This window comes from Marmoricola sp. RAF53, assembly GCF_052114005.1.
Classification (GTDB): Bacteria; Actinomycetota; Actinomycetes; order Propionibacteriales; family Nocardioidaceae; genus Marmoricola.
The window spans coordinates 1-56,227 of sequence record NZ_JBFRDX010000023.1; the positions used below are offsets into that span (position 1 = coordinate 1).

Annotated in this window: 53 protein-coding genes and 3 tRNA genes (1 of these 56 cut by a window edge); 29 read left to right on the top strand and 27 right to left on the bottom strand. The window is 71.0% G+C overall.

All coding sequences use genetic code 11. The features are described 5' to 3' along the window. Nucleotides 1-257: 257 nt before the first annotated feature. The 5 genes from AB4Y76_RS17180 to AB4Y76_RS17200 all read right to left on the bottom strand — a co-directional run bounded on the left by AB4Y76_RS17180 (nt 258) and on the right by AB4Y76_RS17200 (nt 6,585). The gene (locus AB4Y76_RS17180; protein WP_441927470.1) at nt 258-2,291 is read right to left on the bottom strand and encodes a S8 family serine peptidase; all 2,034 of its coding nucleotides are present in this window, start codon (nt 2,289-2,291) and stop codon (nt 258-260) included. After that, the gene (locus AB4Y76_RS17185; protein WP_441927472.1) at nt 2,288-4,078 is read right to left on the bottom strand and encodes a DUF6895 family protein; all 1,791 of its coding nucleotides are present in this window, start codon (nt 4,076-4,078) and stop codon (nt 2,288-2,290) included. Before AB4Y76_RS17185 ends, AB4Y76_RS17180 begins: the two co-directional genes overlap by 4 nt. Before the next feature lie 2 nt (nt 4,079-4,080). Further along, nucleotides 4,081-4,296 (bottom strand): hypothetical protein, encoded by a 216-nt coding sequence (locus tag AB4Y76_RS17190; protein WP_441927474.1) that lies wholly within the window; start codon nt 4,294-4,296, stop codon nt 4,081-4,083. Between the two features lie 15 nt (nt 4,297-4,311). Further along, on the bottom strand, nt 4,312-4,536 hold the full coding sequence (locus AB4Y76_RS17195) for a hypothetical protein (protein WP_441927476.1): 225 nt from the start codon (nt 4,534-4,536) through the stop codon (nt 4,312-4,314). Nucleotides 4,537-4,641: 105 nt separating this feature from the next. Continuing rightward, a complete protein-coding gene (locus AB4Y76_RS17200; RefSeq protein WP_441927478.1) occupies nt 4,642-6,585 on the bottom strand; it encodes a DHA2 family efflux MFS transporter permease subunit in 1,944 nt (647 codons plus the stop codon). Nucleotides 6,586-6,730: 145 nt separating this feature from the next. Here AB4Y76_RS17200 and AB4Y76_RS17205 point away from each other — a divergent pair, with 145 nt between their 5' ends. The 3 genes from AB4Y76_RS17205 (at nt 6,731) to AB4Y76_RS17215 (ending at nt 9,448) form a co-directional block, all read left to right on the top strand. Beyond that, on the top strand, nt 6,731-7,297 hold the full coding sequence (locus AB4Y76_RS17205; RefSeq protein ID WP_441927480.1) for a TetR/AcrR family transcriptional regulator: 567 nt from the start codon (nt 6,731-6,733) through the stop codon (nt 7,295-7,297). Between the two features lie 36 nt (nt 7,298-7,333). After that, complete coding sequence (locus AB4Y76_RS17210; protein ID WP_441927482.1) at nt 7,334-8,911, top strand: Na+/H+ antiporter; 1,578 nt, start codon at nt 7,334-7,336, stop codon at nt 8,909-8,911. A gap of 189 nt (nt 8,912-9,100) precedes the next feature. Further along, the gene (locus AB4Y76_RS17215; protein WP_441927483.1) at nt 9,101-9,448 is read left to right on the top strand and encodes a hypothetical protein; all 348 of its coding nucleotides are present in this window, start codon (nt 9,101-9,103) and stop codon (nt 9,446-9,448) included. On the opposite strand, the gene AB4Y76_RS17220 is transcribed toward AB4Y76_RS17215, so the two are convergent. The 5 genes from AB4Y76_RS17220 to AB4Y76_RS17240 all read right to left on the bottom strand — a co-directional run bounded on the left by AB4Y76_RS17220 (nt 9,449) and on the right by AB4Y76_RS17240 (nt 15,950). Beyond that, nucleotides 9,449-10,297 carry a GNAT family N-acetyltransferase gene (locus tag AB4Y76_RS17220; RefSeq protein WP_441927485.1) on the bottom strand — a complete coding sequence of 283 codons (849 nt, stop codon included), beginning with the start codon at nt 10,295-10,297 and terminating at the stop codon, nt 9,449-9,451. It abuts the gene before it with no gap. 12 nt (nt 10,298-10,309) lie between these two features. Continuing rightward, nucleotides 10,310-11,158: an SCO6745 family protein gene (locus tag AB4Y76_RS17225; RefSeq protein WP_441927487.1), complete on the bottom strand. Its 849-nt coding sequence runs from the start codon at nt 11,156-11,158 to the stop codon at nt 10,310-10,312. A gap of 115 nt (nt 11,159-11,273) precedes the next feature. Further along, entirely contained in the window at nt 11,274-12,581 is a 1,308-nt protein-coding gene (locus AB4Y76_RS17230) for a lanthionine synthetase LanC family protein (RefSeq protein WP_441927489.1), read from the bottom strand. Between the two features lie 39 nt (nt 12,582-12,620). Beyond that, nucleotides 12,621-13,676: a WxL protein peptidoglycan domain-containing protein gene (locus tag AB4Y76_RS17235; protein WP_441927491.1), complete on the bottom strand. Its 1,056-nt coding sequence runs from the start codon at nt 13,674-13,676 to the stop codon at nt 12,621-12,623. A 90-nt stretch (nt 13,677-13,766) separates the two neighbouring features. Beyond that, the gene (locus AB4Y76_RS17240) at nt 13,767-15,950 is read right to left on the bottom strand and encodes a fibronectin type III domain-containing protein (RefSeq protein ID WP_441927493.1); all 2,184 of its coding nucleotides are present in this window, start codon (nt 15,948-15,950) and stop codon (nt 13,767-13,769) included. 214 nt (nt 15,951-16,164) lie between these two features. On the opposite strand from AB4Y76_RS17240, the gene AB4Y76_RS17245 reads away from it, so the two are divergent. Beyond that, on the top strand, nt 16,165-16,914 hold the full coding sequence (locus tag AB4Y76_RS17245) for a hypothetical protein (RefSeq protein WP_441927495.1): 750 nt from the start codon (nt 16,165-16,167) through the stop codon (nt 16,912-16,914). Between the two features lie 21 nt (nt 16,915-16,935). Here the strand turns inward: AB4Y76_RS17245 and AB4Y76_RS17250 are convergent, their stop codons facing one another. From AB4Y76_RS17250 to AB4Y76_RS17260, 3 genes are all read right to left on the bottom strand, one after another. Then, on the bottom strand, nt 16,936-18,144 hold the full coding sequence (locus AB4Y76_RS17250) for a HupE/UreJ family protein (protein WP_441927497.1): 1,209 nt from the start codon (nt 18,142-18,144) through the stop codon (nt 16,936-16,938). 102 nt (nt 18,145-18,246) lie between these two features. Further along, nucleotides 18,247-19,032, bottom strand: a complete 786-nt coding sequence (locus AB4Y76_RS17255; protein ID WP_441927499.1) for an alpha/beta fold hydrolase — start codon at nt 19,030-19,032, stop codon at nt 18,247-18,249. Between the two features lie 98 nt (nt 19,033-19,130). Further along, nucleotides 19,131-20,591, bottom strand: coding sequence for an MFS transporter (locus AB4Y76_RS17260; RefSeq protein WP_441927501.1), 1,461 nt, complete (start codon nt 20,589-20,591; stop codon nt 19,131-19,133). 132 nt (nt 20,592-20,723) lie between these two features. Between AB4Y76_RS17260 and AB4Y76_RS17265 the strand changes: the two genes are divergently transcribed. Next, entirely contained in the window at nt 20,724-20,903 is a 180-nt protein-coding gene (locus AB4Y76_RS17265) for a hypothetical protein (protein ID WP_441927503.1), read from the top strand. Nucleotides 20,904-20,960: 57 nt separating this feature from the next. Here AB4Y76_RS17265 and AB4Y76_RS17270 read toward each other — a convergent pair. Next, nucleotides 20,961-21,037, bottom strand: a tRNA-Phe gene (locus tag AB4Y76_RS17270). A gap of 133 nt (nt 21,038-21,170) precedes the next feature. On the opposite strand from AB4Y76_RS17270, the gene AB4Y76_RS17275 reads away from it, so the two are divergent. The 11 genes from AB4Y76_RS17275 to AB4Y76_RS17325 are packed head-to-tail and all read left to right on the top strand — an operon-like array spanning nt 21,171 to nt 30,712. After that, nucleotides 21,171-21,947: an SDR family oxidoreductase gene (locus tag AB4Y76_RS17275; RefSeq protein WP_441927505.1), complete on the top strand. Its 777-nt coding sequence runs from the start codon at nt 21,171-21,173 to the stop codon at nt 21,945-21,947. Next, nucleotides 21,944-23,332: a cytochrome P450 gene (locus tag AB4Y76_RS17280; protein ID WP_441927507.1), complete on the top strand. Its 1,389-nt coding sequence runs from the start codon at nt 21,944-21,946 to the stop codon at nt 23,330-23,332. The genes AB4Y76_RS17275 and AB4Y76_RS17280 overlap by 4 nt, the downstream gene beginning before the upstream one ends. A 10-nt stretch (nt 23,333-23,342) precedes the next feature. After that, nucleotides 23,343-23,537: a ferredoxin gene (locus AB4Y76_RS17285; RefSeq protein ID WP_441927509.1), complete on the top strand. Its 195-nt coding sequence runs from the start codon at nt 23,343-23,345 to the stop codon at nt 23,535-23,537. Continuing rightward, nucleotides 23,537-24,178, top strand: coding sequence for a hypothetical protein (locus AB4Y76_RS17290; protein WP_441927511.1), 642 nt, complete (start codon nt 23,537-23,539; stop codon nt 24,176-24,178). The genes AB4Y76_RS17285 and AB4Y76_RS17290 overlap by 1 nt, the downstream gene beginning before the upstream one ends. Beyond that, complete coding sequence (locus AB4Y76_RS17295; protein WP_441927513.1) at nt 24,175-25,638, top strand: aldehyde dehydrogenase; 1,464 nt, start codon at nt 24,175-24,177, stop codon at nt 25,636-25,638. Before AB4Y76_RS17290 ends, AB4Y76_RS17295 begins: the two co-directional genes overlap by 4 nt. Nucleotides 25,639-25,664: 26 nt before the next feature. Further along, nucleotides 25,665-26,429 carry an SDR family oxidoreductase gene (locus AB4Y76_RS17300; RefSeq protein WP_441927515.1) on the top strand — a complete coding sequence of 255 codons (765 nt, stop codon included), beginning with the start codon at nt 25,665-25,667 and terminating at the stop codon, nt 26,427-26,429. Then, nucleotides 26,426-27,283 carry an NAD(P)-dependent oxidoreductase gene (locus AB4Y76_RS17305; protein ID WP_441927517.1) on the top strand — a complete coding sequence of 286 codons (858 nt, stop codon included), beginning with the start codon at nt 26,426-26,428 and terminating at the stop codon, nt 27,281-27,283. Before AB4Y76_RS17300 ends, AB4Y76_RS17305 begins: the two co-directional genes overlap by 4 nt. Then, nucleotides 27,280-27,651 (top strand): carboxymuconolactone decarboxylase family protein, encoded by a 372-nt coding sequence (locus AB4Y76_RS17310; RefSeq protein ID WP_441927519.1) that lies wholly within the window; start codon nt 27,280-27,282, stop codon nt 27,649-27,651. The genes AB4Y76_RS17305 and AB4Y76_RS17310 overlap by 4 nt, the downstream gene beginning before the upstream one ends. A 1-nt stretch (nt 27,652) precedes the next feature. Beyond that, entirely contained in the window at nt 27,653-28,261 is a 609-nt protein-coding gene (locus AB4Y76_RS17315; RefSeq protein WP_441927521.1) for a TetR/AcrR family transcriptional regulator, read from the top strand. A gap of 1 nt (nt 28,262) precedes the next feature. Further along, nucleotides 28,263-29,501, top strand: a complete 1,239-nt coding sequence (locus AB4Y76_RS17320; RefSeq protein ID WP_441927523.1) for a cytochrome P450 — start codon at nt 28,263-28,265, stop codon at nt 29,499-29,501. Beyond that, on the top strand, nt 29,498-30,712 hold the full coding sequence (locus AB4Y76_RS17325; RefSeq protein ID WP_441927525.1) for a hypothetical protein: 1,215 nt from the start codon (nt 29,498-29,500) through the stop codon (nt 30,710-30,712). Before AB4Y76_RS17320 ends, AB4Y76_RS17325 begins: the two co-directional genes overlap by 4 nt. A gap of 101 nt (nt 30,713-30,813) precedes the next feature. Here AB4Y76_RS17325 and AB4Y76_RS17330 read toward each other — a convergent pair whose 3' ends face one another. From AB4Y76_RS17330 to AB4Y76_RS17340, 3 genes are all read right to left on the bottom strand, one after another. Then, nucleotides 30,814-33,357, bottom strand: a complete 2,544-nt coding sequence (locus tag AB4Y76_RS17330) for an ABC transporter permease (protein ID WP_441927527.1) — start codon at nt 33,355-33,357, stop codon at nt 30,814-30,816. A gap of 3 nt (nt 33,358-33,360) precedes the next feature. Next, nucleotides 33,361-34,167, bottom strand: a complete 807-nt coding sequence (locus AB4Y76_RS17335; protein ID WP_441927529.1) for an ABC transporter ATP-binding protein — start codon at nt 34,165-34,167, stop codon at nt 33,361-33,363. Between the two features lie 119 nt (nt 34,168-34,286). Continuing rightward, nucleotides 34,287-34,360 (bottom strand) — tRNA-Asp (locus AB4Y76_RS17340). Between the two features lie 409 nt (nt 34,361-34,769). Here AB4Y76_RS17340 and AB4Y76_RS17345 point away from each other — a divergent pair. The 5 genes from AB4Y76_RS17345 (at nt 34,770) to AB4Y76_RS17365 (ending at nt 39,875) form a co-directional block, all read left to right on the top strand. Continuing rightward, complete coding sequence (locus tag AB4Y76_RS17345; protein ID WP_441927531.1) at nt 34,770-37,703, top strand: DNRLRE domain-containing protein; 2,934 nt, start codon at nt 34,770-34,772, stop codon at nt 37,701-37,703. Next, complete coding sequence (locus tag AB4Y76_RS17350) at nt 37,645-38,340, top strand: hypothetical protein (protein ID WP_441927533.1); 696 nt, start codon at nt 37,645-37,647, stop codon at nt 38,338-38,340. Before AB4Y76_RS17345 ends, AB4Y76_RS17350 begins: the two co-directional genes overlap by 59 nt. Before the next feature lie 178 nt (nt 38,341-38,518). Then, nucleotides 38,519-38,869 (top strand): hypothetical protein, encoded by a 351-nt coding sequence (locus AB4Y76_RS17355; RefSeq protein ID WP_441927535.1) that lies wholly within the window; start codon nt 38,519-38,521, stop codon nt 38,867-38,869. After that, nucleotides 38,869-39,258: a hypothetical protein gene (locus AB4Y76_RS17360; RefSeq protein WP_441927537.1), complete on the top strand. Its 390-nt coding sequence runs from the start codon at nt 38,869-38,871 to the stop codon at nt 39,256-39,258. The genes AB4Y76_RS17355 and AB4Y76_RS17360 overlap by 1 nt, the downstream gene beginning before the upstream one ends. A 356-nt stretch (nt 39,259-39,614) precedes the next feature. Next, entirely contained in the window at nt 39,615-39,875 is a 261-nt protein-coding gene (locus AB4Y76_RS17365; protein WP_441927539.1) for a hypothetical protein, read from the top strand. A gap of 49 nt (nt 39,876-39,924) precedes the next feature. On the opposite strand, the gene AB4Y76_RS17370 is transcribed toward AB4Y76_RS17365, so the two are convergent. Beyond that, nucleotides 39,925-40,000: transfer RNA gene (locus tag AB4Y76_RS17370), tRNA-Glu, on the bottom strand. A 102-nt stretch (nt 40,001-40,102) separates the two neighbouring features. Here AB4Y76_RS17370 and AB4Y76_RS17375 point away from each other — a divergent pair. Next, on the top strand, nt 40,103-40,453 hold the full coding sequence (locus AB4Y76_RS17375; RefSeq protein WP_441927541.1) for a metallopeptidase family protein: 351 nt from the start codon (nt 40,103-40,105) through the stop codon (nt 40,451-40,453). 4 nt (nt 40,454-40,457) lie between these two features. On the opposite strand, the gene AB4Y76_RS17380 is transcribed toward AB4Y76_RS17375, so the two are convergent. Genes AB4Y76_RS17380 through AB4Y76_RS17390 form a run of 3 tightly spaced genes read right to left on the bottom strand, consistent with a single transcriptional unit; the run spans nt 40,458 to nt 42,153 of the window. After that, a complete protein-coding gene (locus AB4Y76_RS17380; protein ID WP_441927543.1) occupies nt 40,458-40,787 on the bottom strand; it encodes a fluoride efflux transporter FluC in 330 nt (109 codons plus the stop codon). Further along, complete coding sequence (locus AB4Y76_RS17385) at nt 40,784-41,200, bottom strand: fluoride efflux transporter FluC (RefSeq protein WP_441927545.1); 417 nt, start codon at nt 41,198-41,200, stop codon at nt 40,784-40,786. The genes AB4Y76_RS17380 and AB4Y76_RS17385 overlap by 4 nt, the downstream gene beginning before the upstream one ends. Beyond that, the gene (locus AB4Y76_RS17390; RefSeq protein WP_441927547.1) at nt 41,197-42,153 is read right to left on the bottom strand and encodes an ATP-binding protein; all 957 of its coding nucleotides are present in this window, start codon (nt 42,151-42,153) and stop codon (nt 41,197-41,199) included. The genes AB4Y76_RS17385 and AB4Y76_RS17390 overlap by 4 nt, the downstream gene beginning before the upstream one ends. A gap of 146 nt (nt 42,154-42,299) precedes the next feature. Between AB4Y76_RS17390 and AB4Y76_RS17395 the strand changes: the two genes are divergently transcribed. Continuing rightward, nucleotides 42,300-43,754: an NAD(P)/FAD-dependent oxidoreductase gene (locus tag AB4Y76_RS17395; protein ID WP_441927549.1), complete on the top strand. Its 1,455-nt coding sequence runs from the start codon at nt 42,300-42,302 to the stop codon at nt 43,752-43,754. A gap of 15 nt (nt 43,755-43,769) precedes the next feature. On the opposite strand, the gene AB4Y76_RS17400 is transcribed toward AB4Y76_RS17395, so the two are convergent. The 3 genes from AB4Y76_RS17400 to AB4Y76_RS17410 are packed head-to-tail and all read right to left on the bottom strand — an operon-like array spanning nt 43,770 to nt 47,240. Beyond that, nucleotides 43,770-44,450, bottom strand: a complete 681-nt coding sequence (locus tag AB4Y76_RS17400) for a PaaI family thioesterase (RefSeq protein ID WP_441927551.1) — start codon at nt 44,448-44,450, stop codon at nt 43,770-43,772. A 52-nt stretch (nt 44,451-44,502) separates the two neighbouring features. Continuing rightward, nucleotides 44,503-45,747 (bottom strand): DUF1501 domain-containing protein, encoded by a 1,245-nt coding sequence (locus AB4Y76_RS17405; protein WP_441927553.1) that lies wholly within the window; start codon nt 45,745-45,747, stop codon nt 44,503-44,505. Between the two features lie 5 nt (nt 45,748-45,752). Next, nucleotides 45,753-47,240, bottom strand: a complete 1,488-nt coding sequence (locus tag AB4Y76_RS17410) for a DUF1800 domain-containing protein (protein WP_441927554.1) — start codon at nt 47,238-47,240, stop codon at nt 45,753-45,755. An 82-nt stretch (nt 47,241-47,322) separates the two neighbouring features. Between AB4Y76_RS17410 and AB4Y76_RS17415 the strand changes: the two genes are divergently transcribed. From AB4Y76_RS17415 to AB4Y76_RS17425, 3 genes are read left to right on the top strand one after another with little or no spacing between them, the layout of a single operon-like run. Further along, complete coding sequence (locus tag AB4Y76_RS17415; protein ID WP_441927556.1) at nt 47,323-48,156, top strand: LicD family protein; 834 nt, start codon at nt 47,323-47,325, stop codon at nt 48,154-48,156. Nucleotides 48,157-48,183: 27 nt separating this feature from the next. Continuing rightward, nucleotides 48,184-49,071, top strand: a complete 888-nt coding sequence (locus tag AB4Y76_RS17420; protein WP_441927558.1) for an LLM class flavin-dependent oxidoreductase — start codon at nt 48,184-48,186, stop codon at nt 49,069-49,071. Between the two features lie 59 nt (nt 49,072-49,130). After that, a complete protein-coding gene (locus AB4Y76_RS17425) occupies nt 49,131-50,198 on the top strand; it encodes an NAD(P)H-dependent amine dehydrogenase family protein (RefSeq protein WP_441927560.1) in 1,068 nt (355 codons plus the stop codon). A 78-nt stretch (nt 50,199-50,276) separates the two neighbouring features. Here the strand turns inward: AB4Y76_RS17425 and AB4Y76_RS17430 are convergent, their stop codons facing one another. Then, complete coding sequence (locus AB4Y76_RS17430; RefSeq protein WP_441927562.1) at nt 50,277-50,711, bottom strand: hypothetical protein; 435 nt, start codon at nt 50,709-50,711, stop codon at nt 50,277-50,279. 196 nt (nt 50,712-50,907) lie between these two features. Between AB4Y76_RS17430 and AB4Y76_RS17435 the strand changes: the two genes are divergently transcribed. After that, a complete protein-coding gene (locus AB4Y76_RS17435) occupies nt 50,908-51,978 on the top strand; it encodes an NAD(P)H-dependent amine dehydrogenase family protein (protein ID WP_441927564.1) in 1,071 nt (356 codons plus the stop codon). A gap of 3 nt (nt 51,979-51,981) precedes the next feature. Here the strand turns inward: AB4Y76_RS17435 and AB4Y76_RS17440 are convergent, their stop codons facing one another. Then, complete coding sequence (locus AB4Y76_RS17440; protein WP_441927566.1) at nt 51,982-53,307, bottom strand: flavin-containing monooxygenase; 1,326 nt, start codon at nt 53,305-53,307, stop codon at nt 51,982-51,984. Next, a complete protein-coding gene (locus AB4Y76_RS17445; RefSeq protein ID WP_441927568.1) occupies nt 53,304-54,440 on the bottom strand; it encodes a serine hydrolase domain-containing protein in 1,137 nt (378 codons plus the stop codon). Before AB4Y76_RS17445 ends, AB4Y76_RS17440 begins: the two co-directional genes overlap by 4 nt. Nucleotides 54,441-54,507: 67 nt before the next feature. Here AB4Y76_RS17445 and AB4Y76_RS17450 point away from each other — a divergent pair, with 67 nt between their 5' ends. Continuing rightward, nucleotides 54,508-55,494 carry an alpha/beta hydrolase gene (locus AB4Y76_RS17450; protein WP_441927570.1) on the top strand — a complete coding sequence of 329 codons (987 nt, stop codon included), beginning with the start codon at nt 54,508-54,510 and terminating at the stop codon, nt 55,492-55,494. Nucleotides 55,495-55,562: 68 nt separating this feature from the next. Next, nucleotides 55,563-56,227, top strand: the 5' portion of a protein-coding gene (locus AB4Y76_RS17455) for a sensor histidine kinase (RefSeq protein WP_441927572.1). Its footprint extends 616 nt past the window's final position; only the first 665 of its 1,281 coding nucleotides appear in the window; the start codon lies at nt 55,563-55,565; the stop codon falls past the right edge of the window.

The window sequence follows — 56,227 nt, forward strand, 5'->3', positions numbered from 1 at the left end:
GCGACACGCTGCTGCGCACCGAGAAGCGAACCAACCCTGGGGAGGTGAGGGTCAAGCGATCCCAGGCGCCCCAGCGACGTCCTAGAGTGCAAACGAGTGTCACGGATCAACCGAAGTAGATCTGTCACCCCTCAACCGAAGTACTTCAGGCGGCTCGGTGTGAAGGCCCCTGACCTGCGGGAACGCAGGGCGGGGGCCTTCGTCGTTCGTCGCTGGATCGACCATCAGACCGGATTCAACGGGCCGTCAGGCCGGATTCAACCGGGGTCCCCGCTGACCGGGACGGGGTCGGTACGCCGGAGCGTCCGGCCCGCGGAAGGGGTGACCGTCCCGCCGGGCGCGAGGGCCCCGGAGACCACGACGGCGAAGCCCTGCTTCGGATTGCCGACGTTGACCTCGGTGCCGACCACCTCGACGACCCACTCCCCGGTCTCCGCCGGGGCCACCAGGATCACTTCGGTGGAGTTGAGCCGGTCGGCCGATCCGCCGGGCGGGGTGCGGCCCGCGGCGACGGTGTTGCCGAGGAACGCCTTCCCCGAGGGTGAGGTGAGCCGCAGGTCGAGGTCGTTGACGACGCTGTTGTCCGAGCCGACCGCGCCCGGTGGTTCGGACCAGGTCAGGGACACCGCCAACCGGCCCGGTTCTTCCAACCCGAACGTGACCCGGCAGGTGTCGGTGGTCGCCAGGCCGTTCTCGTGGCGGACGTCGAGCAGCAGGCGCGGCGTCCGCTGGCCCAGTGCGGCCGACGGATCGACCAGGCCCCACCCCCGCGCGAGGCTGGGGGTCCGGGTGTCGGCGCCGGCGATCGCGGAGTCGACCGCGATCGCGCGCAGCATCGCTCCGGTCACCGCGAAGGCATCCGCCGGGTGCGGTTCCCCGTCGCGCTGGCGGCCCTCGGTGAGCTGCTGGCGCACCAGGGTGAGCACGCCGGCGACCCAGGGGGTGGCTCGGCTGCTGGAGCAGCGGACGTTGCCGTTCCCGGTGCCGCACGCGGTGCCGACCGTCGCGGAGACGACCCCGCAGCCGATGCCGAGGACGTCGGGCTTGCGCCGGCCGTCGGCCGTCGGGCCCGGGTTCCCGTCCTTCACGGCGTCCTCGGTCCCGCCGCCCAGCTCCACGGCACTGACGCAGATCGCGTTCTTCGCGGTGCCGGGCGGACCCTGCTCCTCGCCGTCGTTGCCGCTCGACCCGAGGACGACGTGGTCCTCGTGGGTCCAGGCGAAGCGGTCCAGGTCGGCCGAGCGCTGGTCGTAGGCGGCCGGGTTCCCGGCTCCCTGCGGGGCCGAGTGCCAGCTGTTGCTGTGCACGAAGGCGCCGGCGTCCGCCGCGGCGGAGAGCTCGGCGAGCAGCGAGCTGGTCGCGTCGATGTCGTTCTTGTTGCCGCACGCCAGCCGGGCTCCGTAGGCGACGCCACGGAACTCGTTCTTGCCCGGGTGGTCGCCCTGGTCGCCCGCCAGGATCCCGCTGGTGAAGGTCGCGTGCTTGCCGGCCGGGCTGTTCGCCACGTTGCGCAGCTGCACGACCTTGCGGTGCCCCGGCCCCGGTACGGCGTACGCGGGGTCGGCGAAGAAGCAGTGCGCGATGTCCAGGGGACCGTTGTCGATGACGCCGATGATCTGGCCCGCACCGTCGAGGCCGAGCCGGTCGGCCACCTCGATCCGGCTGGTGCTCGGCGGGTCGGACGGGGCGTCCTGGTCGCCGCCGGCCGCACCGCCGTCGTCGATGGTCGGCGGTACCGCTTCGACCCAGCGGACACCGTCGATCTCGGCGATCCGGGCCGCCACCCCCGACCTGATCAGCAGCCGGAGGACGAAGGCGCCGCCGAGGCCGCGGTCGTCGAGGGTGCCGATGACCCGGTCCGCAGGCACGAACGAGCGGATCTGCGCGACCACGTCGTCGGCGAGCGCGGCGAAGATGACGACGTCGACCGGTGCGGGGTCCTCCGGGTCGTTGGACTCGTGGGCGGCGTTCAGCTCGGCCGAGAGCTTCAGGTCGCCGCCCATCAGGCTGACCGCGCGCACCCGGTCGTCACGGCGCAACCGGGAGGCGACGGCCGGAGACAAGGACTCGATGTAGCTGCGCGGCGGCACGTAGTCGGTGAGCCGGACGCCGTACTCGGTGCGCAGCTCGGTGATCGCGGCCTGGTCCAGCCGGGCCACGAACTGGACGATCCAGGCCGGTCGGCGTTCGGGGTCGATCGGGTCGTTCTTGCCCAGCTGCTTGTCCTGCTCGACGAGCGGGTCGACCACGTGGCCGCCCAGGGACACCTTGTTGCCCGCCGGCCCGGTCATGCCGGCACCTCCGGTCGGGCTTCGGCACCGACCGGCGCCCAGCCGAACATGCGGTAACCGGTCTCCAGCTCCGCCAGGGTCCACCACACCGTCAGTGCGAGCGGCAGCCGGACGTCGGCGTCGACGTCGATCCCGTCCGCGCCGTCCGGCGTGACGAACCCGTAGCCGCCGTCGACCGCCTGCTGCGCCCGCAGGAAGGTGGTCACCGCACGCACCCGGGCGTCGTCCAGCGGCCGGATCGCGTGCGCCGCGCGGACCAGGGCGCAGCCGGTGATCAGGTCACGGCGGCGGAGCGTGTCGACGCCGAGCGCCTCGAGCCGTCGTGCGCCGAGCGCGTCGGCCTCGGTCAGGTCCGCCGGAGCCGCCGTCCCGTACGCCGTGCACCCGCCGGCCAGCTCCGCGGTGACGGTGAGGTCGTCGCCGGCGGCGACCGACGCCCACACCTGGTCCAGCGTCGGGAGCGGCGGCGGATCGGCCAGTCCCAGTCGGGCGAGGACGACGTGCTTCTCGAGCCAGGACAGGTCGGCCGCGTCGCCCGACGGGGTCGCGGTGACGACCTGCCGGATCGCCTCGACGAAGCCGGAGATCGCGGGCACGGCGACGCCGCGGTCGCGCAGAATCCCGAAGGCCGTCAACGTCTGGGTCGCCGGCACCTCGGCCAGCTGGTCGGGGGTCCGGACCGATGCGCTGATCCGGTCGACCAGGTGGTCCAGCGGTGCCGGGAGGTCCGGTCCGCGGGCCCCGAGGAGGGTGTGTCCGATGAGCGCGCTGAGCAGGACTCGCGGTTCGCGCCCCGGACCGACCGCTCCCACGAGCCTGCCCAGCCAGGCGGTGTCGGTCGCGATCTCGTCCTGGTCGCCGACCGGGGCGGCCGGCGGCGGGAACACGTCGTCGTCGCGTCGTTGCCGGGCGGTCGAGGCGAAGGCCAGCACGAGCGTGGTGTGGTAGCGGGCGTCGAAGCGCTTCCGGCCTTCCTCCAGCGCGTCGGCCGCCGAGCCCGCGGGCACCTCGACCGCGATCACGGATCCGTCGGCGTGCTGGGCTCCGGTGAACGCGCGCCAGCCGGCCTCGTAGATGCCGTCACGAGGAAGGACGAGGATGTCCCAGCACATCAGGAGCTCCCCGACGAGGTCCCAGTGCCGTTCCCGCCCGAAGCGGACCAGCGCGTCGGAGAGCACCTGCCGGAGGCCGTCGTACTCGGCGGCGAGCTCGTTCGCGTCGCGTTCACCGAGGGTGTAGCCGAACATGATGTCGTGGGTCAGCTCGTACGCCGTCGTCCTGGTCATGAAGAGCGCGTCGGGCCGGCGGAACAGCAACGACTGCGCGGTGAGCTCGCCGAGGTCGGGCAGGGCGTGCCGGAAGCCGCCCCAGTCGAGCACGGTCCGCTCGATCATGTAGTGGTGCGGCAGCCGTTCGGCCTGGTCGATCAGTCCGGTGTCGATCGCGCGCTGGACGGCGGCTTCGTGCGCCTGGTCAGGACGGCCGGCCAACCGCAGGAGGGCGCACATCCCGGCTTTCAGCACGAGCTGGTTGCGATTGTTGATCGGTCCTTCCCGCAGCGCGGACGACTCGGCCACGGCCACCAGCCGCTCGACGATCTCGGTGCTGCACGCGTCCAGGGGCAGCCCGTCCCGCAGGCGGTGGATCATCAGGGCGAGCAGCTCGAGCAGCGGTTTGCCCAGCGCGTCGTCGTCGAGCACGCCGGGCGGGGCGAACTCGTCCAGGTGCTCGGCGAGCCAGCGGAGCGCCGCCCGGTCGTGCTCGAGCGAGGTCCCGTCAGGTCCCACGGCTAGAGGGGGACCTCGCTGTGCCACAGCGCGTAGAACGAGGTGATCAGGAACGCGACGTCACCCGGGTCGTCCTCGGACTCGGCCTTCTTCTGCGCCTCGAGGACCAGCTTGCGCGCGAGCGCCTCGAGGTCGAACACGCTGTGCGCCGCCAGGGACGCCATCACGTCCTCGACCTTGGGGACTCCGGTGAACTGGTCGGAGGTCGGTCCAGCCATGATGTCTCCCCTTCCTCACTCGTCGACGGTGGCCTGGTGGCCGCCGGCGCAGATGAACCCTGACCAGATGACGATGTTGAGCTCGGGTGGATCGTCTTCCGCCTCCGCCTGCGCCTGGGCGCCCTTGACCACTTCTTTCGCCAGGGTCGGTAGGTCGAAGACACTGTGCTTGGCCAGCGCCACCATCACCTCCTCGAGGCTCGGTGTACTGGTCAGGTGAACCACGGTCGGTGTAGCCATGACGATCGCCAGCTTCCGAAAATGTCGTCCGATTCCTTGTAGCCACCGTTGCACGTGGGGCACGAGTTGTCTGTACGACAATTGGCGTAAGTAGCTGCCGGGGCGTCACTCCGGTGCGGGCCGGTTCGAGCTCCGCTCCACCTCGGCTCGCCACCACACGCCGTTCTCGATCCGCTCGAGCCGACGCAGGACCAGCTCGCCGCCCGCGAACACCTCGACCTCGGCACGGGTCAGCGGCCACGGCGGTCCCGACACCTCGGATCCGTCCTCGCGCGCGATCGCCAGGACCAGCAGGGTGCCTCCCGGCGCGACGAGCGCCGCGATGTTCTGCGCCGCGACCCGGTGCTGCGCCGGCGGCATCGACTGCACCGTCAGGCTCTCGACCACCAGGTCGAAGGCGCCCTGCCACTCCTCAGGAAGGTCGAGGACGTCGGCGACGGCGTACGTCACGGGGGTGTCCGGGTGCTTCCGGCGCGCCGCGGCGACAGCGGTGGGGGAGAAGTCGAACGCGGTGGTCCGGTATCCGCGCTCGGCGAGGAACTCGGCGTCGGCCCCGTAGCCGCACCCGACCACGAGCGCTTCGCGACCGTGTCCGGCCAGGTTCCGCGCGTCGGCCCACTCCACGAGCTGGGGACGAGCGGCGCCGTAGTCCCAGGGCGGTGTGGCGGCCCCGGACTCCGCGCCCGCGTAGATCGCCTCGAACATGCCCCACGGCTCGTCCGTCACCACTCGACAGTACCGAAGCAGCAGCGCGGTGCCGAGAGCTCCTCGGCACGAGGCGTTCGCGATCGAGGCGAGGATCGCCAGACCCAGTGCCCCGCCGACCTGCTGGGTGGTGTTGATCAGGCCCGACGCCAGGCCGGCCTCGTGCGGCTCGATCCCGGTGACCGCGGCGATCGTCACGGGGACGAAGGCGAAGCCGAGACCGACGCCGGCCAGGACGGAGGGGCCGAGGACGTCGACGAGGAACGTGCCGTCCGGGTTGATCTGGCTGAACCAGGCCAACGCGACCGCCACCAGGACCATGCCCATGATCAGCACGTTCTTGAAACCGATCCGGGTCACCAGCGCGCTGGCTCCGCCGGCGGACAGGATGATCGCGATCGCCAGCGGCAGGTAGGACACGCCGGCCTCGAGCGCGGAGAACCCGAGGACCTGCTGCAGGTACAGCGTGATCAGGAAGAACATCGAGAACAGCGACATCCCGATCAGGACGCCGACCGCGTTCGCGCCTCGCAACGTGCGCTTGCGGAAGATCGAGAACGGGACCAGCGGCTTCTTGGTGCGCAGCTCGATGACGACGAACGCCACCAGCAGGGCCGCGGCTGCCGCCAGTCGCCAGACGGTCTCGGCCGAGCTCCACCCGACGTTGATGGCGTCGACCATCGCGTAGACGAGCAGGGCGAGACCCGCGGACACGGTGATCGCACCGGGCAGGTCCAGGGTGCGGTCCTTCTCCTCGTCGGCGGTCGACTCGGCCAGCCGCTTCGGCGCTTGCCACACGATGAACGCGCCGATCGGGACGTTGACGAACAGCACCCACTCCCAGCCGGCCCACTCGGTGAGGATCCCGCCGAGCAGCACGCCGGCCGCGCCACCGGCACCCGCGACCGCACCCCAGATCCCGAGCGCCCGGTTGCGTTCCTGGCCCTCGGAGAAGGTGGTGGTGATGATCGACAGCGCGGCGGGCGACGCGATCGCGGCGCCGAGACCCTGCGCGGCCCGGGCGGTGATCAGCCACGTCTCGCTCTGCGCGAGCCCGCCGGCGAGGGAGGCCAGCGCGAAGAGCGCCATACCGAACATGAACACCCGGCGGCGGCCGTAGTAGTCGGCGAGACGACCGCCGAGCAGCAGGAACCCGCCGAAGGCGAGGGTGTAGGCGTTGACCACCCAGGACAGGTCGTTCTGGGAGAAGTCGAGCGCCTCGCCGATGGACGGAAGCGCGACGTTGACGATCGAGGCGTCGATCACGACCACGAACTGGGTCATGGCCAGCAGTGCGAGCGCGAGGTTCCGCGCCCGGGGAGTGCTGAGGTCGGGCTGGGACATGGAAACTCCTGAGAGAGGGTAAGTGGAACCGTAGTTCCTGTTCCACTTCGTCAAGATACGGAGCGCCGATTCCGCTTGTCAACGGAATAACGGAGGTACCATTCCGGATATCGCCGTCGGCGAGTACTCACCCAGAAGGATTGCCGTGACCACCGACATTCGCCCGCTGAGGGCCGACGCCCAGCGCAACCTCGAGCGCATCACCGCCTCGGCGCGGGCCCTGTTCGCCGAGCGCGGACCAGGCGTGCAGATGGAGGAGATCGCCGCTCACGCCGGCGTCGGCATCGGCACGCTGTACCGCCGCTTCCCCTCCAAGGAGGCGCTGGTGACCGAGCTCGTCCGCCAGCGGTTCCAGGAGTTCGGGGCCATCGCCGTCGCGTGCGAGCACCTCGAGAGCCCGTACGACGCGCTGGCCACGACGATGCGCCGGCACGCGGAGACGGTCGAGGACGACATCGCCTTCCAGCTCGCGATGATGAAGCTCAACGACTTCGCCTGGGAGGGCATCGAGGAGGACAAGGCCGCCCTCAACGCCGTCCTCTCCCGGATCATCGAACGCGCCCAGGCGGCCGGCGAGGTCCGTGACGACCTGCGGGTCGAGGACTACGGGATGATGATGTGCGGCGTCACCGCGACCATGCACTTCATGAGCGAGAGCCACGAGTGGCGCCGCCACCTCGACCTGATGCTGGCCGGCCTGAAGCCGGCCTGAGCCCGCTCTGAAGCCGGTCTGGGACAAGATGAGTCCGTGTTCGGACTCGAGATGGTCGTCCTGCTCGGGGTCGCCCTGGTCGCCTGCGGCGCGCTCGCGCGCCGCTACCCGATCGCGCCGGCCGTCCTGCTCGTGCTGGTCGGGGTGCTGGTGGGGTTCGCGCCCCACCTCCGGCACGTCCAGCTGCCGCCGGAGGTCGTGCTGCTCCTCTTCCTGCCACCGCTGCTGTACTGGGAGAGCCTGACCACCTCGTTGCGGGAGATCCGCAACAACCTCCGGGTCGTTGTCCTGACCAGCACCCTGCTGGTCTTCGCCACCGCCGCCGCGGTCGCCGCCACCGCGCACTGGCTCGGACTCGCGTGGGGGCCGGCGTGGGTCCTCGGCGCCGCCCTGGCGCCCACCGACGCCACCGCGGTCGGCGTCCTCGCCCGCGACCTGCCGCGCCGTACGGTGACCGTGCTCCGTGCCGAGAGCCTGATCAACGACGCCACCGCCCTCGTCATCTACGGTCTCGCCGTGGGGGTGACGGTCGGGGAGGAGCACCTCACCGGCTGGCACGTGACCTGGCTCCTGGTGCTGGCGTACGGCGGCGGCGCGCTGGCCGGCGCCCTGATCGGGCTGGTCAGCTGGCAGGTCCGCGGCCGGATGGACGACCCGATGCTGGAGGCCATCACGATGCTGGTGACCCCGTTCGCCGCCTTCCTGCTCGCGGAGGTCGTGCACGGGTCCGGGGTGCTGGCCGTCGTGGTGTGCGGGCTGTTCATGAGCCAGGTGGCGCCCCGCATCACCGGGGCGGTCACGCGACAGATCGTGATCCCGTTCTGGGCGCTGTCCACGACGGTGCTCAGCAGTGCGCTGTTCGTGCTGGTCGGGATCTCGGCCCAATCCGCGTTCCGCGAGCTGAGCAGCACCTCCGTGCTGCGAGCGCTCGTCGACGTCGTCGCGGTCACGGCCGTGGTGATCGGGGTGCGGTGGGCGTGGCTCTACACCACGCCGTACCTGATCCGGCTCCTCGATCGCCGCCCGGCCCAGCGGTTGCGCCGGATCCCGGCCCGGCAGCGCGCGGTCAGCGCGGTGGCCGGGTTCCGGGGAGCCGTGTCGCTCGCGGCCGTGCTCGCCGTCCCGCACACGGTGGACTCCGGGGCCCCGTTCCCCGGGCGGGACCTGATCGTGCTGATCGCGTGCGGCGTGATCCTGCTGACCCTGCTCCAGGCACTCCTGCTGCCGGCGGTGGTGCGGTTCGCCCGGCTGCCGGCCGACACCTCGGTCGACGACGAGGTCCAGTACGCCGACGAGTACACCCTCGACGCGGCGATCGAGGCGCTCCAGACCACGGCCGGCGAGCTCGGCGTCGACGAGCCGGTGGTCGAGCGGGTGCGTCGCGAGCTCGACAAGCAGCGCAGGTTGGTGGCGGCTGCCGGCGCCGAGGGGGACCCGGCGGTCCAGCACGACGACCAGTACACCAGCCTCCTGGTCGCTCTCATCGGCAGGCGGCGCCAGGCGCTCCTGGAGCTGCGTGACGCGCAGCGCATCGACGACATCGCCCTGCGCCGGGTGCAGGCGCGTCTGGACGCCGAAGAGGTGCGGTTGCTGGGCGCGCACCCGTTCGAGTGAGGTGGCACGCATGACCGGACGATCCGAGGGGCGCGACCTGGCGCTGGCCACGTTCCTGGCCGTGGTCGGGATCGTCTCCTGGTTGCACTGGTCGATCACCGACCCGGGCTTCGACAGACCGAAGCCCAGTCGGACTGGGGTCACGTCCTGGCGTTCAGCGCCCTGCTCGTCGTCCTCATGGGCGGTGCCGTGGCCCTCGGACGCGCCCTCAGCAGTGCGGTCCCCGTCCGCCTGCTCACGGGTGCTTTGCTGATCGGCGCGGTCCTCGCCGCAGCGACCAACGTCGTCGAGGACGGCTTCGGGGTCGAGGAGGCGTTCGTCGTCTTCGCTCTGCTCACGGGGGTCCAGCTGGCGGCTCTGGTCGGCCTCGCCGTCGCCCTGGGTGTCGATGTCCGCGGGCCGCGACGGTTCCTGGCACTGGCGCCGCTGGCGAGCGCGATCGGGGTGATCCTCTACGTGAGGGCGGGCGGTCCGATCCTGCTCGGAACCTGGTGCCTGGCCGCCCTCTACCTGGTGGTGACGCGGCCGAGCCGGTGACTACTCGAGGTGCTGGACGAGGAGCGCCCGGCCGGCGCGATCGACGTAGGTCATCGTCAGGAGCGCCGTGTCCGCGACCCACTTCTCGATCCCGCTGGCGGCCAGGCCCTCGGACATCTCGACGTACGACGTCCGTCCGTCGGCGTGGAGCCGGAGATGCTCGAGAAAGGCGTCCCGGTCGCTCGTCCCGGCGATCCGCAGCACCGGGTGGTGCGCCGCCGAGACGACCCGGCCACCGGCCGCGTCGACGTACTCCGAGTGGCCGTCGGTGACGAACGAGTCGAAGCGGACGACCCCGATCTCCGCCAGGGCGCGCAGGTAGGCGGCCACGGAGTCGGCGCGTCCCAGCCGGGCGTGGATGTCGTCGATCTGGGACATCGTGAACACGGCTGCGGCGGGCAGCACGAAGACGAGCTCCTCGATGCCGTCGGCGGGCGCAGCCGCCCCTGCCTCCTGCACCGGATCGCGCCGGAACCCGCACTTCTCCAGGACGCGGATCGAGCCCGCGTTGTGCGCCGCGACCTGGGCGTGCAGCGGGCGGACCCGCACCTCGTCCACGAGCAGGGCGAGCGCTCGGGTCGCGACGCCGCGGCCCCAGAACTCGCGCCCGATCCAGTAGCCGAGCAGCTGCTGCCCGTCCTGCGGCCAGCTGCCGATGTAGCCCGCCACCCTGCCGTCGGCGACGACGGTGCGCGTCACCAAGGTCTCGTCGGCGCGGACCTTCGCCCAGTGCGCCGCGAACTGATCCCGGCCGCGGGCCGGGAAGGCTGCCATCTCGACCGCCAGAGGATCGGCCTGGTGGTCGAAGAACACCTCGAGGTCCTGGTCCTCGACAGCACGGAGACGCACGTCGGGTCGCACTCAGCCCACCTCCTCCGAGTTCGATCCCACGGCCCCGAGCCTCGCGGCGACCGGCTCGAGCAAGGAGATCAGCTCGGCCAGCTCGGCCGTCTCCAGCGCCTCGTACGGCGCCTCGGCCAGGGCGTCGGTCCTTTCCTCGATCCGGCCCTTGGTCGCACGTCCGGCGTCGGTGAAGCGGCCGGCCGCGTCCAGCAGATCGCGGTCGCGCAGGCCGGCCATCACCTCGGCCAGGTACGCCGCCGGCAGGTGGTGGATCCGGCCGAACGACTCCGCCGGGTGGATGCCCAGGTCGAGGGCGCTCAGCACGTGCGCCTCGATGCCGCCGATCCGCTCGGTGACCAGGGCGGCGATGTGGCCGTCGCCACGGTGCTCGCGGAGCATGTTGGCCGCGTGCCACAGCCGCGCCACGGGCTCCTCGGGCACCGGCAGCGCGCGCAGGGCGGCGTACATGACCCGTCCCTCGGTCGGGGCTCCGGTCGAGGCCGTGGCGAGGAGGTCGGCGGCGCGCGCCAGCTCGGGGGTCTCGACGGCGCCGGCGAGGATCCGCCGCAGCGCCTCCACGCAGCCCCGCTCGCGCGCGGCGTGGGCCGCCTCGGGCGTGGTCGTGTCCCAGACCTTCGGGACGTGCCGGGCCACCTCGCCGTCCGCGAAGTTGTAGAAGGCCGCGTGCACGACCTCGGCCGGGACCCGGCCGAGCGGCGCGGAGCGCCCCGCGAAGTACCCGTCCCAGTAGTTCGCGAACCCGAGGGCCGCCATCGCGTCGTTCGGCTCCGGCGAGAAGAAGTTCACCAGCGAGATCGGTTCGGTCAGCTCGAACATCCGGCGGGCGACGGGCTCTCGATGATTCATGTGCGCTCTCCTGTGGTCGTGGCGGCTCCCGCGCGGGCCGCCCTTCACTGCTACGACGAACGGAGCCGCCGCGCTACGACAATCCCTCCGCAGGTACCAGGACGATCTCGCGCCCTCACGCGGTCGCCCACCACGTGTCCATCCGCGCGACCGCGTCGGCGTCGCGGCCCTGCTCCAGCACGCGGGCGACGCGGAACAGGTACGCCGCGATGCCGGCTGCTCCTTGCATCCAGCCCACTCCGGGCGGCAGCAGCGGGTCGTCGTTCCGGTGCTCGACGAAACGCCAGTAGGCGAGGCCGTCGTCGTGCACCGCGCGGTCGACGATCGCGTCGGCGAGGGTGATCGCGAGGGCGAGGTCGTCGTCGTGACCGTGGCGCTGCCAGACGTCGAGGACCACGTCGCCGACGCCCGCGGTGCCGCAGCAGCGGCCGTCGTTGTCCCAGAAGCCCGGGTAGCGGCGCTCCGGGATGCCCGACACCCGCAGGGAGTGCAGGCAGGCGCGCTCCCACTCGTACGCCGACCGGCCGGCCACCTCGTCGGCCCCGGCGTGGTCGAGCGCGGCGAAGAGCAGCGACGTGCCGGCCGGGCCGTGGCACCAGCCGTAGGTGAACGTGTCGAGCCCGTCCTGGCCCGGGATCACGTGCGGCAGCCGGAGCCCGCCGTCCTCGGTGTCGCCGAGCGTGACGAGGTGCTCGGCGCCCAGCCGGGCGGCCTCGGCCAGGCCGGGTCGGTGCAGCGCGACTCCCGCCGCCGCCAGCGATCCGGCGATGCCGGCCAGTCCGTGCGACCAGTTCGGCATCTGGGCACCGGGTTCGCGCTGGAACCGCCGCGGGATGAAGTCCCAGTCGAGGCCCGCAGCGGTCTCGACCCGTTCGGCGAGGAGCATCATGCTCGCCAGGTCGGCCAGCTCCACCGCTCCCGGGACGGCGTCACGGGCCGCCCACAGTGCGCCGAGCAGCACGCCTGCGGTTCCGAGCGTCGCGTCGTTGCAGCGTGCTTCCGGCAGGGTGCGGTCGGGATCCAACCAGGACGGCTGCCATCCGTCGGGGGTCGCCAGCTCGTGCAGCCGGGCGACGGCGAGCTCGGCACCCGGAGCACCGAGCGCGGTCAGGACCCCGATGGTGCTGACCAGGCCGTCGAAGTAGTCGTACTCGGTGAGCTCCGGGATCCGGCGTACCGAGGTCGCGGCGATCCCCTCGGCCAGGGCCTGCTCGTCGGGCGTCAGGTCACGCGAGAGCCGGATCTCGGCGATCACGTGGGCGAGCCCGCCGATCCCGGAGTGCATGCCGAACGGGTAGTCGCCGGGCTCGCTCTGCGCCGGGTTCTCGGGGAGCCACAGGTCGTCCCCGTCGCGGCGTACCTGGGTGAGCACCCACTGCCACGACGCCTCGGCGAGCGAGCGGTACGCGTCGGGTTCGGGCACGTTCCGATGATGCCACCGGGGGCGGCTCCCCGGCGGGCGCTACCGCTGTGCCGTCTCCTGGAGCAGCGCTTCCTCGACCGCCGCGGCGACCTTCGCGTCGACCTTCGCCCTGCTGCGCCGGCGGGTGCGCTTCACCACGACGACGAGGAGCCAGGCGAGCAGCGCCAGCGCGACCAGGAAGCCGACCAGCAGGACGACCGACCACGCCGAGACGACCGCGCGGGACGACGTTTCGACCGGCTCCAGGGTGGAGGTGGACCCGGCCGCGTCGGTGACGAGCGGGGTGACCGTGACGGTCGCGGACACCCACAGCATCGCGCGGACGTCGTCCACGGAGGCCTTCGCCTGCCACGACTCGCCGGGCAGCAGGTTCGGGAGCCGGGCGAGGGTGACGGTCTGCGCCGAGAGCCCGAGCCCACCGGCGACCTTGACCTTCTGCAGGCCGCCGAGCGCGGTGTTGCCGGTGTTGCGCACCGTGTAGCGGACGGTGGCGTCGCCGGTCCCGAACGGGTTGTGGCCGTCGTAGTCGACCTTCAGGTCGTCGACCTCGAGCCGGGACCGCACCTCGCCGCTGACGTGGGACTCGATGCGCAGGCCGACGCGCCGGTGGACGACGGTGCCGGTGCCCGAGGCGTCGCGCTGGTCGAGCACGGTCACGATGCCGCCCAGGTGGTCACCGGGGGTCGCGTTCGACGGCACGGTCATGGTGAAGGGGATCTGGACCTGCTTGCCCGGGGCGATGGTGACGTGCGTGACCGCGGGCTTCACCCAGGCGCCGACGCCCTTCGAGGCCTTGTCGGGGGTGAGGACGTCGTAGCCGCCCGAGCCGGTGGTGAAGCCGTCGGCGGCGTAGACCTTCAGCGTGATCTTCCTGCGGCCCTCGTTGGCGATGTCGATGCCGTCCGTCACCTGCTCGCCCGGCTTGATCGTGTAGGTGAACTTCGGCCGGCCGGAGCCGTACTTGCTCAGCGCCGTGCGCACGGTCCACGAGACGGAGTCCGCGGATCCGTCCGCGTGCGCGGGGGCGGCGAGGGAGCCGAGGGTGAGGCCGGCGAGGACGAGGGCGGTCAGCGCCGCGAGGGATCTCTTGAGCATCAGGACTTTCGATTCACGAGGTACGGACGGACGGGTGGGGGCAGCGGTGCGGCTGCCCCCACCCGTACCGGGTCGAGTGGTGCGGCGAGGTCAGAGCAGCGTGTAGGTGATCTCGCCCCAGAAGTTGTGGGCCGCGTCAGCGCTGACCGAGACCGGGAACTTCAGGTTCAGGTCGGCGCCGACCTGGGCCGTGCCGGGGGCGTGACCGTTGGCGGCCGAGGCGAGCGTGCTGGAGCTGGCCAGGCCGTTCCCGCTGCCGTACCCGTTGGCCACCGAAGCCCCCGCGTTGGCGCCGCCGCCGGCGGCGACGATCCGCGGTGCCCAGCCGACGTACTTGCCGAGCAGCGTCGCGCTGCCGTCCTTGAAGTCGGACACCTGGGCGTTCAGCGACCACGACGTGTCCCCGAAGGTCCGCGAGTCCGTGATCGAGAGCGGGTCGATGGCGCCGGTGGCGGTGAAGTAGTTGCCGTGGCGCGCTGCCGTCCCGAGGTTGACCAGGTGGTTGCCGCCGTTGATGAACCAGCCGAGCGTGCCCGGGTTGGCCGGCGGGACGTCCAGGGCGATGAGCTGGCCGTCGCCCTGCGTGCCGTCCCACTTGGCGATGTTGACCGTGTCCTGCGCGGTACCGACCGGAGCCACGCCCGTGGTCGTCGTGTACTTGTCGGCGGTCGCGTTGGTCGGCTGCGCCGGGGCGCCGCTCGCGGGCTGGTTCCGGTTGAAGACGCCGTTGGCGTTGGTGTCCGCGAGGGTCGTCGTGGTCTGCGACGCACCGCACCAGCTGCCGACGTGCTGGGTCGTGTACTTGTTCGGGTAGTCGCACACGCCGGCGACGACGTTGGTCACCGTCAGCTTGTCGGCGGTGACGCCGACCTTCAGGTAGGTGCGGACGTAGTCCTGGTTCTCGACCGAGTTGGCCCAGTGCAGGGTGTGCTGGCCACCCGCGGACGGAGCGTTCGGCATGGTGCCGGCCGGGTACTTGCCGGCGTGGGTGGCGTCGCTCGTGCCCGGGACCGGCTCGGTCAGGTTGTAGTACTTCGAGCCGGACGCCGAGTTGGTGGTCACGTAGATGACGCCGCCCGGACCCGCGACGACGTTGTTCGCGCCCTGCGCCTCAGCGGCGTTCTGGCGGTCGGCGCCGGCGCCCTTGTTCTGCAGCACGTAGGAGCGCGAGTACGAGTGGTCGTGGCCCTGCAGCACCAGGTTGATGCCGAGCTCGGAGAACGACTGGGTGTAGGGCTGGCGACGCGCGACGGCGTCGGTGTCGTTGGCGTGCGACCCCGGCGAGTACAGCGCGTGGTGGTAGGACACGACGCGCCACTTGGCGCCGGGGTTGGCCTTGACCGCCTGGGTCACGAACGCCATGTGCGCCGGGTCCTTCACCGAGGACTGGGCGTTGGAGTTGACGACCACGAACAGCACGCCCTTGTAGACGTACCAGTAGTCGCCGCCGGCGGTCGTCTGCAGGTCGGAGGTGGTGACGTCGTTGTTCGGCAGCGAGAAGTGGTACTTGTAGCCGAGGTCCGAGGAGTCGTGGTTGCCGATCGCGGCGGCGAACGGCAGCGTCCGCAGCTGGTCCGGTGTGAACCAGGCGTCCCACTGCGACTCGACGTTCGCCGTCTCGATCTGGTCACCGGTGGAGGTGAGCAGCTCGAGCGGCAGGGCGTCGTCGGTCGCGTCGGCCTGCAGGACGTTCAGGGTGTCGGCCCAGCCGGCGGCGTCCTCCTTCAGGTCGGCCGAGGTCGACTGCGCGTTGTTGTTGGAGTCGGCGCCGAGCTGGGGGTCGCCGAACGCCGCGAACTCGAAGCCGCTCCCCAGGCCGAACGCGCCGGTCTTGAAGGTGTAGGTCTGCGAGGTGCTGCCGTCGGAGGCGAGGACCTGGTACGTGTACGCCGTGTTCGCCTCGAGGGTGTCGAGCAGCGCGCTGCCGCGGTACGGCGACCGGGCGATGTCGCCGCCCGAGGTGCCGGTGGTCGCGGTGACGGTGGCGGGGTAGCTCATCACGTCCTCGTCGAAGGCGCCCGCGTTCAGCTCCGCGGTCTTCTCCAGCTGGACGGTGGCGTCGGTCCCGGCGCTGGCGTACCAGGTGACGTAACGCTGCGTCTCGTTGGCGCCGACGCCGAGGACGAGGTCCTTCATGGTGACCGAGCCGGCGGCCTGCGCGGCCGGGGCGAGGACGCCGGTGGCGAGGACGCCCGCGCCGAGAGCCAGGGCTCCGGCGCCGGCCATCGCGCGACGGCGTACGGACTTCGGGGTCCGCGACGAACTGACGTTCATGGGTCGTTCCTTTGCGATGTCGGGGGAGGGTTGCGGCGTAAACCTCTCGGCCCCCGGTGACGTGCGGGTGAACGTGGTCAGTCAGTTCGGGTCGTCTCACGCGTACTCCTGGCTGCAGCGGAACCGAAGGCGCACTTCCAGGGTTTGAATAGGCCCGCCAGATGGCATTTCCCCTGCCCGCGCCCGCTCCGGGCTCAGTCGAAGGAGTCCGCTCTTGCGCACGTCGGTCCGTGGTTCCGTCCGTCGCACCGCCCTCACGGTCGTCGCCGCGACCGCTCTCGTCGCCGGGGTCGTGCTCCTCCTCGGCGCCCGCACCGACGGCTTGGACTGGAGCGAGCCGCACCAGGCCCCGCACGCCCAGGGCCGCCTGGACGCCGGCTTCCACGCCCCCGACGTCGACGGCTTCTACAGCAGCCAGGTGGTGGAGCCGGACCCGGAGACCTGGAACGACGTGCGTCCCTCCGGCGACTACCGGGTCCTGGTCCTGGTCGCGGGGAAGGACGCGCACACGCCGCAGGATCCGCAGGTCGCGGTCCTCGTCGACGCGGTCCGGAAGTGGGCGAAGACCGAGGACCGCGTCAAGCTCAAGCTCCGGTACCTCAGCGACCCGCACACGTTCATCCACGACCTCGACGGCGCCGCGAAGCGCGACCACGCGGACCTGATCGTGACCGCCGGCAACCGCCTGGTGGAGCCGGTCGCAGCGGTGTCGGCCAACTACGCGGGCGAGGACCCGCAGCAGTTCCTGGTGCTCGGTGCGGAGGTCGCCGAGCCGACGGCCAACATCGCGGCGACCGACTGGACCGGCTCCGCCTACCTCGGCGAGGGCCTCGACGAGTCCCTCTACTACGACCCGGCCGCCGTGACGGCACCGCGGGCGTACGCCGCACTGCGGGCCGGGGTCGCGGCCGTGCTCAGCGGCTACCGCAGCGTCATCGTGCGGATCCCGGCCGACCGATACTGACCGGTCAGACCCGGCACCCGCTCAGACGATGCGCTCGACGAACCAGAAGCCGCCCATCAGCGAGACTCCGGTCGCCAGGGCCGCGGTGCCCCAGAGGTAGAGCGTCCGGCTCTTCCGCCGCAGGAGGGCGAGCAGCGGGAACGCGGCCGCGATGATGCCGATCTGGACCGCCTCGATGCCCAGGTTGAATACCACCAGCGACCACAGCAGCTGCCACGAGAACGAGCTGGTGATCCCGAGGGCACCGGCGAAGCCGAGGCCGTGCACGAGCCCGAAGCAGAACACGATCGCGAGCCGGATCCAGCCGACGCGGTCCAGGCCGAGGAAGCCCTCGCCGCCCGGGTCGAGGTCGCTCGCGCGGCCACGACTCCGACCCAGCCGCCACAGGGTGAAGGCCGCGACCGCCGTGATCGAGAACGCGATCGTCGGCTCCACGATCCGCGCCGGCGGGCTGACCACGCCGAGGGCCGCGAGGATGAACGTCACCGAGTGGGCGACGGTGAAGCTCGTGGCCGCCAGGACGACCTCGCGCAGGCGCCGCGACCCCGCGATCAGCGCTACCAGGAACAGGATGTGGTCGAGGCCGGTGAGCAGGTGGTTCGCGCCGAGCCGGAAGAACTCCCAGAAGCGCTGGTACCAGGCCTGCTCGGTGGAGAACGACGCGTGCGCGTCGTCCAGCGCCGCCGAGCCGGACCGCCCGTCCACCTCGTAGGTCAGGACCGTCTTGGTCTGCTTCACGAAGCCTTCGGAGTCGGCGAACAGCGTCGACCGGATCACGTGCCCGTGGTCCGTCTCGTCCGCCTCCGGGCAGACGTAGTCGAACCGAACCGTCGCGTACGGCACGTCCTGGGTCTGGTTCAGCTCGGCCGAGACGTCCGGCTCCATCGTCGGCGTACAGGCCTTGCCGCCGCCGGTCCGCACCGTGAACCGCTGTCCCACGTAGCCCGTGATGGCGGCCGCGTGCTTCCGCACGGCCTCGACCATGGCCGGGTAGTCGCCGTCGTCCCAAGCCGGCTGGCCGTCCTGGTAGAAGCCGTCGTCGTGCTCCGCCGACGCGACGGACACCACCAGCAGGTCGTACTCGAGGCCGAGCCGGATCCGGACGTGGTTCGGCTGGTCGGACGTCACGTCGGCGTACACGACGGAGCTGAACCCGTGCGCGGAGGCGGGCGCACCGGTGAGGCCGACGAACCCGGCCAGGACGACGAGCAGCAGCAGACAGCGACGCACGGAGGCTCCTTCGGACGAAAACCGGAGGAACGTGTCAGGTGCAGGTGGACCGGAGACGAACGGCCCGTGTCGGCCGTGCGAGCGACGCCCCAAGGTACGGGGTCAGCCCGCCTTCGCCAGGGCGTCCGCGATGACGGCGGCGGTCTGCTGCGGAGCCTCGTCCGGGATGAGGAAGACCGCGCCGGGGAGGGTCACCAGGGTCACGTCGGGCGCCGCGGCGAGCGTCGCCCGCTCGGCGTCGGTGAGGCCGCCGTCGCCCTTCTTCTCCGCGTGGACCACCCAGGCCGGACTTCCGGACGCCGCGAGCTCGGCGGCGAAGTCGCGGTCGGAGCCGATGTAGTCGAGGTAGACGCTGCACACCCGGACGGCGTCGCCGGGCCGGTTCTGCTTGAGGTCCTCGATGAGCTCGCTCTTGTGCGGCTCCGGGATGTCGGCGGACTTCACCATCATCGGCATCAGCCGGAAGAGCGCCGCGAACGGCCAGCTGCCCAGCCGTTCCGACGTCCGTACGACGGCCCGGAAGAAGCCGGCCTCGTCCTCGGGCGTCAGGCTGATCCCGAGGAGGACGACCGGCCCCCGGAAGTGGCCCGCCAGCACCATGTCCAGGGCCACCGTCGCGCCGTGCGAGAAGCCGACGACCACGTCGCACCGCTGTTCCGCGGCCAGCTCCCCGGCCCGGCGCGACAGGGCCGGGACGGACACGTCCCCGGACACCGGGGCGCCCGCCATCCCGGGCAGCGTCGTGGCCACGAGGCGGACGCCGGCCAGCGCCGGTTCCGCCATCACCAGGTCGAAGGATCGTGCCGCGTTGGCTCCGCCCGGCAGGAGCAGCACCGACCGCTCCGCGTCCGGCGGTCCGGTGACCAGCAATTCCCAGGCCTCCCGCATGGCTACCTCCCGACCGTGGGTCGCGCCTCTCCGTCGACGGTAGGACGCGGCGCACCCCGCCGGAAGGCCGGAGCGGTGACGAGACGGTGACGCCTCCGTCAGTGCTCCTCGGTCGCCCTCGAGTCCGTGAGGGTCAGCGCTCCGGCCGCGGTCACCAGCCCGACCACCACGGCCAGCAGGCCGTAGATGATCCGCTCGCCGTGGAAGAACGACGTGACGAGCTCGCTGCTCCAGACGCCCTCCGGCAGCTGCGTGGTGACGAGCACGGCGATGAGGGTGCCGACGACCGCGGTGCCGACGCTGGTGCCGACCTCCTGGGCGGTGTCGTTGAGAGCGGCGCCGATCGAGGTGCGGTTGCTCGGCATCGCGTCGACGAGCGCGACGGCGCAGATCGTCATGACGGTGCGCAGGCCGATGGTCATCACGACCAGGCACACGGCGATGGCGGCGTACCCGTGGTCGACGGCCCACGACAACCCGAGCAGCGAGCCGCCGAGGCAGGCTGCCCCGACGAGGCAGGCGATCCGGTGGCCGTACCGCTTCGCGAGCCACTCCGACAGCGGGGTCGCGGCGAGCATGGTCACGATGATCGGGAGGTTCGCGAGGCCGGCCTTCACCGGGCTCCAGCCGTAGGCGTACTGGAAGTGCAGGATCAGCCCGAACATGACGCTGGCCATCGCGATCGAGGTCCCGATCTGCGCGATCGCGGCGCCACGGACGGTGCCGTTCGAGAACAGCCGCAGGTCGAGCATCGGCGCCGCCGTACGACGCTCGTGCCAGACGAACGCGGCACCGGCGGCGACCGCGCCCAGGATCGAGGCGACCGTGACGGGGGAGGCCCAGCCGTGCAGCACGCCGCTGGTCAGCGACCAGCAGGCGAGCCCGATGGTGGCGATGCTGAGGCCGGCGCCGGGCAGGTCGAGCGCATCGTGGGTGAGGCCGGCGGCGTCGTCGGCCGGGACCCCGAACCGGACGCCGAGGCAGGCGATCAGCGCGATCGGCGCGTTCACGAGCAGCAGCCACTCCCAGCGGACGTGCGCCAGCGCGGTGCCGCCGAGCAGCGGTCCGAGGACGAAGCCGGACATGCCGACGACGATCATCACGGTCATCGCGCGCATCCGGAGGTCCCTGTCCTCGAACAGCCGGAAGACGAGCGAGTTGGTGATCGGGGCCATCGCCGCGGCGGCGAGTCCCAGGGCCGCGCGCAGGGCGATGAGCTGGCCCGCGGAGCTCACGAAGACGACGGTCAGGCTCAGCAGGCCGAAGGCGGCGAGCCCGAGCAGCAGGACGCGCCGGCGCCCGAACCGGTCGGCGACCGACCCTGCCGTCAGCAGCAGGCCGCCGAAGGTCAGCGAGTAGGCACCGGTGACCCACTGCAGCGAGGTCGTGCCGCTGCCGAGGTCGCGGCCGATGGTCGGGAGAGCGATCGACAGCAGGGTGTTGTCGACCATTTCGACGAAGAACGCGAGGCAGAGCGCGGCGAGCGGTATCCACGCGGCGCGGAGCGACGGGTAGGTTCGTGCGGGACCGGTGGCGGGACTGACGGCGGTGGTGGTCATGGTGGCCTCCTCTCGGGCAGCGCCCGCGGGCCGGACGACGTACCGACGGTAGGAAGCGGCGCTTTCACGGCGGTTTCACGGCGGCTTCACGGCCGGATGCCCCTGCTGACGCAGCTGTGGCATCCTCGGGCCGTGAGCGACCGGGAGATCAAGGTGCCGATGCTGGTGGTGGCGGCACTGTGCGGGCTCGTGGCACTCGGTGGTGGCGTGCTGGTGTTCACCGACGGTGGCCAGGCGCTGGGTTTCGCCCTGCTCGGGTTCTTCGGCGCGGGCGCGTTCGTGCTCGGCCGCAAGGCTCTCGGTTTCGACTGACCTCGGCTCGCACGTCACGCGAAAACCCCCGCCGGGATCCGACGGGGGCTTCACGAGTGGTGGGCAGGGGCGGGGTCGAACCGCCGACCTTCCACTTTTCAGGCGGACGCTCGTACCAACTGAGCTACCTGCCCAACGAGCGAGAAGCATACAGGCCGGTGCCGGGGCGAACGAATCGGGCCGGAACCCTTGCGGGAGGGCAACCGGACCGTCTATAACTGGACACGTGTCCAATCAAGTGTCCAGACAGCCTCGGTGGAGTGGCCGATGAGCAAGTACGCCCAGCCCGACCGCCGCCCGGCAGTCGTCACCGGTGCCTCCTCGGGGATCGGCGCCGCGACCGCGCTCACCCTCGCCGCGGCCGGCTTCCCCGTCGCCCTCGGCGCCCGCCGCGTCGAGAAGTGCGAAGAGGTCGTCGCCCAGATCCGCGAGTCCGGCGGCGAGGCCGTCGCGCACCCGCTGGACGTCACCGACACCTCGTCGGTCGAGAAGTTCCGGGAGGCCGTCACCGCCGACCTCGGTGACGTCGAGGTGCTCGTCTCGAACGCCGGCCACGTCTCGCCCGGGATCATCCACGAGGTCAGCACCGAGCGGTTCGGCGAGGAGATCGACCTCAACCTGCTCGGCGCCCACCGCCTGGTGAGGGCGTTCGTCCCGGGAATGCTCGAGCGGCAGCGCGGCGACGTGCTGTTCGTGTCCTCCGACGTCGCCGTCCGGGCCCGCCCGTTCATGTCCTCCTACGCCGCCGGCAAGTGGGGCCTGGAGGGGATGGCGCACGCGATGCAGATGGAGCTCGAGGGCTCCGGCGTCCGCGTCTCGATCGTCCGCCCCGGCCCGACCTGGAGCGAGATGGGCACCGACTGGGAGGACGCGGCCGCCGCCGACGTGCTCACCGGCTGGATCAAGTTCGGCCTGGCCCGGCACTCGCACTTCCTCAAGCCCAAGGCCCTGGCCGACGCGATCACCACCGTCGTCAGCGCGCCCCGCGGCGTCCACCTGAACCTGATCGAAGTGAACCCCGAAGCACCAGTGGAGAAGCGATGACTGTGACCAGCACCGGCGTCGAGGGGATCCGCGAGGTCTCCCGCCGCTTCCCCGAGGACGCGCACGGCCACCTCGAGGACCTGCGCGACGACCCGATCGACCTGCTGCACCGCGTCCGCGCCGAGTGCGGCGACATCGGCCGCTTCAAGCTCGCCGACCGCGACGTCGTCCTGGTCACCGGGGCCGAGGCCAACGAGGCGTTCTTCCGCGCCCCCGACGAGATCCTGGACCAGGCGGCGGCGTACCCGTTCATGACGCCGATCTTCGGCAAGGGCGTCGTCTTCGACACCACCCCCGAGCAGCGCCAGGAAGCCCTGAAGAACCAGGCGCTCAAGGGCGAGATGATGCGCGGCCACGCCAGCACCATCGAGAACGAGATCAACCAGATGGTCGCCAAGTGGGGCGAGGAGGGCGAGATCGACCTGCTCGACTTCTTCGCCGAGCTGACCATCTACACGACCTCGGCCTGCCTGATCGGGATGCCGTTCCGCAACGAGCTCGACGACCGGTTCGCGCACCACTACCACGACCTCGAGCGCGGCACCGACGCGCTCGCGTACGTCGACCCGTACATGGAGGGCGTCGAGTCCTTCGAGATCCGCGACGCCGCCCGGATCGAGCTCGTCAAGCTGGTCCAGGCGATCATCGACAAGCGGCACGCGCGCGGCAAGGTCGCCCGCGAGGACCGCGACCTGCTGGACGTGCTGATCTCGCTGAAGAAGGAGGACGGCTCCGACCACTTCACCGCCGACGAGATCACCGGCATGTTCATCTCGATGATGTTCGCCGGGCACCACACGTCCTCGGGCACCGCGGCGTGGACGCTGATCGAGCTGCTCCGCAACCCCGACGTGATGGCCGAGATCGTCACCGAGCTCGACGACCTGTACGCCGACGGCCCCGAAGGCAAGGTGGAGGTGTCCTTCCAGGCGCTGCGGTCGATCCCGCAGCTGGAGGCCGCGCTCAAGGAGACGCTCCGCCTGCACCCTCCGCTGATCCTGCTGCTCCGGGTCGCCCAGGAGGACTACGAGATCGGCGGGCACGTGCTGCCGGCGGGCACCATGGTCGGCGCCAGCCCCCGGGTCTCGAACCGGATCGCGGAGGACTTCCCGGACCCGGACCGCTTCGACCCGAAGCGCTACCTCGACCCGAACCAGGCCGACCTGCAGAACCGCTGGACCTGGATCCCGTTCGGAGCCGGGAAGCACCGCTGCGTCGGCAACGCGTTCGCGATGATGCAGCTCAAGGCGATCTTCTCGGTGCTGCTGCGCGACTACACCTTCGAGATGACGCAGCCGTCGGAGACCTACCGCGACGACACCTCCAAGATGGTCATCCAGCTGGCCCGCCCGGCGACCGTCCGCTACCGCAGGCGCCAGAAGTGAAGGCGGCCTCATGAAGGTGGCAGCCGACCTGGACCTGTGCCAGGGACACCAGATGTGCCAGTTCGAGGCGCCCGACGTCTTCGGCCTCGACGAGGCCGAGGACAAGGTCGTCCTGCTCGACGCCACCCCGCCGGAGGAGCTGCGCGAGCAGGTCGTCCGCGCGGTCAAGTACTGCCCCGCTATGGCCCTTTCGATGGAGGACTGATGACTGACCTGACCCGCGCCGAGATCGAGGAGTTCTGGGACTCCTGGCTGGCGGTCAACCGTGAGGCCGAGCGGATCGGCGACTGGCGGATCATGGCCGAGCACTACGCCGTGGACGCGACGTACGGCTGGATGTACAGCCCCGACGAGCAGTTCATGGCCGTCGGCCGCGACCAGATCCGCGACTACGCGATCGGCATCGAGATGGACGGCCTCGACGGCTGGCACTACGACTACCAGGCCACGCTGATCGACGACAAGAACAAGATGGTCGTCGGCTTCTGGAAGCAGAAGTCCGGGATCATCGACGACGCCACCGGCCGGGAGTTCGAGATCCTCGGCATCGGCGGCTCGTGGTTCGGCGTCGAGCGGCAAGATCGAGGCGAGGGCCACCCTGACACGGGGAAGCTCAAGTTCGCCTGGCAGCGCGACTGGTTCGACATGCCGTCGACCGCCGAGACCTTCCTCAACATCATCAAGGCCGGCAAGGCACCGGAGACGCTGCTCAAGCGGATGTCGGTGTCCGGCCTGGGCGTGCCCGGCCACTACACGTACGCCGACATGCCCTCGACGCTGTGGCCGCCGCCGGTCGAGGCCGGCGAGTACCTGACCCAGACGAGCGCGCCGGAGGCGACCGCATGAGCACCCTCAGCACGCCCGCCGCCCAGCAGCTGATCGACGGCAAGCTCGTCGGCGCGAGCGACGGCGCGTCGTACCCGATCCTGAACCCGGCCGACGGTGAGCAGATCGGCGTCGCCCCGGACGGCACCGCCGCCGACGTGGACGCCGCGATCGCCGCGGCCCGCCGCGCCTTCGACGAGACCGACTGGTCGACCAACACCGCGCTGCGGGTGCGCTGCCTGCGCCAGCTGCACCAGGCGCTGCTCGACCACGCCGACGACTTCCGGGCGCTGACCCGCGCCGAGGTCGGCATGCCGGACTTCATGATGGGTGCCGCCGGGTTCGACGTCCCGGTCGACGGCCTGAAGTGGGTCACCGACCTGCTGGAGTCCTACGAGTTCGAGTCCGACCTGGGGGTGGCGTCCCCGATGGGGATCCCGTCCAGGCGCACCGTACGACGCGAGCCCGTCGGCGTGGTCGCCGCGATCACGCCGTGGAACGTGCCGACGCAGATCAACCTGGCGAAGATCGGCCCGGCCCTCGCAGCCGGCTGCACCGTGGTCCTCAAGCCGGCCCCGGACACGCCGTGGGTGGCCGCCGAGCTCGGTCGCCTGGTCGCCGAGCACACCGACTTCCCGGCCGGCGTGGTCAACGTCGTCACCCCGCGCGACAACACCGTCGCGGCGGTGCTCTCCACCGACCCGCGGGTCGACATGGTCTCCTTCACCGGCTCGACGCAGACCGGCCGGGCGATCATGGCCGCGGCCGCGCCGACCCTGAAGAAGGTCTTCCTCGAGCTCGGCGGCAAGTCCGCCGCGATCGCGCTCGACGACGCCGACGTGGCCTCGGTCGCCGGCGCCACCGCGTTCGCGGCCTGCATCCACGCCGGCCAGGGCTGCGCGATCACCACCCGCCTGGTGGTCCCGCGCGAGAAGTACGACGAGGCCGTCCAGGTGGCCGCCGCGACGATGGAGTCGATCGGCGCCAAGGACCCCTCCGACCCGGGCGCCATCTGCGGCCCGGTGATCTCGCAGGTCCAGCGCGACCGGGTCGCGGAGTACCTGCGGATCGCGACCGAGGAAGGCGGCACGTTCGCCACCGGCGGCACCGTCATCGACCAGGCCGGCTACTGGATCCAGCCGACCGTCATCGCCGGCCTGGACAACTCCTCGCGCCTCGCGCAGGAGGAGATCTTCGGCCCGGTCCTCGTGGTGATCCCGCACGACGGCGACGACGACGCGGTCCGGATCGCCAACGACTCGGCGTACGGGCTGTCGGGCTCGGTGGACTCCGCTGACCTCGACCGCGCGAAGGCGGTCGCGGCCCGGATCCGCACCGGCACCCTGGCCGTCAACGGCGGCGTCTGGTTCAGTCCGGACGCTCCCTTCGGCGGCTACAAGCAGTCCGGCATCGGCCGCGAGATGGGCGTCGCCGGCTTCGAGGAGTACCTCGAGACCAAGACCATCGCCGAACCGGCGTGACCTCCACGACTAACGAAGGACAGAGCATGCGTTCCGAGAACCCCCGTTTCGACGGCAAGGTCGCCATCGTCACCGGCGCCGCCCAGGGCATCGGCGAGGCCTACGCCAAGGCGCTCGCCGCCGACGGCGCGGCCGTGGTCGTCGCCGACCTCAACGTCGACTCCGGCGAGCGGGTCGCCAAGGAGATCGACCAGGCGGGCGGCAAGGCGATCTTCGTCCGCACCGACGTCTCCGACGCCGACTCCGCGACGGCGATGGCCGACGCTGCCGTCGAGGCCTTCGGGGGCATCGACCTGCTGGTCAACAACGCCGCCATCTACGGCGACATGGCGTTCGACCTGCTGATCACCGTCGACTGGGACTACTACAAGAAGTTCATGTCGGTGAACCTCGACGGCGCCCTGGTCGTGACCCGCGCCGTCTACGGCCACATGGCGAAGCGTGGCGGTGGCGCGATCGTCAACCAGTCCTCGACCGCGGCCTGGCTCTACTCCGGCTTCTACGGCCTGGCCAAGGCGGGCATCAACAGCCTGACCCAGCAGCTCGCGCACGAGCTCGGCGGCCAGAACATCCGGGTCAACGCGATCGCGCCGGGTCCGACCGACACCGCGGCCACCCGCACCCAGGCCGGCGACGCCGCCAAGGACATCGTGAAGAACAGCCTGGCGATCAAGCGGATGGGTGAGGTCGAGGACATGGTCGGAGCCTGCCTCTTCCTGCTCAGCGACGAGGCCTCCTGGATCACCGCCCAGATCCTCGACGTCGACGGCGGTCAGGTGTTCCGCGCATGAGTGTCCGCGTCGGCTTCGTCGGGCTGGGCAACATCGGCAAGCCGATGGCGCTCCGGCTCGCGAAGTGGGAGGGCGGGCTGACCGTCTTCGACCTCGCCCCGGAGCCGCTCGCCGCGGCCGAGAAGGCGGGCGCCCGCGTCGCGTCCTCGGTCGGCGACCTCGCCGCCGAGTGCGGCTACATCTCGGTCATGGTCAACACCGACGACCAGGTCCGCGACGTGATGGGCGAGATCCTCGGCGCCGCCAGGCCCGGCACCGTCGTCGTGGTGCACTCCACGATCTCCCCGGACCTGCCGCCGCGCCTGGAGGACCTCGGCGGCCGGCACGACCTGCTGGTCGTGGACGCGCCCGTCAGCGGCGGCGCGATGGGGGCCGCCGAGGGGACGCTGGCGATCATGGTCGGCGGCACCGACGAGGCGTTCGCCGCGGCCTCCGGACCGCTCGGCCTGATGGGCAGCGAGGTCGTGCACTGCGGCCCGATCGGGAACGGCACCGCGGCCAAGCTCGCCCGCAACCTGCTGCACTTCGTGGCGTTCACCGCGACCGGCGAGGCGCTCCGTCTCGCGGAGGCGGCCGGCATCGACCTGCAGGCCCTGGGTCGGATCGTCCGGCACACCGACTCGATCACCGGCGGTCCGGGCGCGATCATGCACCGCGACACCACCCGTCCGCTGGCGCCCGAGGACGGCTGGACCTCGATCTTCGGCCACGTCCGCGCCATCGGCGAGAAGGACCTGTCGCACGCGATCGAGCTCGCCGACCGTCTCGGCGTCGACGTACCGATGGCGCACTTCGCCCTGGACCACCTCGGCGCGGCCCTGGGTTTCGCCGACGAGAACGGAGACCGCGCATGACCGGCAAGTTCGACGACCTCCCGGAGGTCCGCCGCAAGGGCCTGGAGAAGATGGAGCAGGTCTACGGCTTCGAGATGAACGACATGGACGGCGACTTCTTCCGCTACACCGCCGACCACCTGTTCGCCGACATCTGGAACCGCCCGGGCCTGAGCGACCGTGACCGGCGGCTGCTGCTGATCGGCATGCTCAGCCAGCACGGCGCCCAGGACGTCCTCTCCATCCAGATCCCGGCGGCGTACAAGGGCGGCGAGCTCGACGAGGCCGCGCTGCGCGAGATCGTGATCATGGTCTGCCACTACGGTGGCTGGCCGGTCGGGGCCCGGCTGAACAGCCTGGTCGAGGAAACCATCGCAAAGGGACGCTGAGATGTCCGACGCCGTCGAGACCGCCACCGCCCAGGCAGCAGGCTCCTTCACGCCCAACCTGCGCCAGGGCCTCAACCCCCGGCAGGCCGAGACCGTCGAGAAGCTCCTCGCCGCCGGCGAGGTGGAGCTCGAGGAGGTCGGCCCGGAGGCGCTGACCATCCGCACGGTCGCGCAGCGGGCGGGGGTCTCGCCGGCGACGGCGTACACCTACCTCGCGTCGAAGAACCACCTCTTCGCCGAGCTGTTCTGGCGCCGGATCGTCACCGACCGCGGCCCCGCGCCGACCGGGGACACCGCCGTCGACCGGCTCCGGGTGGTCACCCGGCACCTGTCCCAGATGCTCGGCCGCTCGCCGAACCTGGCGACCGCGGCCAACATCGCCCTGCTCGGCACCGACCCCGAGGTCGAGCGGCTGCGGCTGGTGATCGGCGCCGAGTTCGTCTCCCGGTTCCGGGAGGCGATCGGCGGGTCGCCCGACCCGCGGGTGCTGGACGCGATCACCCTCGCGTTCGCCGGCGCCCTCCTCCAGGCCGGCATGGGCCTGATGACGTACGACGAACTGAGCCAGCGTCTCGACGACGTCGTGGCCGTGATCATGGAAGGCCACTGACGTGACCGCTGAGAAGACCGAGACCGGCGGCGGCTGCCCGCTGAACTTCGACCACTACGACCACGCGCTGCAGGACGACCCGTACCCGACGTACGCGCGGCTGCGGGCCGAGGCGCCGCTCTACCACAACGAGGAGCACGACTTCTGGGTGATGTCGCGGCACGCCGACCTGCACAAGGCCTGGCGCACCGACGACGTCTACTCCAACCGGATGGGCGTCACGCTCGACAAGAGCGCCTGGAACGAGAACGCGCACATCGTGATGTCGTTCCTCGGGATGGACCCGCCGGACCAGACCCGGCTGCGCAAGCTGGTCTCGCGCGGCTTCACGCCGAAGCGGGTCGCGGAGATGGAGCCGCGGATCGCCGAGATCAGCCTCCAGCACCTGGAGAGCGCGCTCGCGAAGGGCGACGCCGAGGGCGGGTTCGACTGGATCGTCGACTTCGCCGGCAAGTTCCCGATGGACGTCATCTCCGAGCTGCTCGGCGTCCCGCAGGCCGACCGCGACGAGGTACGCCGGCTGGCGGACCTGCTCGTCGTCCGCGAGGACGGCCTCCGGGACGTGCCGAAGGCCGGCATGGTCGCGTCGATGGAGCTCTTCTCCTACTTCGGCAACCTTCTCGCCGAGCGCAAGGCCACCCCGGCCGACGACCTGGTCAGCACCCTCCTGAACGCCGAGGAGGAGGGCCAGCGGATGACCGACGGCGAGCTGACCGCGTTCCTCTTCCTCATGGTGGTGGCCGGCAACGAGACGACCACGAAGCTGCTCGGCAACGCCGTCCGCAACATCAGCAACCACCCCGAGCAGCGTGCCGCCGTCTTCGCCGACCCCGACACCCTGGTGGCGCCGTGGATCGAGGAGACGCTGCGCTACGAGGCATCCAGCCAGCTCCTCGCCCGGCAGACGCTCCAGGACGTCACCATCGACGGCGTGACCTGCCCGGCGGGCGCCCAGCTGCTCCTCAACGTCGGCTCGGCGAACCACGACGAGACGGTCTTCAGCAACGCGGAGGAGTTCGACATCCACCGGGACAAGGCCGAGCTCGCCAAGCACATCGCGTTCGGGGGCGGCCGGCACTTCTGCCTCGGCGCCAACCTCGCCCGGCTGGAGGCGCAGATCGCGCTGCAGCAGCTGGTCGAGCGGGTCTCCTCGATCGAGGTCGCCGGCGAGCCGGTCCGGATGTACTCGGCCAACGTGCGCGGCTACGCGTCGCTCCCGGTGAAGGTCACCCGCCGATGAGCCGCTACGCATCGCTGACCCGCGACCAGCTCGCGACGCTCGTCCCCGAGCTGCTGCTGATCGGCCAGCTGATCGACCGCTCCGGGATGGCCTGGTGCATCGGCGCCTTCGGCCGCGAGGGCATGGCGCAGGTCGCCATCGAGGAGTGGATGGGATCCAGCCCGATCTACACCAGGCGGATGCAGCAGGCGCTGCGCTACGAGGGCGACGACGTCGTCACCATCTTCAAGGGCCTGCAGCTCGACATCGGCGCCCCGCCGCAGTTCATGGACTTCCGCTACACCGTGCACGACCGCTGGCACGGCGAGTTCCACCTCGACCACTGCGGCGCGCTGATGGACGTGGAGCCGATGGGCGAGGAGTACGTGCGCAGCATGTGCCACGACATCGAGGACCCGACCTTCGACGCCACCGCGGTCGCGACCAACCCGCGGGCCCAGATCCGGCCGCTGCACCGGCCACCGCGCGTCCCGGCCGACCGCAACCCGCACTGCGCCTGGACCGTGATCATCGACGAGTCCTACCCGGAGGTCTTCGAGTCCGCGGACTGCACCGCGCTGCGCTCCTCGAAGGCGGCCCTGACCGAGCTGGCCCCGATCGACGGTGCCGACGACGGTCAGGCCGACTACTCCGGGCCCTTGCTCAGCGACTTCGACTTCGCCGCGTTCTCGCACTCGGCCCTGGTCCGGATCGCCGACGAGGTGTGCCTGCAGATGCACCTGCTCAACCTGGCGTTCCTGCGTGCGGTCGACCGTCGTACGGAGGCCGACCAGTACCTGGAGATCGCCACCAAGCAGCTCGTCGGCATCGCCGGCATCGCCGCCGAGAGGATCCGCAACGCCCTCGAGCTGCCCGCCGACGAGGCCGGTGCGCTGCGCGTCCTCGAGCTGCACCCGCTGCTCAACCCGGCGGCGTACGTGGCCGCGACCGTGGACGGCGAGCTCGCCGTCAGCCACGGCCCGGCCCACGAGGACGGCGCCTGGATCGCCCTCTGCGGCCCCGACCGGCTCGCCCCGCTGCAGGCGGTCGTCCGCGCGGTGGACCCGTACCTGGACGTCGAGGTCACCGGCAGTACCGAGGACTGGACCGCCCGCGTCGTACGCCGCGACGTACCGGCCCCCGAAGCCGGCGAGGTAGCCGTCACCCGCTTCAGCGGCGGCTCGACCTTCACCTTCCAGCCGCGGAAGTCGATCCCCCTGACGGTGGTCTGAGGGCTGGCGGAATCCCAAGGGAAGGTGCGAAACCTGCAGAACAGCCCAATGTTTCGGGCTGTTCTGCCGGATTCACCTCTTCCCTTGGGATTCCGCGCGCCTCACTCCGTCGAGATCGCCGCCAGCACGTTCAACCGCGACGCCCGGATCGCCGGGATCACGGCCGCGATGACGCCCACGACGACGGCGATCACCGCGAAGAGGGCGAGCTGGACCACCGGTAGGCCGAGCGAGGTCAGGTCGTCGGAGAGCACGCGCTGCAGCAGGATGCCGTAGACCAGGCCGAGCACCAGGCCGAGCGCGGCGCCGAGGACCGCGATCGTCACCGACTCCAGCGTGATGGTCCGGCGCAGCTGGGCGCGGGTCATCCCGATCGAGCGGAGCAGGCCGATCTCGCGGGTCCGCTCGAGCACCGAGAGCCCGAGCGTGTTCACGATGCCGATGACCGCGATCACGATCGCCAGCGCCAGCAGCCCGTAGATCATGTAGAGCAGCTGGTTGACCTGGCTGTGGATGGACTCCGCGAACCCGTCCTTGTCGTTGACCTCGACCAGCGGCACCGTCTTGGTGATCTTGTCCAGGTCCTTCTGCACGGCCGCCTTGTTCGCGCCGCCGGCGACGTTGATGAGAAGGGCGTTGTCCTGGCGCTGCAGCCCGGCCTTCGCGACCACGTCGAGCGGCACGTTGATCGGGAACGCCATCTGGTTCTTCTTGCTGATCCCGCCGATCTCGACAGTCACCTTCTTGCCGGCCGGGAACGACAGGGCGAGCTTGTCGCCGACCTTCCAGACGTGGTCGGAGGCGATCTCCTGCTGCACGACCGCCTTGGTCCCGAGGTCGAGCGAGCCGTCGGCGACCTCCATCTTGGCGATCTCGGGGAAGTCGGCGTCGGCGGCCGCGATCGTCTCGACCTTGTCGTCGATGCGGGCGTCGAGCATCTGCTGGCGGCTGACCGTCGCGACGCCGTCGACCTTCGCCATCTGGTCGCCGACCGAGGTGGAGAACGGGGCGAAGACGACCGACTGGGCGAGGAAGTCCGGCGAGAACTGCTCGTCCACCAGGTCCTGGACGGACTTGTTCAGCGAGGCCGCCATCACCGCGATCGTCGACACCAGCGCGAGGCCGATCATGAGCGCGGACGCCGTCGCCCCGGTACGACGCGGGTCGCGCAGCGCGTTCTCCCCGGCGAGCCGCCCGGGCGCTCCGAACAGCCGGCCGAAGACCGACCGGCACAGCGTCAGCACGGGCCGGCCGAAGACCGAGCTCAGCGCGGCGACGGTCAGCAGCGAAAGCACCGCGCCGACGCCGATCCAGGCCGCGGCGGGAAGGCCGCCGACGTCGGCGAGCCCGGCGATGGCGGCGACGGCGGAGAGGCCGACCACCACGAGGCCGATCACGAAGCGGCGCCGCAACGAGCCCCGGGTCGGGACGTCGTCGGCGCGCATCGCGGCGACCGGGGAGACCTTGCCGGCCCGGCGGGCGGGCATCACCGCGGCCACCAGCGTCACCAGTACGCCGACGGCGTAGCTGGTCACGACGGTGGGCGTGGTCAACGTCAGGAAGGCACTGGAGATGTCGAGGCCGATCGTGCTGAACATCGCGGCGAGACCGCGGGCCAGCGCCCAGCCGAGTGCGATGCCGACGGTGGAGGCGAGGACCGCCATCACGAACGCCTCGGCGAGGACCGAGCCGGTCACCTGACGTCGGCTGGCGCCGAGGGCGCGCAGCAGGGCCGACTCCCGGGAGCGCTGCGCGACCAGGATCGAGAAGGTGTTCACGATGATGAACGCGCCCACGATGACCGCGATCAGGGCGAAGACGAGCAGGAACGTCTTGATCACGTCGAGGAACTGCGCGATCGAATCCTGCGACTCCTTCACGACGACGTCACCCTTGACGGCCTCGAAGCCGGCGGGAAGCACGTTCTGGGCGGCCTTGACGAGCTCGCTCTGGGAGACCCCGTCGGCGGCGGTGAGTCCGATCGTGGTGAACACGTCGCGCCCGCCGAGGAAGACCTCCTGGGCGCCGGGCGTGTCGAAGATGATGAGGGTCGCGCCGGCCGTACCGCCGTTGTTGAACTCCGCGGTCCCGACCAGGGTCGCGGTGCGGCTCAGCTGGCCGGCCGGGGTGATCAGCGTGACCGTGTCGCCGATCTCGTAGCCGGCCTTCTTCGCCGAGCGCTCGTCCAGCACGATCTCGTCGGCGCCCGTTCCCCAGCGGCCGTCGAGCAGCTTGAGGATCCTGCCGCCGTCCATGTTCGGGGCCTCGGTCCGGTTGAACGCGAGCGTCGGTGCGCCGGTCCCGCCGAGGAGCTCGCCGTCGGAGTCGACGACGTACATGCCGTAGCCGTCGACGTTGCCCTCGGCGGTCGCGACCTCGGGAAGTGCATCCAGCTTCTGGACGACCTCGGGGGCGAGCGTCGCCGACGACACTCCGCTCTCCCCGGCGCTGAACGAGTCGGCTCCCTCGACGCGGACGAGCCCGTCGGGGGTCGTGCCCTGGATGATCCCGTCGAAGGTCTTGCTCAGGCCGTTGGAGAAGACCAGGACCCCGGAGAGGAACGCGACCCCGAGGACGATGGCGAGCGCGCTCATCGCCAGGCGCATCTTGCGGGCGCCGAGGTTGCGCAGGACCAGCTTCAGCACGGCTCAGGCCCCCGTACCGGTGGCGCCGGTAGCACGCGTGGCGCGGGCCGCGGCCGCCGCCTGCAGCGCGGTGATGTGCTCGAGGATCTGCTCGCGGGACGGGCGGAGGAGCTCGTCGACGACCTTGCCGTCGGCGAGGAAGACCACCCGGTCGCAGTGCGAGGCAGCGAGCGCGTCGTGCGTGACCATCACGATGGTCTGGCCGAACTCGTCGACCGAGCGGCGCAGGAACGCGAGCACCTCGGCGCCGGAGACCGAGTCGAGGTTGCCGGTCGGCTCGTCGGCGAAGACGATCGACGGCTTGCTGACCAGGGCCCGCGCGCAGGCCACCCGCTGCTGCTGCCCGCCAGACATCTCGCTGGGCCGGTGGTCCAGCCGGTCGCGAAGCCCGACGGCGTCGACCACGGTGTCGAACCACGCGTGGTCCGGGGATCGGCCGGCCAGCGAGAGCGGCAGCAGGATGTTCTCCTTCGCCGTCAGCGTCGGGATCAGGTTGAAGGCCTGGAAGACGAACCCCACCCGCGTACGCCGGATCGTGGTGAGCTCCTTGTCACCGAGGCTGCCGAGGTCGGTGCCGTCGACGACGACCTGGCCCGACGTCGGGGTGTCCAGGGCGGCCAGGCAGTGCATCAGGGTCGACTTGCCGGAGCCGGACGGCCCCATGATCGCGGTGAACTCGCCGGCGTGCAGGTCGACGGTGACACTGTCGAGCGCGCGCACCTCGGACTCGCCGGACCCGTAGGTCTTGGTGAGGCCGACCGCGCTCGCGGCGGCCGTACCGGGCAGGGTGGCGGCAGGGGTGGAGGTCATGGGATCCACCATGCCCCCCGCCGGGGCCACCCGCCATCGGGAATGTCCCTGACCTAGACCCCCAGGTCGCACCCGGGAACGCAAGAAGCCCGGACCTGGTGGTCCGGGCTTCTTCTCTGCGACCCCGACGGGACTCGAACCCGCGGCCTCCGCCGTGACAGGGCGGCGCGCTAACCAACTGCGCTACGGGGCCTGGTTTTGCCTCGACTGTGTCTCCACTTGCGAAGCCACGGAATGCTAACCCATGGACGGCTCAGATCCGAAATCGGGACCCGTGGCACTGTTCGGTCGCACCCCAGGGCGAGGCCGCTCGGGACCGTACCGCCCGGCGAAATGAGGCACGGCGCGGAAAACTGTCTTGCTTTCTCCGTAATCTCGCGCCCGCTCGCGGCGTGTAACTCCTGAGGGCCGGCGGCTGGATCCGTCAGGGATCGGCGGCGGCTCGCTGATGAGAGGGAGTGTTTGCGTTGAGATCGTGTTTGAGAGGACGTGCCAGCAATGGCCGTCTGTCGCGCGCGGGCGTCGGGGTGCTGATGGGGTCGGTGGTGCTGGCGACTGCCGTGCTGGCGCCAGCGGCGCCGGCTTCGTCCGAGGATCGGTCCGTGTCGGCCCAGCCCGGCGGGGAAGCCGCAGCCGAGGTGCTGGAGGAGAGGACCACGGAGTCCTCGATCACCTTCCAGAATCCCGACGGGTCGCTGACCACGGAGCTGGACTCGGGCCCGGTCCGGTTCCAGGACGACGGTGAGTGGGTCGACATCGACACCACCTTGGTCAAGCGTGGCGGTGCCTGGGTGCCGAAGGCGGCTCCGCTGGACATCTCCTTCCCCGACGGCACCGACGCCGCGGGAGAGGCGTTCGTCGATCTCAAGCGTGACGGCGGGGACGCGGTCGCGCTGGGCTGGCCCACGAAGCTGCCCGAACCGACCGTGGACGGCGCGACCCTGACCTACAAGGGCGCTGTGCCGGGTGGCGACCTGGTCGTGACCGCACTGGCGGGCGGGTTCACCCACTCGGTCGTCCTCAACGAGCGCCCCGAAGCCGGGGAGCGGGTGCAGATCCCGATCCCGGTCGACCTGCACGGCACCAAGGTGACCGAGGCCGCTGACGGGACCCTCAAACTGGCCAGCGGCAGCGATGAGCCGCTGCGGGCGCCGGCACCGGTGATGTGGGACTCCTCCAGCGCCGCGGGCGACGGTGAGAACGCCGAGGAGGTGCTGCCCGAGCGGGTCGAGCCGGTCGCCACCAGCGTGACGCAGACCGGTCCCGGGGACGCCGATGCCACCGTGACCCTGACCCCGGACCAGGACTTCCTCTCCGACCCGAAGACCGTGTACCCGGTCACCATCGACCCGACCTTCACCGAGCCGTCCCCGTCCGGGGACACCTTCGTGCAGAACGCCGGGTCCTACACCTCCGGTTCGACCGTGCAGGGCTGGGACACCTTGCGGGTCGGCACCCAGGACGCAGGGGCGCACTACGCCCGCAGCTTCGTGCGGTTCTCCCAGCTGGACCTGACCGGGATCAAGCTGACCTCCGCGCAACTCCAGGCCCGGGTCGTGCGGTCGTTGTCGTGCACCAACGGCACCGCCGTCGCGGAACGCATCACCGGGTCCTGGGACTTCCCGTCCCTGACCTGGACCAGCCAGCCGGCCGTGGACAGCAGCAGCCTTCCCCAGTACTGGCTCCCGCACGGCGGCCCCACCGGAACCTCGTGCGCCGCCCACGGCTGGGCCACCTGGAACGTCCTGCCCGCGGTCACCAAGTGGCAGCAGGGCGAACCCCAGCGCGGCTTCCGGCTCCGCGCCGCAACCGAGACCGCCAACGGCTCCTACCGCGAACTCCGCTCGGTCAACGCCACGCCGGCTGACACGACGTACCACTCGAAGCTGGTCGTCACCTACAACACGTACCCCGAGACGCCGACGAACCTTGCGATCACACCGAGTTCTTCGGGCGTGGCACGTTCGACAGTCCCCACGATCTCAGCGTTCGTCAAGGACGTCGACGCTGGCACCGCCAACGTCAGGGCGAAGTTCAGGATCTACACCGGGGGCCAGCTGATCTGGTCGGGCGAAGGATCGTCCGTCAGCACGCCCCTGGCGGGCGGCACCTCGAGCGTTCAGGTGCCCGAGGGCGTCCTGGAAGAGGGGAGGACGTACACGGTCACGGCCCACGCGTATGACGGGACCAGCCTGAGTGGAACGGACGGAAAGATCGGCGGGTACGCGTCGACCGTGGTCACGGTCGAGGGCCCGATTGCATTCGGAGGCCGGGTCGCGAACGCGACATCGCTTGCCGGTGCCAAGATCAACGTCAAGATCCTGCCGAACGCGGCGACCGCGGACACCGTCGCGGTTGGCGAGGTGCTGCCGACCTTCGAACTGCCTGACACCGCTGTTCGGCGCGAGGGCAACACCTACTTTGTGGGGGTCCTCCCCGAATCGATCCCTCCCGCGTACGTCGACCCGAACGGGATCGTCACCTTCAGTGTCGATGTCGAACTGGGCACGTCTTTCGGCCACCAGGCGGTTGGTGTTCGCCGAGTCACCGACGTGGTCCCGGGATCATCAACTGTTTGGGCCAACGTGTTCGCAGAGGAGTTCGAACCCGATCACGCGTCGGTTGGAGATGACACGTCGGCCGCCGAAGCCGAGGCTCCAGCCGACCCGGACGCAGATGATGCAGACGCACTTGAAGCGGACGAACCTTCCACGGCTGCACCGGTCACGACCAGGGCTGCTATCGGGTCCTCCCCGAGGATCTCCCATCCGTCGGTCGAAGGAATGGGGATCGAAACCGAAGTTGTCCCGGACGTCGCCGATGTTGAACTACATGATGTTCAGGAAGTTCGACCAGGCGGGGAAAGCCTGAATACCTTCGCGGCCGCTGCCCCCGTGCGATGCAATGAGACGCTCAGCACTCCGCGGGGGAGTGCGACGATCGGAACGACCTACCCGGTAGGTGGGACCAAAGCCTGGATCACCTGGTCGACCAGCGACCAGACCAAAGCCGGGTTCAAAGCGAACTGGGGTGACCGGCGGGGGTGGTTCGAGGAAGGTCGGCGACCCGTCCGTCACACGGACAACGTCTCGTTCAGGAATGTTCCCGGCGGGACACATCCGCGCTCATACCGGACCTATATCACCTACCGTGAGTATTGGACCTGCGTTGGCGCCCGGGGGTATCGGGCCCTGATGCCGCAGAAAGCCGCCGGATCGGACCACAGGATCCTGACCGGAAATACGCCCAAGTGGAGCAACTGCGTCCCCTATTCGCACGGGTCGCGATTTAGCCGGCGCCTCGAGAAGGGCGAGCCGGGCGACAGAGTAGGCGGCTCCTACAAGTTCGCCGTTGGCGTGCGAATCCCCCAGTTGGCGGGAGCCACGATCACCGCATCGGTGGAACGGAAGTACACCCAGTCGATGAACATGATCTACGACATCGCCGTATCCGGGAAGCAGCACGAACTGTGCGGGAATGACGACGTTCCCGGAGCGGCGGGGAAGGTCAGGGAACGCCTTGCTGGCCAGCCCTAAGCACACGACCCCGACGATCATCGCCGCCACTCTGCTGGCAATGATCGTCGGCGGGTGCGGCGCCGACACATCACGCACCACCCACGCGGATGGGCAGGGGGACCTCAGGACGCACAGTGGCGAGGTCTTCGTCGGCATGCAGCCACCGCGTGGACATAAGACGTGGAGCGGCACCTTTGGGGCGATCCTGCTGTGCAGTCAGGACGGCAAGAAGGTCTCCATCGACGCGATCCGTTCTTCGGGCTCAGTTTCGCCCGCGTCGATCTCGTACTCCATCCGCAACGTTCCGAGCAACGACGGTCAGCTCACGCCTGTCGGATCAGCGTTCGGTTCGGCACCGGACTTCGCAGAGCCCTACGCAGATTCCCCTCCTAGGGGCGGCGACTTCCTTCCGAAGGTAGCTGGTGCCGAAGTGATTCAGCGCTGCGGCAGGAAGCTGAACATGAAGCATGGCTTCACCGAACTGGTGATCTCCATGACATCAGGCCCCGGAGGAGCCGTCACCGACCGTCAGTTCCTGGACTACACCGTGGACGGGAAGCGGTACACGCTCGAACTGAGGGAAACGCTGGTGATGTGTGGCACCCGATCGGAGGTGCGCGAGCTCATGGGCCCATGCAAATCCATCTCCCGGTAGCGGCATTGGGCGAGCGAGCGGGACGGGGCGCGGGCTTGGCCAGCCGGTGGCCGATAGCCGCCCTCGAAGCCTTGGTGCGTGGCGGAGCGCTGCTGGCCCTTCACGCGGCCAGGACTTTGGCCGTCGTGGGCGACGTCGTCGAGCTAGGAAGTTGCTGGGCGCTGACCGAGGAGGTCTTGTGATCGCTGTGCTTGGTGTCGGCGTTGCCGTGTTTGGTGCCGGCATCGCCTACAGACTCGGAGGACGACGTGACGAGCGTGTGAGCGTGCGGATCGTGTGTGCGATCTTGATGTTCCTGGGCGGCACCTTCGCCATCCCGCTGTTCGGCCCCGAGGACGCCAACTCGTCGTTCCTGAAGATGGCGGCCGCATTGTGGCTCCCGCAGTTGCTGCTCGGAGCCTGGTGGGCGGGGCCAGCCTTGAAGGAGGACGAGCGCCTGCCCGCCGGCACGGACTGCGGAGAGACGGTGCCTCAAACCCTGACCCGTCGTCGATTCGATTTCGACACCATCGTCGACAACTGCAGCTGATGCACATCTTGTGGACGACGTGCGCCGTCGCCGGCTCGCTGATCGGCGTCCTTCTCGCCATCGGGCACCTGGTCGGCCTCGGATTGCTGTGGATCCGCCACAGCGATCCGAGGCCTGACCTGGTGCCGTGGGGCTACGCCGGTGTCGGGCTCGCGGTTTCGCTCGGATGCTTCTCTGTGGTGCGGGGACTCGGCACGGGCGAGTGGGGGGAGCCGGTCGACATGCTCGGACTGATCATCGTTCTCCTTGTCGCCTCGGCGGGCTTCGGAGCCGTTGTCGAGTGGGCCACGGTCCGGTGTCAACGGCAGGTCCCGTGGGTCCTTCCCCTGGGCCTCTCCGCGTTCACCGGGCTCGCACTTGGGTTGTCAGCGAGCACGCTGGGGATCTGACTCTGGAGCGGGCGGACGCCCTGAACAGCCGGACCGTTAGCGGTGGCGAAGCTGGTCACGTGCGATCTGGGCTGGGCGCTCGTCCCGGTCAGGTTTGCGCACAGCATGCACGCGAACGTCTACCCGTCTGGAAACGATCACTACTACTACTAGGAATATCGAATGTCGCGAACCTTGAAGACCGTCCTGTTCGTCCTCGGAGGCGCGGTTCTCCTCGTCGGACTCCTGATCGCAGGCGCAGCCGTTGGGACGAAGAGCGGATCCAGTGGGCCCGAGTCGATGGGAGCGCTTGGTGAAGTGATTGCCTGCTCCAGCCAGGGAGACACCGACGAGGCCGGGCTTCAAAAGGTGATCTGGTGACGCCGGTGTTGGGCGCCGGCCTGGCCGTTCTTGGTGCCGGAATCGCCTACAGACTCGGAGGAAGGACTCACGAGCGACTGAGCGTGCGCATCGTCGGTGCCCTGCTGATGTTCGTCGGGGGCTACCTGGCTGTTCCGCTCTTCGGCTCCGAAGACTCGGCGTCGTCCTTCATGAAGATGGCCGCAGCACTGTGGGTCCCGCAGTTCCTGCTCGGGGTGTGGCACGTCAGTCCGCGTACCGCCGCCGAGGAGAAATGACCAAGGGCCTCTGATCTGCCTAGCCGGCAGGTCGGAGGCCCTTGGTCCCTGGCACCCCCAACGGGATTCGAACCCGTGCTACCGCCGTGAAAGGGCGACGTCCTAGGCCACTAGACGATGGGGGCATCGGGGCTCGGTCTCCCGCGCCACGACCGACCCAGCATAGGGCCGTGCGGAGGGGCGGCCAAATCTGATCGCGGCGTCCGGGCGCCTCCTAGGCTGGCGTCGTGGAACTCTCCGAGGCGGCCTTCGAGGAGCTCGTCGCCGACGCCCTGGACAGGATCCCGGAGCCGCTGGCGGCCCTGATGGACAACGTCGTGGTGCTCATCGAGGAGGAACCGCCGACCGACGAGCCCGACGACCTGCTCGGCCTGTACGTCGGGACGCCGCTGACCGAGCGGGACAGCGCGTACACGTTCCTGCCGCCGGACCAGGTGTTCGTCTACCGGGGTCCGCTGCTGCGGATGTGCGAGGACGCTGAGGAGCTCGCCGACGAGGTCGAGATCACCGTCGTCCACGAGATCGCCCACCACTTCGGGATCGACGACGAGCAGCTGCACGCGTGGGGCTGGGGATAGGCCCTCAACCACCGGCGAGCGCGTACCCCGCCCAGGCCGCCAGCAGGCAGCCGAGCACGGTGCCGACGGCGTACAGGAGGCCGGCGCGCCCGCCGCGGTTGGCCGACTGCACCGCCAGCGCCGAGTAGGTGGTGAAGGCGCCGCAGAAGCCGGTGCCGAACAGGGCCAGCGGGTGGCCGTCCACGCCGTGACCGACCAGCCAGCCCAGCAGCGCGGAACCGGTCAGGTTCACCAGCAGCGTCCCCCAGTGCGTACGCCGGTCCAGGAAGTGCCCGGCCAGAAGGCGCAACGGTGCGCCGAAGGCTGCGCCGAGGGCGACCAGGAGCGCGCTCACTCGTCCACCTCGTCGGCCTCGGCAGCGGAACGGGCCTGCGGGTCGACGTACCGGGAGACGAGTGCGGCTGCCGCGAGCGCGGCCAGCAGCGTGCCGCCGGCATAGGCGAGCGCGGTCGTGGTGCGGTCGTGGTCGAGCAGCACCACGGTCTGCGCCGAGGCGGTCGACATCGTGGTGAAGCCGCCGAGCACCCCGGTGCCGAGGAAGACCCCGAGCCACGGCGTACGCCGCACCGCCGGGACCGCCGGTAGTGCCGCCAGCAGCGCGGACCCGACCACGTTGATCGCGAACACGGCCCACGGGAACCCGAGGGTGACGCCGACCGCGTCGGTGATGCCGAAGCGCACCAGCGAGCCGAGGATGCCGCCGACGCACGCGGCCAGGAGCGCGACCCGCAGGGGGGCTGCGGTCACGAGACCTCCTGACGGCGCGACCACCGGGTCGGGCCGGTCCACGGGGTCGGCTCCTCGCCGGCGCCCTGGCGGGCGAACTCGCCGAGGTACCAGCGCTGCAGGGCGACCAGGTCGGCGTTCGGGCGGACCGCGAGCAGGGTGTCGTCCGGGAAGGTCGTGTAGAGCTCCTCCAGGAGCTCGCCGATCCGGGCCATCGTCGCCGGGGCCGTCCGCGGGGCGACGTAGTGCAGGTCGATGGCCTCCACGCCGGCGGCGGCGGCGCGGGCGAGCGCGTCCAGGCCGAGGACCTGGCGGCGCTCGTGCTCGACCTGGAGGAACACCTCGGTGAACTCGGTGGCCATCGGGTAGCGGTCGGGGTCGCTCAACGCCAGCAGCCGCAGCTCGCGGCCGAGCTCCCCGAAGTGCAGCCGCAGCTGGAGGAAGAGCTCGACCGGGAAGCCGATGAGCTCGATGCGGACCATGTCGTCCGGCTCGGCCTCGGGGAGGTCGCGCTCGGCCAGCGCCTGGTCGAGGTCGAAGAGCGCCGCGGCGACGGCCTCCCGGGGCTCGGCGGCAGGCTCGAACCAGACGACCTTGCCCTCGCCCTGCGGGTCGATGTCGGCGCCCCACGCGACGGCGTGGCTGGCGACCAGGTCCAGGCCGCGCCCGCCGGTGGTCCAGGTGAGCTCGTCGTCCCGGTCAACCTCGGGCCGGTTCGTCCGCGGCTGCGGCGGGACCAGCGACTGGTCGGTGACCTCGATCCGGGGGTGCTCCCGGGTGCCGCGGACATTGATGGTCATCGGCGGGTCGGCGTGCAGGATCGCGTTGGTGACCAGCTCGGAGACGGCCAGCCGGGCGCTGTCGGCCAGCTCGGGGCGGCCGATCTCGACGAGCACGCGGGCCACCCACTCGCGTGCTTGGCGCACCGAGGGAGGGGTCGCGGGGAGCGCGAGGCTCTGCTTGCTCCAGGACACTCGGGCCGACTCCTGGTGAAGGTGTGACGAAATCGGGGTGCTGTTGATGATGAAACCACACCCGGGGCTCTGTGTCCGCGAGGGTGTGACCTACCAGACGCCCGCTCAATTGTTGGGGGTCCGCCCAATTCGGGAACAATGGAGCCATGGCTTCGAACAGCAAGGACCAGGCGGCCCGTCCGCGTCACCGCGTCGTCGTGGTGGGGTCCGGCTTCGGCGGCCTGTTCGGCACCAAGGAGCTGCGCCGTACCGACGTCGACGTCACGATGATCGCGAAGACGACGCACCACCTCTTCCAGCCGCTGCTCTACCAGGTCGCGACCGGCATCCTCTCCGAGGGCGAGATCGCCCCGCCGACCCGTGAGGTGCTCGCGCGGCAGGACAACGCGACCGTGCTGCTGGGCGAGGTCACCGGCATCGACCTGACCGCCCGCACCGTGACCTCGCACGTGCTGGGACGCCAGCTGGTGACGCCGTACGACTCGCTGATCGTCGCCGCCGGCGCGGGCCAGTCGTATTTCGGCAACGACCACTTCTCGGAGTTCGCGCCGGGCATGAAGAGCATCGACGACGCGCTCGAGCTGCGCGGCCGGATCTTCGGTGCCTTCGAGCTGGCCGAGGTGATGGCCGCGCGCGGGCAGGACGTCGACCACCTGCTCACGTTCGTGGTCGTCGGCGCCGGCCCGACCGGTGTCGAGATGGCCGGCCAGATCGCCGAGCTGGCCCACAAGACCCTCAAGCGCGACTTCCGCGCGATCAACACCCGCCAGGCGCGGGTGATCCTCCTGGACGCCGCTCCGCAGGTGCTGCCGCCGTTCGGCGCCAAGCTCGGCCGCTGGACCGAGGAGAAGCTCGAGAAGATCGGCGTCGAGGTGCAGCTCGGCGCGATGGTCGTCGCGGTCGACGAGCGCGGCCTCGAGGTCCAGGACAAGGACGGCAGCCGGCGCCGGATCGAGGCCGTGACCAAGGTCTGGGCGGCCGGCGTCCAGGCCAGCCCGCTCGGCCGGACGCTGTCGGAGCAGACCGGCGCCGCGCTCGACCGCGCCGGCCGGATCTCGGTCAACCCCGACCTCACGCTGCCGGGCCACCCGGAGGTCTTCGTCGTCGGCGACATGATCTCGCTCGACAACCTCCCCGGCGTCGCGCAGGTCGCCATCCAGGGCGCCCGGTACGCCGCCCGCGAGATCGACGGCCGGATCCGCGGCAAGGCCCCGCAGCCGGCGTTCCGCTACTTCGACAAGGGCAGCATGGCCACGATCTCGCGGTTCTCCGCGGTCGCGACCGTCGGCAAGCTGCGCCTGACCGGCTTCATCGCCTGGCTGATGTGGCTGGCGGTGCACCTCTTCTACATCACCGGGTTCAAGAACCAGGTGACCGCGCTGATCCGCTGGGCCGTCACCTTCATCGGCAACGACCGCTCGGAGCGGACCGTGACCGAGCAGCAGATCTTCGCCCGCGAGGCCCTGAAGCGGCTCGACGGTGGCACCAGTCAGCTGGTGAGCGCGCCGTCCGTGGTGCGCAGCCGCGAGGAGCTGGAGGCGCAGGCGCTGGAGGAGTCCCGGCTGACGGACGCAGGCGTGCGCGGGAAGGCGTCGGCCTGAGGCTGAGGCGCGCCCCTACTCGTACTGCGGCGGGGTCTCGCCGCTCTCGGCGAGCTGCTCGCGCGCCCATCGGGGCAGGATGAAAAGGCCCTCGGCCTCGACGGTGACGTCGCCCTCGGCGTCCTTCAGCCAGCCCTTGACCGTGGTCTTGATGCCTGCGGTGGAGTCGACCCAGGCGTGTGCGGAGCAGGCGCCGAGCGCGGTCGGCTTGCGGTAGCGCAGGGTCAGGGTGCCCGTCATGCCGGGCGTCCCGCCCGCGGCCGCGGCCTCGCCGAAGACCTGGTCGAGCACGAGCGCGGCGACGCCGCCGTGCACCTTGCCCGGCGGGCCCTCGTAGAGCGCGTTGAGGAAGAACTCGCTGCTCGCGCTGCCCCGCTCCCGGTCCTGGACGATCTTCAGCGGCGGCGCGATCGGGTTGCGCAGGCCGACGACCGCGTTGCCGTAGCCGCGGACGTGTCCGCTGGTGGTGACGACGACGCCGAAGTTGGCCGGGATCATCGCCGCCTCGAGGCGGGCGGTGATCTCCTCGACCTGCCGGGTCGTCTCCACGATCAGGTCGTGGTCGACCGTGGTGCGCAGGCTGGCCTCGTTGAGCCGTCGCAGCGCCGAGGTGAGGCCGCCGTACACCGCCTGCTCGGCCGCGAACTCCTCGTCGGACATGTCGACGGTGCGGTACTCGAACGGTGCTCGGCTCATGCGGTGCAGCCTAGAACGAGTTCTCGTTTCTGCCCCGTGAACGTGCACGAGATCACGCGAACGCCCCGACCGCCTCCGGCGTGAAGCCCGGGAACACCGTGGCCGTCGAGGCGCCGAGCCGCTTCGAGACCAGCTCCGCGAGCACGCTGCGGTAGTCGGTCGTCACCGCCAGGTCGGCGTCGAGGCTGTTCGTCAGGCCCGGCCAGGTGCCGTAGTAGCCGCCCTTCACGCCGCCGCCGATCAGGAACATCACGTTGCCGTGCCCGTGGTCGAGGCCGGCGCTCGCGTTCTCCCGCACCCGGCGGCCGAACTCCGACAGCGTCACCACGGTGACCCGGTCCGCCCACGGGCCGAGGTCGGTGAAGAACGCCGCCACGGCCGAGGCCAGCGAGCCCGCGGCTCGGAGCATCGCGCCCGAGGTGATCGTGCCGAGGCCGGTGTGCATGTCCCAGCCGCCGTCGTGGTCGACCGCGATCACCTCGGCGCCCACCTCACCCTTGATCGTCCGGGCGGCCGAGCGCAGCGCCGCCCCCAGGTCGTCGTCGGGGTACGCCGCCCCGCCGGCCGGGGTCGCGGACACCCGCCGGGCCGGGGCGATGTCGGTGACGGTGGAGAACGCGGCCCGCGCGCCGCGGCCGAGCGGCCCGCCCGCACCGCCCCAGAGCGTCCCGAGGGAGGCCCGGCGGCGGCCGTGGTCCCACTGGTCGACGCCGGCGAGCACGACCTGGTCGACGGTGCCGGCGGTCACCGTCCCCTGCGGTCCGTAGAGCGCCGTGATCGGGGAGGTCATCCCGTAGCCCACCGCCTGCAGCGGGTTGGTGTACCCGTCGCGCCCGATCAGCCGGTTGATCCAGCCGACCCGCTGCGTCGACCCGGGGTCGGCGTCCTCCAGCGCCTCCATCGCCGCGAAGTGCGACCGGTTCGCGACCGGCATCCCGGTCGCGTGCACGGCCGCCACCTTGCCGGCGTTCCAGAGCGGCAGCAGCGGCGCGAGCGCCGGGTGCAGGCCGAAGAACGAGTCCCGGGCGAGCAGCGACGCGGCCGGGACCGCGATCCGCGGCCGCGCGCTGTAGTACGCCGGGTCGCCGTGCGGGACGACCAGCGACATGCCGTCCGCGGCGCCGCGCAGGGAGATCAGCACGACGACCTTGTCGGCGCGCCGGGTGGCGGCGTACGAGGTCTGCAGGAACGTGGTGCCGAACATGGCGGTCCCGGCGCCGGCGCCGAGGACGCCGAGCGCCCCGCGAAGCAACCCGCGCCGGGAGAGGCCGTCGTACTCGTCGCAGCAGTCGGTCATCGGGCTCACCTCGTGAAGTGCTGGGGGTTGTCGAGGAAGACGGTCAGCAGCCGGGGCATGCCCCACTTCACCAGCGCGTGCTTGCGGGTGATCACGGTCGCGGGGCGCAGGCCGGTCGCCTGGCAGCAGGCCTGGAGCATCTGGGAGGTCGAGCGCCGGCCCTGGATGCTGCGCGCCAGGTGGTCGACCAGCTGGTCGAAGCGGATCGACTTCTGCGGCAGCCAGGCCGCCGGGGTCCGGAAGGTCACGCCCGCGCGCGGGGACCAGCCGCCGGCCATGTTGTAGTGCACCGCGAACGAGCCGAGCATCCGGGACACCGACGACCACGCGTCGGCATTGCTCGGCCGGCCGTCGGGACGTGGCCAGGAGAACGGGGAGAGGCCGATGTTCGCGGACTGCCAGAGCATCGCGTTCGCGGCCGACAGCCGGTTCACCGGGCGGCTGACCTGGCAGCCGAGCGCCCGGTAGGTGGCGATCAGGTCCTCCTCCGGCGTACGCGCCTTCCAGCCGGCCCTGGTGCGGAACTCCGCCGTCGCGACCAGGGCACGCAGCACCGGCGTGATCGCGGTGCCGTTCGCCAGGTAGACCCGGGCCAGGTACTCCACCAGTGCCGTCGAGGGGGTGTCCGAGACGAAGTGCACCGCGAGCTTGCGGGCGATGGTGCGGGCGGTGGACGGGTGGTGGGCCAGGTAGTCGAGGTAGGCCTTGGTCACCGCGCGGCCGTCGGGGTCGGCGTTCGGGTGGCTGAACCCGAGCACCTGGACCGGGCCGGTCCAGTGCGAGGCCGGGTCGTAGGCGTAGCCCCAGGTCTTCCAGAGGTCGACCCGCCAGCCGGTGAGGATGCGGGCCGAGGACTTCACGTCGTCCTCGGTGTAGCCGGCCGCGCGGCCGACGGTGTGCAGCTCGAGGAGCTCGCGGCCGAGGTTCTCGTTGGGCGCCGCCTTCGTCGACTGGGCGTTGCCGAGGAACGTGCCCATCGCCGGGTGCGTCGTGACCGCGTTCAGCAGGGTGTCGAACCTGCCCAGCGCGAGGCCGCGGATCGTCCGGCCGTAGTGCGCCCGGAACGCGCCCTGGGCGTCGCCGTTCGCCGGCACGTGGAAGTGGTGCTCCCAGAACGCGGCCATCGTCTCCAGGACCTGCCGCTCGCTGAAGACCCGGCGCACCATCGACCAGCGCTGGTAGTTCGCGTTCGCGTCCCAGATGCTCTCGGTTCCGGCCTGCTGGCGGGCGTAGAGGGTGGCGGCCGTGGCGGTGTTCGAGGACCACCAGCCCAGCGTGGAGGAGTAGACCGAGTCCGGCAGCCGGCTCGGGTCCAGCTGCGCGGCGAACCACCTGTCCACCCCGCCGGAGCGACGGATCTGCGCGGCCAGGCCCGGGCTCCAGCCGTTCGCGAACCGGTTCATCACGTGCAGCGTCCGGGCATCGGGGACCGGCGTGCGGCGGTAGGGGCGCGGCCGGTAGCCGGTGGTGCGGGCGGCGGGCTCCGCGGCCATGGCGCTCCGTCTCGTCGGGGGCAGGGTCCGTGAGAGGGAGATCGGCACCTGCGGGCCAGACTTGAGACCTATGCTGCTCCGCGTGCCGGACCCTGCGAACACCTCGACGCGCGTACCGCTGACGCTGCCCGAGGTGCGGGCGCTCCAGCTCGACCTGCTGGAGCGGTTCGCGGCGCACTGCGCGGCGCACGACCTGCGCTACTACCTCTGCGCGGGCACCCTGCTCGGCGCGGTCCGGCACCAGGGCTTCATCCCCTGGGACGACGACATCGACGTGATGATGCCGCGCGCCGACTTCGACCGGCTGGTCGCGTCCTGGCCGGAGGCGTCGGTCCCGGGCCCGGTCTCCGGGCTCGCGCTCGCCGCCGCCGGGGACCCCGGCTACCCGTTCCCGTTCGCCAAGGTGCACGACCCGTCGACGCTGCTGATCGAGGAGTACGACCCGGCCCCCGAGTACGGCGTGAACATCGACGTCTTCCCGCTCGACGGCTGGCCCGGGGGCAGCCTGTCGCGGCGGCTCGTCCGTGGCCTCCAGGGCGTGCTCCAGCAGCTGCTCCTGGTCCGGATGCTGGCCCCGAGCACGGACCGGTCGCCGCTGCGGCAGGCGATCACCCGCCTGGTCCGGCTGCTGCTCGCACCGCTGCCGCGGGCCCGGCACGCGGGCTGGATCACCGCGCTGGCCCGGCGCGGCCCGGCCGACCCGGAGCTGACCGGGGTGCAGGTCTGGGGGTACCGGGAGGTGGTTCCGGCGGCGGCGTACGGGGAGCCGGTGGCGCTGCCGTTCGAGACGCTGACGCTGGCCGCGCCGGCGGCGTACGACGTCGTGCTCCGGACCCTGTACGGCGACTACGGCACCCTCCCGCCCGCGGAGAAGCAGGTCAGCCACCACCGGTTCCAGGCGTATCGGCTGAGCTGACCCGCTGGATCTGACATCCTCCGCGGCATGGAGATCGGACTCGCACTGCCGCAGATGGCACCTGACTACGCCCCCACCACGACGGTCTCGTGGGCCCGCGCGATCGACCAGGGGCCGTTCTCGAGCGTCTCGGTCGGGGAGCGGGTGACCTTCCACAACCCGGAGATGGTGGCGACCCTCGGGGCGTGCGCCGCGGTCACCGAGCGGGTCCGGATCTTCGCGAACCTGTGGGTGCTGCCGCAGCACCCGATGCCGATGGTCGCCCAGCAGATCGGCACGCTGGACCAGCTGGCGGGCGGACGCCTCGAGGTCGCGGTCGGGGTCGGGGGCCGCGAGCACGACTACCGCGCGCTGGCCGCTCCGTTCACCGGCCGGCACGCCCGCCTGGACGAGAACGTGGCCGAGCTGAAGCGGCTGCTCGCCGGCGAGCCGCCGTTCGAGGGCGCGGACCCGGTCGGACCGGCGTGCGTGCAGCCGGGCGGTCCGCGGATCCTGGCGGGGGCGATGGGCCCGAAGGCGATGCGCCGGGCCGCGGTCTGGGCCGACGGGATCAGCGGCTTCAGCATCGCCGGGGACGCGGCGGAGATCGCCAAGGCGAACCAGCTGGCGCGGGACTGCTGGGCCGAGGCCGGGCGGACCACCGTGCCGCACCAGGTCAGCGGTTGCTTCTTCGCGCTCGGCACCGACGAGCCGGCGGTGGACCTGCACGCCTTCACGGCGCGCTACCTCGGTTTCCTCGGCGAGGACCTCGCCGAGGCCGTCGCCGCGACCGCGCGGGCGTCGAGCGTCGAGGTCCTGAACGAGGTGCTGGACGCCGCCGAGGAGGCCGGGTGCGACGAGTTCATCCTGGTGCCGGCCTCTGCCGACCCGCGCTGCCTGGAGGCCGTCACCGAGCTCGTCGCCGCGAGGCCGTGACCGCGCGACTCCCGCTGTGCTAGAACGTGTTCTACCTGCCAGCACGAGGAGAGCACGACATGACGCTGAACCGGCCGCTCAAGGTGATCCAGTGGGCCACGGGAGGCGTCGGGCAGGCTGCCCTCGGCCAGATCCTGCTGCACCCCGAGCTCGAGCTCGTCGGCTGCTGGGTGCACTCCGAGGCGAAGGCCGGCAAGGACGTCGGCGACATCCTCGGCCGCGAACCGATCGGCGTCGTCGCGACCAGCAGCATCGACGAGATCCTCGCGCTGGAGGCCGACTGCGTCCTCTACGCGCCGATCATGCCGAACCCCAAGGAGATCGCGGCGATCCTGCGGTCCGGCAAGAACGTGGTCACCCCGCTCGGCTGGTTCTGGCCGACCGAGGAAGAGCGCGCCCGGATGGAGCCGCACTGCCTCGAGGGCGGCGTGACCCTGCACGGCACCGGGATCGACCCCGGCGGCGCCACCGAGCAGCAGCCGCTGTTCTTCGCCGGTCTCTCCTCGGCGATCACCTTCGTGCGCGGTGAGGAGTACTCCGACATCCGCACCTACAACGCGCCCGACGTGGTGCGGCACATCATGGGCTTCGGCGGGACGCCCGAGGAGGCGATGGACGGCCCGATGCTGGCGCTGCTCAGCAACGGGTTCACCCAGTCGGTGCAGATGTGCCTGGACACGCTCGGCTTCGCCGACGCGGAGATCCGCAGCACCCGCGAGGTCGCCGTCGCGACCGCGCCGATCGACTCGCCGATCGGGGTGATCGAGCCCGGCCAGGTCGCCGCGCAGCAGTTCGCGTGGGAGGCGTTCGTCGGCGACACCAAGGTCGTCCGGGTCGCGGTGAACTGGCTGATGGGCGAGGAGAACCTGGACCCGGCCTGGGAGTTCGGGCCGAAGGGCAAGCGCTTCGAGGTCGAGGTCAAGGGCGACCCGGACTGCGAGGTCGTCATCCACGGCTGGCACCCGAGCACGGTCGCCGCCGGCCTGGAGCGGAACCCGGGCATCGTCGTCACCGCTGCCCACTGCGTGAACTCGATCCCGTACGTCTGCGACGCGGAGCCGGGCATCCTCACCTTCGTCGACATGCCGCTGGTGACCGGCCGCGCGCACCCCGACCTGGCCCGCTGACCGGCATGCGAATGTCGCGGACGGGGCTGGTGCGGTCCCATCCAGCCCCGCCCGCGACATTTGCAGGTGCGCCCGACGTCAGGCGGCCGGCGGCGTACCCGGTCCGTCCCCGTCGTGGTCGCCACCCGGGCCGCCGGGACCGCCGGTCTGGGTCCCGGTGACGGCGAAGTCCTTGCCGACCCCGACGATGACGTGCTCCCCGGCCTTGGTCACGATGTGCGCCTCGTAGACGCCGTCGGAGTCCGTCTCGACGCGCTCGACGGTCGCGCCCGGGTACTTCGCCAGCGCGGCGTCCCGGACCTTCGTCGCGGTCGTGCCGGTGAGCAGCTTCTCATCGGAACGCTGCGGCTGGGACGGGTCCGGGGCCGCGGACGAGGAGGTGCTCGTCGTACCGGATCCGCCGTCGGCGGCGCTCGCCGATCCGGTCGCCGCGACCGCCGCCCCGACGCCGGCGCCGGCGAGGAGCAGCGCTCCGGCGGCGGCGATCTGCTTGGTCCTGGTGCTCGTGCTCATGTCGTCTCTCTTCCCTCTGCGTGGATGCCCGGTCCGGGCCTTCCTCGTCGATCGTGGCCGTCGATGCTGGCCGGACGCTGGCGGCAGCCTGTGAATCACGTCGGTCCTGAAGCCGCCTTCAGAAATCCTGACGCTGGCCCCGCCGAAGGTAGAACGTGTTCTTGTTTTCTGGCGTGCGTGGTGGTGTGATGCCCGCATGACAAAGCGCGTGGTGGTCTGGGGTACCGGGGTCGTCGGCTCGATGGTGATCGCCGAGATCGTGAAGAGCCCGGCGTTCGAGCTCGTCGGCGTCGGGGTCTCCAACCCGGAGAAGGTCGGCAAGGACGTCGGCGACGTCGTCGGCATCGAGCCGACCGGCGTGCTCTGCACCGACGACGTCGACGCGCTGGTCGCGCTGGAGCCGGACGCGCTGGTGCACTACGGACCGACCGCCCAGTACGCCGACGACAACATCCGCGTCATGACCGCGTTCCTCCGCGCCGGCATCGACGTCGCCTCGACCGCGATGACGCCGTGGGTGTGGCCGGCGATGAAGCAGAACCCGCCGGAGTGGATCGACCCGATCACCGAGGCGTGCGAGGCCGGCAACGCCTCCTGCTTTACCACCGGCATCGACCCGGGCTTCGCCAACGATCTTTTCCCGCTGACCCTGATGGGCCTCTGTGGGGAGGTGAAGTCGGTGCGCGCCTCCGAGCTGCTCGACTACACCGACTACGAGGGCGACTACGAGGACGAGATGGGCATCGGCCGCTCGCCCGACTTCACGCCGCTGCTGGAGATCCCGGACATCCTGGTCATGGCCTGGGGCGCGACCGTGCCGATGATCGCGCACGCCGCCGGGATCGAGCTCGACGACATCACCACCACCTGGGAGAAGTGGGTGACCCCCGAGGACCGCAAGTCCGCCAAGGGGATCGTCAAGGCCGGCGACGTCGCCGCGATCCGCTTCACCATCAACGGCATCTACCAGGGCCGTGAGGTGATCACGCTGGAGCACGTCAACCGGATCGGCCTCGACGCCGCCCCGGAGTGGCCCACCGGGTCGGGCGACGACGTCTACCGCGTCGACATCGACGGGTCGCCCTCGATCAGCCAGGAGACCGCCTTCCGGTTCACCGACGGGTCCGGCCGCGCGCCCGCCGTGGCCGGCTGCCTGGCCACCGGGATGCGCGCCCTGAACGCGGTCCCGGCGCTCAACGACCTCCCCGCCGGCTGGGTCACCGCCCTCGACCTCCCGCTCGTCCCGGGCGTCGGCACCATCCGCTAGGTCTCAGGAGGCTTTCCCGGCGGCCCGCTCCTCGCCGGCCTCGATCTCCTTCAGCAGGTCCACGACGTAGCGGGCGAAGTCGATCTGGATGGTGTGCCGGGGCGCGTCGTAGTACTGCGCGGTGTGCTCGGCCTGGTCGGCCTCCATGATCCGCACCTGCTCCTCGACGCTCGGCAGCTCGTACTGCCCGGTGAGCAGCCGGGCGAGGAGCTTGGACTGCTGCTCGGCCAGGTTGACGATCGTCGGCGAGGACTGCGCCAGGCCCAGGAAGTAGAGGTGGTCGACGCCGGGCTTGATCATCCGCTTGAACAGCGGGTACTGGTGGTCGGAGTCCGGGTGCAGGTCGGTCTCCTCGTCGTCGAAGAACGGGAACTTCATGTCGTAGCCGGTGGCGCAGATGACCACGTCCGCCTCGACCGAGGTGCCGTCGACGAGGTGCACGGTGTGGCCGTCGAAACCCTTGATCGCCGCCAGGAAGTGGATGTCGCCCGACCCCGCCCTGGTCAGGAAGTCGGCGCTCACCGACGGATGCGCCGACAGCGGCTCGTGGTCCGGCTCCGGCAGGCCGTAGTTGCTCATGCTGCCGACCAGCTCCTTGATCAGCGCCCGGCCCGCAGCCAGCCCCACTTCGCGGGGGATGTCCGGCGGCGCCATCACCTTGTCCGCGGCGACGCCGTTGCGGTACTTCGGGAGCACCCAGACGCCGCGGCGCGCGGAGACGTAGAGCTTCTCGGCCATCCAGCGGCTCGACAGCTCCGAGGCGATGTCCATCGCCGAGTTGCCCATCCCCACCACGATGACGCGCTTGCCGCGCATCTCGACCGGCTCGAACGGGTTGACGTAGGCGTGGCTGTGGATCAGGTCGCCGGCGAAGGTGCCCTCGTACGCCGGGAAGCGCGGGCTCCAGTGGTGGCCGTTCGCGACCACCAGGTCGGTGTAGGACCGGGTCTCGCCGTTGGACAGCGTGACGTCCCAGCCCGCCTCGGTGCGCACGGCCCGCTCCACGCCGGTGCCGAACTCGATCTTGTCGCGCAGGCCGAACTCGTCGACGTAGGCGCGGAAGTAGTCGTGGATCAGGGTGTGGTGCGGGAAGTCGGGGTAGTCCGCCGGAGCCGGGAAGTCCTCGAACTGGAGCCGGGCCGTCGAGGTGTCGATGTGCAGCGACTCGTAGACCGCCGAGCGGCCGTTCGGGTTCTTGAAGTACCAGTTGCCGCCGACGTCGTCGGAGAGCTCGAACTGGTCGTAGGAGATCCCGAACTCCTTGAGGCGCTTGGCGGTGGTGATGCCGGAGCAACCGGCTCCGATGATGCAGACGTACGGCGTGGTCACAGGTTCTCCAGGCAGTCGAAGGCGGTGCGGACGTAGGCGTCGGTGCGGGGTGAGGCGACCATGTGGTCGGCGAGCTTGTTCGGCGTGTAGGCGAGCGTCGTACGGCGGTCCAGGTCGTTGACGACGATGGCGCCGCCGTACCCGGTCCACCAGCAGACCCGGCCCTGCGGCACCGCCGGTGCGGTGGCCATCGGCAGGCCGTAGCCCATGCCGAAGCGGACCGGCACCGAGAGCACCTGGTCGACGCCGTCGGCCTGGACCTCGAGCACGCGGGCCGCGGTCTCGGGGGAGAGCAGCCGGAGGCCGCCGTACTCGCCGCCGTGCGAGACCAGCGCCTGCGCCTGGGCGATGCCGCGGGCGTTGCCGTGGCCGCCGGCGCCGCCGACGGCGCTGCGCCGCCAGGCCGGGGTGTTGCAGACGTCCTCGGGCGCGAGCAGCGGGTTGAGGATCGTGCGGATCAGGAAGTGGTCCGGCCCGAGGGCGGCGTAGTCGAGGTTCGAGGGCGGCGGGTTGGACAGGTCGGCGCAGAGGTCGAGCTCGTCCTCGGGGACGCCGAGGCGGAAGCCGCCGCCGAGCGGGGCCATCACGTCCTCGTGCAGGATCTCGGCGACGGTCCGGCCGGTGGCGCCGCGGACGACGCCGTCGACGAGGTGGCCGTGGCACACGATCTGGTACGCCGGCGCGCTGCCGGGCGGGTACCAGGGCTCCTGCTCGGCCAGCAGCGCCTCGGACTTCTCCAGCTCGCAGATGTCCTCGACGGTGACGGGGGCGGTCCAGCCGGGCACGCCGCTGGTGTGCCCGAGCAGCTGGCGGACCAGCACCGCGTCCTTGCCGTGCGCGGCGAAGGCCGGCCAGTACCGGGCCACCGGGGCGTCGAGGTCGATCAGTCCGTTGTCCACCTGGGTGAGGAGGGCGAGCGCGGCCATCGTCTTGGTGACCGACCAGACCTGGGTGATCGTGTCGCGGGTCCACGGCACGCCCGCCCTCGCCTCGCCGCCCCACAGGTCGACGACGAGCTCGCCGTCGTGGACGACGGCCAGGGCGGCGCCGCGGTCCTCGCCGGTGGTCAGGTTCTCCGCCAGCAGCGAGCGCAGCGGGTCGAAGGCTTCGGTGCAGGTTCCGTCGACAGTCACGGGGCCACTGTAGAACCTGTTCTCGTTCTGGGGACAGGGTCGGCGCCGGTGCGGCACGCTGGCTCGCATGGACCCGGACGTCTTCCCGAACCTGGACCCCGAGCTCCGCGACCTGGTCGCGCTGCTGCCGGACACCACCACGGCCTTCGAGGACGTCGTCGGCGCCCGCGAGCTGATGCGGTCCTTCCTGCCGCCCGGTCCCGTCCCCGGGGCAGAGCGCCTGGAGATCACCGAGGCGCGGACCGACGGACCGGGCGAGGGCGTGCGGGTACGGATCTACCGGCCCCACAACGAGGACCGTGACGAGCACCGTGACGAGGACCGTGACGCCGCCGGGGACCTGCCCGGGATCCTCTACATCCACGGCGGCGGGTTCTGCATCGGCGACGTCGACATCGAGGACGCCGGGGCGGTCGCGGTGGCGAACGCGGTCGGCGCGGTCGTGGTGAGCGTCGACTACCGGCTCGCTCCCGAGCACCCGTATCCCGCCGGCCTCGAGGACTGCCACGCCGCGCTGCGGCTGCTGGCCGAGCTGCCCGGCGTCGACCCGACCCGGCTGGCGGTGCACGGCCAGAGCGCCGGCGGCGGCCTGGCCGCGGCGACCGCGCTCCTCGCCCGGGACCGCGGCGGGCCGGCCCTGTGCTTCCAGTCCCTCGGCATCCCGGAGCTCGACGACCGCCTGGAGACGCCGTCGATGCGGGCGTTCACCGCGACGCCGATGTGGAGCCGGCCGCAGGCCGTGCTCTCCTGGCAGTACTACCTCGGCGGGAACCCGGCGGACGGCTACGCGGCACCCGCGCGGATGGAGGACCTGGGCGGCCTGCCGCCGGCGTACGTGTCGACCTGCGAGCTCGACCCGCTCCGCGACGAGGGCATCCTCTACGCGATGCGGATGATGGCGGCCGGCGTCTCCGTGGAGCTGCACACCTTCCCCGGGACGGTGCACGGGTCCTCGATGGTGCCGTCCGCGGCCGTCGTGCAGCGGATGGACGGCGAGACGATCGACGCGCTCCGCCGCGCGCTGCACCCGGAGGCGCCGTCCCAGGAACGGTGAATCCGGACAAACCGGCAGGTTAGAGTAGGACCGTCTCGGGTTGCAGCTTCCCGAAGTCTGGAGTCCCGATGTTCGCTCTCACCACGGACGGGCACTACGTCCCGTCCGTCTCGCAGGTCGACGCAGGGTCCCTGCAGCGGCTGGTCCGGGCGATCCGGGACCTCGCCGCTGCCCGCGACGTGGCCGACATCGTCGAGATCGTCCGGCACGCCGCCCGCGAGCTCGTCGGAGCCGACGGCGCCACCTTCGTGCTGCGTGACGGCGACCAGTGCTACTACGTCGACGAGGACGCGATCGAGCCGCTGTGGGCCGGGATGCGCTTCCCCCTGGAGAGCTGCATCAGCGGCTGGGCGATGAACCACCACCAGGCCGTCTTCCTGCCCGACATCTACGTCGACGACCGGATCCCGCACGCGGCCTACCGGCCGACCTTCGTGAAGAGCCTCGCGATGACGCCGGTGCGCACCACCGACCCGGTCGCCGCGATCGGCACCTACTGGGCCGACGAGCACGTCACCACGCCCGCCGAGGCCGAGGTGCTGCAGGCGCTCGCGGACAGCACCGCGGTCGCGCTGGAGCGCGCCCAGGTGCTGCACCACCTCGAGGAGGTCGTCGCGGAACGCACCCAGGAGATCGCCGCCTCGAACGCCGACCTCGCCGCGTTCGCCCAGGTCGTCGCGCACGACCTCAAGACCCCGCTGACCACCATCGCCCTGTACGCCGAGATGGTCGC

Bases quoted from the DNA above. Each gene is read 5' to 3' on its own strand.
- AB4Y76_RS17180 (WP_441927470.1), bottom strand. From the start codon at position 2,291: ATGACCGGGCCGGCGGGCAACAAGGTGTCCCTGGGCGGCCACGTGGTC.
- AB4Y76_RS17190 (WP_441927474.1), bottom strand. From the start codon at position 4,296: ATGGCTGGACCGACCTCCGACCAGTTCACCGGAGTCCCCAAGGTCGAG.
- AB4Y76_RS17195 (WP_441927476.1), bottom strand. From the start codon at position 4,536: ATGGCTACACCGACCGTGGTTCACCTGACCAGTACACCGAGCCTCGAG.
- AB4Y76_RS17200 (WP_441927478.1), bottom strand. From the start codon at position 6,585: ATGTCCCAGCCCGACCTCAGCACTCCCCGGGCGCGGAACCTCGCGCTC.
- AB4Y76_RS17225 (WP_441927487.1), bottom strand. From the start codon at position 11,158: ATGAATCATCGAGAGCCCGTCGCCCGCCGGATGTTCGAGCTGACCGAA.
- AB4Y76_RS17235 (WP_441927491.1), bottom strand. From the start codon at position 13,676: ATGCTCAAGAGATCCCTCGCGGCGCTGACCGCCCTCGTCCTCGCCGGC.
- AB4Y76_RS17240 (WP_441927493.1), bottom strand. From the start codon at position 15,950: ATGAACGTCAGTTCGTCGCGGACCCCGAAGTCCGTACGCCGTCGCGCG.
- AB4Y76_RS17255 (WP_441927499.1), bottom strand. From the start codon at position 19,032: ATGCGGGAGGCCTGGGAATTGCTGGTCACCGGACCGCCGGACGCGGAG.
- AB4Y76_RS17260 (WP_441927501.1), bottom strand. From the start codon at position 20,591: ATGACCACCACCGCCGTCAGTCCCGCCACCGGTCCCGCACGAACCTAC.
- AB4Y76_RS17275 (WP_441927505.1), top strand. From the start codon at position 21,171: ATGAGCAAGTACGCCCAGCCCGACCGCCGCCCGGCAGTCGTCACCGGT.
- AB4Y76_RS17280 (WP_441927507.1), top strand. From the start codon at position 21,944: ATGACTGTGACCAGCACCGGCGTCGAGGGGATCCGCGAGGTCTCCCGC.
- AB4Y76_RS17285 (WP_441927509.1), top strand. From the start codon at position 23,343: ATGAAGGTGGCAGCCGACCTGGACCTGTGCCAGGGACACCAGATGTGC.
- AB4Y76_RS17290 (WP_441927511.1), top strand. From the start codon at position 23,537: ATGACTGACCTGACCCGCGCCGAGATCGAGGAGTTCTGGGACTCCTGG.
- AB4Y76_RS17295 (WP_441927513.1), top strand. From the start codon at position 24,175: ATGAGCACCCTCAGCACGCCCGCCGCCCAGCAGCTGATCGACGGCAAG.
- AB4Y76_RS17300 (WP_441927515.1), top strand. From the start codon at position 25,665: ATGCGTTCCGAGAACCCCCGTTTCGACGGCAAGGTCGCCATCGTCACC.
- AB4Y76_RS17305 (WP_441927517.1), top strand. From the start codon at position 26,426: ATGAGTGTCCGCGTCGGCTTCGTCGGGCTGGGCAACATCGGCAAGCCG.
- AB4Y76_RS17310 (WP_441927519.1), top strand. From the start codon at position 27,280: ATGACCGGCAAGTTCGACGACCTCCCGGAGGTCCGCCGCAAGGGCCTG.
- AB4Y76_RS17315 (WP_441927521.1), top strand. From the start codon at position 27,653: ATGTCCGACGCCGTCGAGACCGCCACCGCCCAGGCAGCAGGCTCCTTC.
- AB4Y76_RS17325 (WP_441927525.1), top strand. From the start codon at position 29,498: ATGAGCCGCTACGCATCGCTGACCCGCGACCAGCTCGCGACGCTCGTC.
- AB4Y76_RS17335 (WP_441927529.1), bottom strand. From the start codon at position 34,167: ATGACCTCCACCCCTGCCGCCACCCTGCCCGGTACGGCCGCCGCGAGC.
- AB4Y76_RS17350 (WP_441927533.1), top strand. From the start codon at position 37,645: ATGACGACGTTCCCGGAGCGGCGGGGAAGGTCAGGGAACGCCTTGCTG.
- AB4Y76_RS17360 (WP_441927537.1), top strand. From the start codon at position 38,869: ATGCACATCTTGTGGACGACGTGCGCCGTCGCCGGCTCGCTGATCGGC.
- AB4Y76_RS17395 (WP_441927549.1), top strand. From the start codon at position 42,300: ATGGCTTCGAACAGCAAGGACCAGGCGGCCCGTCCGCGTCACCGCGTC.
- AB4Y76_RS17400 (WP_441927551.1), bottom strand. From the start codon at position 44,450: ATGAGCCGAGCACCGTTCGAGTACCGCACCGTCGACATGTCCGACGAG.
- AB4Y76_RS17405 (WP_441927553.1), bottom strand. From the start codon at position 45,747: ATGACCGACTGCTGCGACGAGTACGACGGCCTCTCCCGGCGCGGGTTG.
- AB4Y76_RS17410 (WP_441927554.1), bottom strand. From the start codon at position 47,240: ATGGCCGCGGAGCCCGCCGCCCGCACCACCGGCTACCGGCCGCGCCCC.
- AB4Y76_RS17420 (WP_441927558.1), top strand. From the start codon at position 48,184: ATGGAGATCGGACTCGCACTGCCGCAGATGGCACCTGACTACGCCCCC.
- AB4Y76_RS17425 (WP_441927560.1), top strand. From the start codon at position 49,131: ATGACGCTGAACCGGCCGCTCAAGGTGATCCAGTGGGCCACGGGAGGC.
- AB4Y76_RS17430 (WP_441927562.1), bottom strand. From the start codon at position 50,711: ATGAGCACGAGCACCAGGACCAAGCAGATCGCCGCCGCCGGAGCGCTG.
- AB4Y76_RS17435 (WP_441927564.1), top strand. From the start codon at position 50,908: ATGACAAAGCGCGTGGTGGTCTGGGGTACCGGGGTCGTCGGCTCGATG.
- AB4Y76_RS17450 (WP_441927570.1), top strand. From the start codon at position 54,508: ATGGACCCGGACGTCTTCCCGAACCTGGACCCCGAGCTCCGCGACCTG.